62 protein-coding genes, 1 tRNA gene and 1 pseudogene (2 of these 64 running past the window's edge) are annotated in these 54,376 nt (G+C 55.9%); 40 read left to right on the plus strand and 24 right to left on the minus strand.

The window, feature by feature from the left end; all coding sequences use genetic code 11:
- Both AC2FEB_RS09400 and AC2FEB_RS09405 read right to left on the minus strand, forming a co-directional pair.
- On the minus strand, positions 1–137 hold the start of the coding sequence (locus AC2FEB_RS09400; RefSeq protein ID WP_117869657.1) for an HdeD family acid-resistance protein. 472 nt of this gene lie to the left of the window's left edge; the window shows 137 of its 609 coding nt (coding positions 1–137); it begins with the start codon at positions 135–137; its stop codon lies beyond the left edge, outside the window.
- Between the two features lie 61 nt (positions 138–198).
- The gene (locus tag AC2FEB_RS09405) at positions 199–897 is read right to left on the minus strand and encodes an NAD-dependent deacylase (protein ID WP_496674124.1); all 699 of its coding nucleotides are present in this window, start codon (positions 895–897) and stop codon (positions 199–201) included.
- Positions 898–925: 28 nt separating this feature from the next.
- On the opposite strand from AC2FEB_RS09405, the gene AC2FEB_RS09410 reads away from it, so the two are divergent.
- A complete protein-coding gene (locus AC2FEB_RS09410) occupies positions 926–1,369 on the plus strand; it encodes a low molecular weight protein-tyrosine-phosphatase (protein WP_496673973.1) in 444 nt (147 codons plus the stop codon).
- On the opposite strand, the gene AC2FEB_RS09415 is transcribed toward AC2FEB_RS09410, so the two are convergent.
- From AC2FEB_RS09415 to AC2FEB_RS09425, 3 genes are all read right to left on the minus strand, one after another.
- Entirely contained in the window at positions 1,366–2,319 is a 954-nt protein-coding gene (locus tag AC2FEB_RS09415; protein WP_496673976.1) for a LysR family transcriptional regulator, read from the minus strand. The two genes, AC2FEB_RS09410 and AC2FEB_RS09415, sit on opposite strands and share 4 nt — an antisense overlap.
- A gap of 66 nt (positions 2,320–2,385) precedes the next feature.
- On the minus strand, positions 2,386–2,694 hold the full coding sequence (locus tag AC2FEB_RS09420; RefSeq protein ID WP_299643607.1) for a hypothetical protein: 309 nt from the start codon (positions 2,692–2,694) through the stop codon (positions 2,386–2,388).
- Entirely contained in the window at positions 2,691–3,797 is a 1,107-nt protein-coding gene (locus AC2FEB_RS09425) for a Hint domain-containing protein (protein WP_299898720.1), read from the minus strand. Before AC2FEB_RS09425 ends, AC2FEB_RS09420 begins: the two co-directional genes overlap by 4 nt.
- A gap of 161 nt (positions 3,798–3,958) precedes the next feature.
- Between AC2FEB_RS09425 and lepA the strand changes: the two genes are divergently transcribed.
- Positions 3,959–5,758 (plus strand): translation elongation factor 4, encoded by a 1,800-nt coding sequence (gene lepA / locus AC2FEB_RS09430; protein ID WP_496673981.1) that lies wholly within the window; start codon positions 3,959–3,961, stop codon positions 5,756–5,758.
- Between the two features lie 64 nt (positions 5,759–5,822).
- Here the strand turns inward: lepA and AC2FEB_RS09435 are convergent, their stop codons facing one another.
- Entirely contained in the window at positions 5,823–6,536 is a 714-nt protein-coding gene (locus AC2FEB_RS09435; RefSeq protein ID WP_496673982.1) for a class I SAM-dependent methyltransferase, read from the minus strand.
- A 690-nt stretch (positions 6,537–7,226) separates the two neighbouring features.
- On the opposite strand from AC2FEB_RS09435, the gene AC2FEB_RS09440 reads away from it, so the two are divergent.
- Both AC2FEB_RS09440 and AC2FEB_RS09445 read left to right on the plus strand, forming a co-directional pair.
- On the plus strand, positions 7,227–7,547 hold the full coding sequence (locus AC2FEB_RS09440) for a hypothetical protein (RefSeq protein WP_050603250.1): 321 nt from the start codon (positions 7,227–7,229) through the stop codon (positions 7,545–7,547).
- Positions 7,548–7,654: 107 nt separating this feature from the next.
- Positions 7,655–8,104 carry a hypothetical protein gene (locus AC2FEB_RS09445; RefSeq protein ID WP_117869648.1) on the plus strand — a complete coding sequence of 150 codons (450 nt, stop codon included), beginning with the start codon at positions 7,655–7,657 and terminating at the stop codon, positions 8,102–8,104.
- Positions 8,105–8,204: 100 nt separating this feature from the next.
- On the opposite strand, the gene AC2FEB_RS09450 is transcribed toward AC2FEB_RS09445, so the two are convergent.
- From AC2FEB_RS09450 to AC2FEB_RS09460, 3 genes are all read right to left on the minus strand, one after another.
- The gene (locus AC2FEB_RS09450) at positions 8,205–8,621 is read right to left on the minus strand and encodes a type II toxin-antitoxin system Phd/YefM family antitoxin (RefSeq protein WP_299898726.1); all 417 of its coding nucleotides are present in this window, start codon (positions 8,619–8,621) and stop codon (positions 8,205–8,207) included.
- Between the two features lie 827 nt (positions 8,622–9,448).
- The gene (locus AC2FEB_RS09455) at positions 9,449–9,586 is read right to left on the minus strand and encodes an entericidin A/B family lipoprotein (protein ID WP_117869646.1); all 138 of its coding nucleotides are present in this window, start codon (positions 9,584–9,586) and stop codon (positions 9,449–9,451) included.
- A gap of 61 nt (positions 9,587–9,647) precedes the next feature.
- A complete protein-coding gene (locus AC2FEB_RS09460; protein WP_117869645.1) occupies positions 9,648–9,989 on the minus strand; it encodes an ArsR/SmtB family transcription factor in 342 nt (113 codons plus the stop codon).
- Between the two features lie 367 nt (positions 9,990–10,356).
- On the opposite strand from AC2FEB_RS09460, the gene AC2FEB_RS09465 reads away from it, so the two are divergent.
- The 6 genes from AC2FEB_RS09465 (at position 10,357) to AC2FEB_RS09490 (ending at position 14,233) form a co-directional block, all read left to right on the plus strand.
- Complete coding sequence (locus AC2FEB_RS09465) at positions 10,357–10,989, plus strand: ATP-dependent Clp protease proteolytic subunit (protein WP_117869644.1); 633 nt, start codon at positions 10,357–10,359, stop codon at positions 10,987–10,989.
- Between the two features lie 131 nt (positions 10,990–11,120).
- Positions 11,121–12,389: an ATP-dependent Clp protease ATP-binding subunit ClpX gene (clpX, locus tag AC2FEB_RS09470; protein ID WP_117869643.1), complete on the plus strand. Its 1,269-nt coding sequence runs from the start codon at positions 11,121–11,123 to the stop codon at positions 12,387–12,389.
- 189 nt (positions 12,390–12,578) lie between these two features.
- On the plus strand, positions 12,579–12,941 hold the full coding sequence (locus AC2FEB_RS09475) for a RidA family protein (protein WP_496673988.1): 363 nt from the start codon (positions 12,579–12,581) through the stop codon (positions 12,939–12,941).
- Positions 12,942–13,020: 79 nt separating this feature from the next.
- The gene (locus AC2FEB_RS09480) at positions 13,021–13,404 is read left to right on the plus strand and encodes an NADH:ubiquinone oxidoreductase subunit NDUFA12 (protein WP_117869642.1); all 384 of its coding nucleotides are present in this window, start codon (positions 13,021–13,023) and stop codon (positions 13,402–13,404) included.
- Between the two features lie 11 nt (positions 13,405–13,415).
- Positions 13,416–13,868: an outer membrane lipid asymmetry maintenance protein MlaD gene (gene mlaD, locus AC2FEB_RS09485; RefSeq protein ID WP_117869641.1), complete on the plus strand. Its 453-nt coding sequence runs from the start codon at positions 13,416–13,418 to the stop codon at positions 13,866–13,868.
- Positions 13,865–14,233 carry a DUF2155 domain-containing protein gene (locus AC2FEB_RS09490; protein ID WP_117869640.1) on the plus strand — a complete coding sequence of 123 codons (369 nt, stop codon included), beginning with the start codon at positions 13,865–13,867 and terminating at the stop codon, positions 14,231–14,233. The genes mlaD and AC2FEB_RS09490 overlap by 4 nt, the downstream gene beginning before the upstream one ends.
- Here the strand turns inward: AC2FEB_RS09490 and aat are convergent.
- From aat to AC2FEB_RS09510, 4 genes are all read right to left on the minus strand, one after another.
- Positions 14,188–14,820, minus strand: coding sequence for a leucyl/phenylalanyl-tRNA--protein transferase (aat, locus tag AC2FEB_RS09495; RefSeq protein ID WP_496673993.1), 633 nt, complete (start codon positions 14,818–14,820; stop codon positions 14,188–14,190). The genes AC2FEB_RS09490 and aat overlap by 46 nt on opposite strands.
- A 48-nt stretch (positions 14,821–14,868) precedes the next feature.
- The gene (gene accC, locus AC2FEB_RS09500; protein WP_117869638.1) at positions 14,869–16,218 is read right to left on the minus strand and encodes an acetyl-CoA carboxylase biotin carboxylase subunit; all 1,350 of its coding nucleotides are present in this window, start codon (positions 16,216–16,218) and stop codon (positions 14,869–14,871) included.
- Positions 16,219–16,227: 9 nt separating this feature from the next.
- Entirely contained in the window at positions 16,228–16,716 is a 489-nt protein-coding gene (accB, locus tag AC2FEB_RS09505; RefSeq protein ID WP_299639782.1) for an acetyl-CoA carboxylase biotin carboxyl carrier protein, read from the minus strand.
- A 151-nt stretch (positions 16,717–16,867) separates the two neighbouring features.
- Complete coding sequence (locus AC2FEB_RS09510) at positions 16,868–17,404, minus strand: LuxR C-terminal-related transcriptional regulator (protein ID WP_496673997.1); 537 nt, start codon at positions 17,402–17,404, stop codon at positions 16,868–16,870.
- 201 nt (positions 17,405–17,605) lie between these two features.
- Here AC2FEB_RS09510 and AC2FEB_RS09515 point away from each other — a divergent pair, with 201 nt between their 5' ends.
- The 5 genes from AC2FEB_RS09515 to AC2FEB_RS09535 all read left to right on the plus strand — a co-directional run bounded on the left by AC2FEB_RS09515 (position 17,606) and on the right by AC2FEB_RS09535 (position 23,522).
- Positions 17,606–18,898, plus strand: a complete 1,293-nt coding sequence (locus AC2FEB_RS09515) for a helix-turn-helix domain-containing protein (RefSeq protein WP_496674000.1) — start codon at positions 17,606–17,608, stop codon at positions 18,896–18,898.
- A 78-nt stretch (positions 18,899–18,976) separates the two neighbouring features.
- The gene (locus tag AC2FEB_RS09520) at positions 18,977–19,357 is read left to right on the plus strand and encodes a response regulator transcription factor (protein ID WP_117869634.1); all 381 of its coding nucleotides are present in this window, start codon (positions 18,977–18,979) and stop codon (positions 19,355–19,357) included.
- Positions 19,354–19,662 (plus strand): hypothetical protein, encoded by a 309-nt coding sequence (locus AC2FEB_RS09525; RefSeq protein WP_254683698.1) that lies wholly within the window; start codon positions 19,354–19,356, stop codon positions 19,660–19,662. The genes AC2FEB_RS09520 and AC2FEB_RS09525 overlap by 4 nt, the downstream gene beginning before the upstream one ends.
- Positions 19,662–22,340, plus strand: coding sequence for a sensor histidine kinase (locus AC2FEB_RS09530; RefSeq protein ID WP_117869633.1), 2,679 nt, complete (start codon positions 19,662–19,664; stop codon positions 22,338–22,340). The genes AC2FEB_RS09525 and AC2FEB_RS09530 overlap by 1 nt, the downstream gene beginning before the upstream one ends.
- Positions 22,341–22,418: 78 nt before the next feature.
- Positions 22,419–23,522 carry a FliM/FliN family flagellar motor C-terminal domain-containing protein gene (locus AC2FEB_RS09535; protein ID WP_496674005.1) on the plus strand — a complete coding sequence of 368 codons (1,104 nt, stop codon included), beginning with the start codon at positions 22,419–22,421 and terminating at the stop codon, positions 23,520–23,522.
- Between the two features lie 3 nt (positions 23,523–23,525).
- Here the strand turns inward: AC2FEB_RS09535 and AC2FEB_RS09540 are convergent, their stop codons facing one another.
- Genes AC2FEB_RS09540 through AC2FEB_RS09555 form a run of 4 tightly spaced genes read right to left on the minus strand, consistent with a single transcriptional unit; the run spans position 23,526 to position 25,724 of the window.
- A complete protein-coding gene (locus AC2FEB_RS09540; protein ID WP_496674008.1) occupies positions 23,526–23,957 on the minus strand; it encodes a protein tyrosine phosphatase family protein in 432 nt (143 codons plus the stop codon).
- Between the two features lie 9 nt (positions 23,958–23,966).
- Positions 23,967–24,398 carry a DUF6691 family protein gene (locus AC2FEB_RS09545; RefSeq protein ID WP_299639766.1) on the minus strand — a complete coding sequence of 144 codons (432 nt, stop codon included), beginning with the start codon at positions 24,396–24,398 and terminating at the stop codon, positions 23,967–23,969.
- On the minus strand, positions 24,398–24,826 hold the full coding sequence (locus AC2FEB_RS09550) for a YeeE/YedE family protein (RefSeq protein ID WP_496674012.1): 429 nt from the start codon (positions 24,824–24,826) through the stop codon (positions 24,398–24,400). Before AC2FEB_RS09550 ends, AC2FEB_RS09545 begins: the two co-directional genes overlap by 1 nt.
- A 34-nt stretch (positions 24,827–24,860) precedes the next feature.
- Positions 24,861–25,724, minus strand: coding sequence for an MBL fold metallo-hydrolase (locus AC2FEB_RS09555; protein ID WP_496674015.1), 864 nt, complete (start codon positions 25,722–25,724; stop codon positions 24,861–24,863).
- Positions 25,725–25,968: 244 nt separating this feature from the next.
- Between AC2FEB_RS09555 and AC2FEB_RS09560 the strand changes: the two genes are divergently transcribed.
- Positions 25,969–26,184 carry a hypothetical protein gene (locus AC2FEB_RS09560; RefSeq protein WP_117869627.1) on the plus strand — a complete coding sequence of 72 codons (216 nt, stop codon included), beginning with the start codon at positions 25,969–25,971 and terminating at the stop codon, positions 26,182–26,184.
- 9 nt (positions 26,185–26,193) lie between these two features.
- On the opposite strand, the gene AC2FEB_RS09565 is transcribed toward AC2FEB_RS09560, so the two are convergent.
- Entirely contained in the window at positions 26,194–26,412 is a 219-nt protein-coding gene (locus tag AC2FEB_RS09565; RefSeq protein WP_117872808.1) for a hypothetical protein, read from the minus strand.
- A 150-nt stretch (positions 26,413–26,562) separates the two neighbouring features.
- Here AC2FEB_RS09565 and AC2FEB_RS09570 point away from each other — a divergent pair.
- Together AC2FEB_RS09570 and AC2FEB_RS09575 are read left to right on the plus strand one after the other, a co-directional pair.
- A pseudogene (locus AC2FEB_RS09570) lies at positions 26,563–26,721 on the plus strand (GapR family DNA-binding domain-containing protein); the annotation flags it as partial.
- A gap of 112 nt (positions 26,722–26,833) precedes the next feature.
- Positions 26,834–27,097: a DUF2312 domain-containing protein gene (locus tag AC2FEB_RS09575; protein WP_117869625.1), complete on the plus strand. Its 264-nt coding sequence runs from the start codon at positions 26,834–26,836 to the stop codon at positions 27,095–27,097.
- A gap of 143 nt (positions 27,098–27,240) precedes the next feature.
- Here the strand turns inward: AC2FEB_RS09575 and AC2FEB_RS09580 are convergent, their stop codons facing one another.
- The 3 genes from AC2FEB_RS09580 to AC2FEB_RS09590 all read right to left on the minus strand — a co-directional run bounded on the left by AC2FEB_RS09580 (position 27,241) and on the right by AC2FEB_RS09590 (position 29,127).
- Positions 27,241–28,302 (minus strand): YeeE/YedE family protein, encoded by a 1,062-nt coding sequence (locus AC2FEB_RS09580; protein WP_496674022.1) that lies wholly within the window; start codon positions 28,300–28,302, stop codon positions 27,241–27,243.
- Between the two features lie 41 nt (positions 28,303–28,343).
- A complete protein-coding gene (locus AC2FEB_RS09585; protein WP_117872807.1) occupies positions 28,344–28,652 on the minus strand; it encodes an ArsR/SmtB family transcription factor in 309 nt (102 codons plus the stop codon).
- A gap of 100 nt (positions 28,653–28,752) precedes the next feature.
- Complete coding sequence (locus tag AC2FEB_RS09590; RefSeq protein WP_117869623.1) at positions 28,753–29,127, minus strand: thioredoxin domain-containing protein; 375 nt, start codon at positions 29,125–29,127, stop codon at positions 28,753–28,755.
- Positions 29,128–29,207: 80 nt separating this feature from the next.
- Between AC2FEB_RS09590 and AC2FEB_RS09595 the strand changes: the two genes are divergently transcribed.
- From AC2FEB_RS09595 to AC2FEB_RS09660, 14 genes are all read left to right on the plus strand, one after another.
- A complete protein-coding gene (locus AC2FEB_RS09595) occupies positions 29,208–29,948 on the plus strand; it encodes a cytochrome c biogenesis CcdA family protein (protein WP_496674025.1) in 741 nt (246 codons plus the stop codon).
- 14 nt (positions 29,949–29,962) lie between these two features.
- Complete coding sequence (locus tag AC2FEB_RS09600; protein WP_496674028.1) at positions 29,963–30,541, plus strand: thioredoxin family protein; 579 nt, start codon at positions 29,963–29,965, stop codon at positions 30,539–30,541.
- 131 nt (positions 30,542–30,672) lie between these two features.
- Positions 30,673–31,149 (plus strand): sulfur oxidation c-type cytochrome SoxX, encoded by a 477-nt coding sequence (gene soxX / locus AC2FEB_RS09605; RefSeq protein WP_496674031.1) that lies wholly within the window; start codon positions 30,673–30,675, stop codon positions 31,147–31,149.
- Between the two features lie 46 nt (positions 31,150–31,195).
- Entirely contained in the window at positions 31,196–31,612 is a 417-nt protein-coding gene (soxY, locus tag AC2FEB_RS09610) for a thiosulfate oxidation carrier protein SoxY (protein WP_117869619.1), read from the plus strand.
- 36 nt (positions 31,613–31,648) lie between these two features.
- Positions 31,649–31,978, plus strand: coding sequence for a thiosulfate oxidation carrier complex protein SoxZ (gene soxZ / locus AC2FEB_RS09615; protein WP_117869618.1), 330 nt, complete (start codon positions 31,649–31,651; stop codon positions 31,976–31,978).
- 70 nt (positions 31,979–32,048) lie between these two features.
- Positions 32,049–32,894 carry a sulfur oxidation c-type cytochrome SoxA gene (gene soxA, locus AC2FEB_RS09620; RefSeq protein ID WP_496674035.1) on the plus strand — a complete coding sequence of 282 codons (846 nt, stop codon included), beginning with the start codon at positions 32,049–32,051 and terminating at the stop codon, positions 32,892–32,894.
- 87 nt (positions 32,895–32,981) lie between these two features.
- Positions 32,982–34,679 (plus strand): thiosulfohydrolase SoxB, encoded by a 1,698-nt coding sequence (gene soxB, locus AC2FEB_RS09625; RefSeq protein WP_496674038.1) that lies wholly within the window; start codon positions 32,982–32,984, stop codon positions 34,677–34,679.
- Positions 34,680–34,703: 24 nt separating this feature from the next.
- Positions 34,704–35,966 carry a sulfite dehydrogenase gene (soxC, locus tag AC2FEB_RS09630; protein ID WP_496674040.1) on the plus strand — a complete coding sequence of 421 codons (1,263 nt, stop codon included), beginning with the start codon at positions 34,704–34,706 and terminating at the stop codon, positions 35,964–35,966.
- Complete coding sequence (locus AC2FEB_RS09635; RefSeq protein WP_496674043.1) at positions 35,950–37,275, plus strand: c-type cytochrome; 1,326 nt, start codon at positions 35,950–35,952, stop codon at positions 37,273–37,275. Before soxC ends, AC2FEB_RS09635 begins: the two co-directional genes overlap by 17 nt.
- 2 nt (positions 37,276–37,277) lie before the next feature.
- Positions 37,278–37,985 (plus strand): c-type cytochrome, encoded by a 708-nt coding sequence (locus tag AC2FEB_RS09640; protein ID WP_299898768.1) that lies wholly within the window; start codon positions 37,278–37,280, stop codon positions 37,983–37,985.
- A gap of 24 nt (positions 37,986–38,009) precedes the next feature.
- Positions 38,010–39,272, plus strand: a complete 1,263-nt coding sequence (locus tag AC2FEB_RS09645) for an FCSD flavin-binding domain-containing protein (RefSeq protein WP_496674046.1) — start codon at positions 38,010–38,012, stop codon at positions 39,270–39,272.
- Between the two features lie 81 nt (positions 39,273–39,353).
- A complete protein-coding gene (locus AC2FEB_RS09650) occupies positions 39,354–39,788 on the plus strand; it encodes a DUF302 domain-containing protein (RefSeq protein ID WP_496674049.1) in 435 nt (144 codons plus the stop codon).
- Position 39,789: 1 nt separating this feature from the next.
- Positions 39,790–41,013: a 5-aminolevulinate synthase gene (hemA, locus tag AC2FEB_RS09655; RefSeq protein ID WP_496674052.1), complete on the plus strand. Its 1,224-nt coding sequence runs from the start codon at positions 39,790–39,792 to the stop codon at positions 41,011–41,013.
- 58 nt (positions 41,014–41,071) lie between these two features.
- Positions 41,072–42,130, plus strand: a complete 1,059-nt coding sequence (locus AC2FEB_RS09660; RefSeq protein WP_496674055.1) for a YeeE/YedE family protein — start codon at positions 41,072–41,074, stop codon at positions 42,128–42,130.
- Position 42,131: 1 nt separating this feature from the next.
- On the opposite strand, the gene AC2FEB_RS09665 is transcribed toward AC2FEB_RS09660, so the two are convergent.
- Entirely contained in the window at positions 42,132–43,076 is a 945-nt protein-coding gene (locus AC2FEB_RS09665) for an MBL fold metallo-hydrolase (protein ID WP_117869608.1), read from the minus strand.
- On the minus strand, positions 43,073–43,999 hold the full coding sequence (locus AC2FEB_RS09670) for an MBL fold metallo-hydrolase (protein WP_496674058.1): 927 nt from the start codon (positions 43,997–43,999) through the stop codon (positions 43,073–43,075). Before AC2FEB_RS09670 ends, AC2FEB_RS09665 begins: the two co-directional genes overlap by 4 nt.
- Before the next feature lie 581 nt (positions 44,000–44,580).
- Between AC2FEB_RS09670 and AC2FEB_RS09675 the strand changes: the two genes are divergently transcribed.
- Positions 44,581–44,666: transfer RNA gene (locus tag AC2FEB_RS09675), tRNA-Leu, on the plus strand.
- A 256-nt stretch (positions 44,667–44,922) separates the two neighbouring features.
- Here the strand turns inward: AC2FEB_RS09675 and AC2FEB_RS09680 are convergent.
- Positions 44,923–45,204, minus strand: coding sequence for a helix-turn-helix domain-containing protein (locus AC2FEB_RS09680; RefSeq protein ID WP_496674061.1), 282 nt, complete (start codon positions 45,202–45,204; stop codon positions 44,923–44,925).
- A 594-nt stretch (positions 45,205–45,798) separates the two neighbouring features.
- On the opposite strand from AC2FEB_RS09680, the gene AC2FEB_RS09685 reads away from it, so the two are divergent.
- From AC2FEB_RS09685 to AC2FEB_RS09715, 7 genes are all read left to right on the plus strand, one after another.
- On the plus strand, positions 45,799–46,536 hold the full coding sequence (locus AC2FEB_RS09685) for a terminase small subunit (protein WP_496674064.1): 738 nt from the start codon (positions 45,799–45,801) through the stop codon (positions 46,534–46,536).
- Between the two features lie 144 nt (positions 46,537–46,680).
- Positions 46,681–48,240, plus strand: coding sequence for an acetolactate synthase large subunit (locus tag AC2FEB_RS09690; RefSeq protein ID WP_496674067.1), 1,560 nt, complete (start codon positions 46,681–46,683; stop codon positions 48,238–48,240).
- 383 nt (positions 48,241–48,623) lie between these two features.
- Positions 48,624–49,745 carry an aromatic ring-hydroxylating oxygenase subunit alpha gene (locus tag AC2FEB_RS09695; protein WP_496674069.1) on the plus strand — a complete coding sequence of 374 codons (1,122 nt, stop codon included), beginning with the start codon at positions 48,624–48,626 and terminating at the stop codon, positions 49,743–49,745.
- Positions 49,746–49,768: 23 nt separating this feature from the next.
- The gene (gene betC, locus AC2FEB_RS09700; protein ID WP_496674128.1) at positions 49,769–51,268 is read left to right on the plus strand and encodes a choline-sulfatase; all 1,500 of its coding nucleotides are present in this window, start codon (positions 49,769–49,771) and stop codon (positions 51,266–51,268) included.
- A 5-nt stretch (positions 51,269–51,273) separates the two neighbouring features.
- Positions 51,274–52,068 carry an SDR family NAD(P)-dependent oxidoreductase gene (locus AC2FEB_RS09705; RefSeq protein ID WP_496674072.1) on the plus strand — a complete coding sequence of 265 codons (795 nt, stop codon included), beginning with the start codon at positions 51,274–51,276 and terminating at the stop codon, positions 52,066–52,068.
- Positions 52,068–53,000, plus strand: a complete 933-nt coding sequence (gene kce / locus AC2FEB_RS09710) for a 3,5-dioxohexanoate:acetyl-CoA acetone transferase (RefSeq protein WP_496674075.1) — start codon at positions 52,068–52,070, stop codon at positions 52,998–53,000. Before AC2FEB_RS09705 ends, kce begins: the two co-directional genes overlap by 1 nt.
- Before the next feature lie 10 nt (positions 53,001–53,010).
- Positions 53,011–54,376, plus strand: partial view of a gamma-aminobutyraldehyde dehydrogenase gene (locus tag AC2FEB_RS09715; protein WP_496674078.1) — the 5' portion only. Its footprint extends 53 nt past the window's final position; the window shows 1,366 of its 1,419 coding nt (coding positions 1–1,366); the start codon lies at positions 53,011–53,013; its stop codon lies off the right edge, out of view.

The following is a 54,376-nucleotide window of genomic DNA, read 5'->3' on the forward strand; positions in this document are numbered from 1 at the left end:
ATGCCGACAAGCCCGGCCAATACTCCGCGCAGCAGAAAGGTCCACCACAGGCTGGAAAGCTGCTCGCCCAGCATGTCGCGCCCGGCCATGCTGTCGTCATCAAGGATCTCACCGGTCCGGGGGTCTTGATCAGCCATTTCTCGTCCTCCAGTCGTTTCGAAGATAGTCTATACAAATTAAGCGCGTGCTGTCTGTACCTTAAGTGTGTGGCGCAAGCAGATGCTCAACCCATCGCGGAACTGTTTGAGTCGCTTTGCCGACAATACGTTCGTCAAACCCGGATGCGCCCAGCGACGGTTCCAGATTGATTTCGATCGTCCGTGCGCCCGCCGCTTGTGCCTCGTGCACAAAGGCCGCTGCCGGATAAACCTGACCCGAGGTGCCAATGGCAGCAAAAAGCGACGCGCTAGCCAGGTGGTCATAAATCTCGTCCATGAAATAGGGCATTTCACCAAACCAAACCACATCGGGCCGGGCAGAGGGGTGCGCACAGGCGGGGCAGGGTTCTCCTACAGCCATCTCGATCGGGGCGGTCCATTGATGGCCGCAGGCAGAACACAAAGCGCCGGCCAATGTTCCGTGCATGTGAATGACATCCTTGGCGCCGCCCGCCTCATGCAGGCTGTCCACGTTCTGAGTGACAATCACGACGTCTCCGGGCCAGTCCCGTTGCAATCGGGCCAGCGCTTCATGCGCGGCATTGGGTTGCACCTCAGAGGCCTGAACGCGCCGCGCATTGTAAAACCCCTGAACCAGTGCGGGGTCGCGGGCGAATCCTTCCGGCATGGCGACATCTTCGATCCGGTGCTGTGCCCATAATCCACCCTCATCGCGAAAGGTGCTCAACCCGCTTTCGGCGGATATTCCGGCCCCGGTCAGGATCACGATCTTTTCCATTTCTCCTCCGCGCGGTACAGCTTGGTGCATGTCACACCGTATCCTCTTTGTCTGCCTGGGCAATATCTGCCGTTCGCCCGCTACCGAAGGCGTTTTCCGCGCCCGCGCGCCGCACCATGTAACCGATAGTGCCGGAACCATGGGCTGGCACGCGGGGAACCCGCCCTATGGCCCGATGCAGGCAGCTGCGAAGGTCAGGGGAATCGACCTGGGTGACCTGCGCGCCCGTCAGTTCACCGCCGCCGATTTCGCCCGCTTCGACCTGATCCTCGGCATGGACGCCAACAACATCGCGGATATCGAGGATCTGCGCCCCGCCGGCAGTGACACCCCGGTGCGCCTGCTGACCGATTTCGCCCCTGAAACCGGCGCGGATCATGTGCCTGACCCATATTATACACGGGATTTCGATGGCGCTCTGGACCTGATCGAAGCGGCGGTCGAGGGCCTTGCCGCTCATCTGGACAGTTAACCGCCGATCACCCGCAGCGATCCGTTCAGCCAGGGCAGTTTGGCCAAAGCCGGGTCCACGATCTGGTTCTGCATCAGGCGCCGTGTCATGCCCGCGACCTCCTGCGGTACCTGATCGGACCAGTCCGTACGCGCCAGCAAGGATATGCTGCGCGAGAAATCCCCGAACGGGGCAGGGTGGGCCTCCAGCCCTTCATGGAACCGCGCTGCGCGCATGAAGCCCAGCGGCGTCGTGATCGCCCAACCCAGGCCCCGTGCAACCATGGCCATCAGCGCCATGTGCGAGCCGATCTCGAACCGTTCCTCAAACTCCTGCGGGCCGCGCGCCATATGCGCCTCGATCTGCCGGCTGATCAGTTGCTCGCGGGCATAGCGCAGATATGGCAGCCTGTCCTGTACCGCCTCCACTCCGCCCGACCCCTGTGGTGCAACCAGAATGAACGGATCCCGGACCAGAGGGTACTCGACCACCCCCTCCAGCACTTCTCCGCTATGGGCGGTTACGGCCATATGCAGGCGTTGTTCGGCCAGGGCCTCGAACAGATCGAGGCTCGACAAGGTGATCAGTTTGAAATTCGATCGGGTCAGACTGTCTGCCAGCAACGTTGCCAGCCGCGGGGTCAGATCATTGTCGAAGTCGTCGATCAGCCCGATTGACAGCGTGGTCAGATGCCCCAGATCCATGACCGACAACTCGCTTTGTGCCATTTGCAGCTCGGCCAGAACCGTCTCGGCCCGCGCCAGAAAGCTGCGCCCGGCCTGTGTCAGGCGCATCGGTCGCCGCCCGTGATCGACCAGTTCGGTGCCCAACGCCTTTTCCAGATTGCGTAATTGCTGGGAAACGGATGGCTGGCTGAGCCCCGTGATCTCGGCGGCTTGCGCCACAGATCCCGTCCGTGCCAAGGCCTCGAATACTTCAAGGCCCCGCAGGGTCAGCCCTTTCATCACCATAAGATACACCTTTCGTTGCGCCTTTTCTGGGGCGCAGCGTGCATCAGGTCAAGCGTTCCGAAGGGCTTAGCTGCAGATCGCCTGCGCCATCTGGCCAAAGTTCTGATACCGATCCCACAGCGCATCATCGCGCGCGGTCTGCGACATCTTCAACTCTTGCGCCTGATGCGGGTCAGAGAACCACTTGGCCACGGTCTTCTGATCGCTTCGGGTCAGCGCCTGATCCGCCACGCGCTGGATGCAAGTACACCGATCCCGCGTCGCCGCCGACCGGTCCGACGCCAGACACGCCCGCTTGATCTGCGCCGCGTCTGCAACAGGCGCCACCGCCGTGAGAGACGTGGCGCAAAACGCGATAAGGAGAAACTGTTTCATACTCGAGCCTCGTTTTTGCCTGCCCGGACGGGTCTGATGCCCCTCTCGGTCTGCGGCGGAGTATGAATCAAACGGGAATTCGGATCAACGGTCAAGATACTGTTGATCAAGAATGTTGCCTCTTTTCTCTTCAGTGTCAGCCTCGCGGTTTCAACGGCAGATGAAACCTGATCGACCAGGCCGTGAAAGAACAGATCATCCGGGTTCTGGCGGCTGGCGGATGGTGCCAGCAGCAGGCTCTCGGAACTTGCTCCGTTGGCGTTAATGGCGTTATGTGTCTCAAGCAGCAGATGATGGTAAGTTGCACTGTTCTCCTTGCACATTGTTGCAATGCCCGCATCAACAAGGCTGATAGCTGGAACAAACACTTCGTTCTCTGCGCAAAGGATTTCAGCCAAAGGGTGCGTGACCAGCATTCTGTGTTGCTGGGACACTTTCAAAGGTGCGAAATTCGATAGCGTTCCCTCGGGAATTTCGACCATTCTGAAACGACCGGCTGTGATGACAGCCTGTTCACCTGTCCAGATGACGGGTAGATAGCCATTGTCACGGGTCCAGATTTCATCACCCGGCTTCAACAATTCGATGGGCCGGTATCCGGACTTGGTTTCGATCAGTGTTCCGCGACAGTAACAAATGGGGCTGACATATGCGTTTGATGCGAAGCTGGGACCTTCCTGTGTGCTGACGACCGTCAAAGGTACTCCGGCCGGCGGAAACTGTCCGGGTCCCCCAATGAATGCGATGCCCTCAACGGTTCCATATGCCGGTGATGAGTTGTTCACGTTGAACGCAACCGCCTGCCATGTGGTTGTTCCATCAGTCAGCGTAATACCATATTCGGCTTCAACACGCGTGCCGCTGGAGAAAAGCGTGCCATCGATTGTCTGATCGCCGTTTAACCGCTGATTACCATCATTGTCGGAAAAGTCGGTGTCCGATCCAGCATCCGTGATGAAAACTTCAGTCGCGGCGCGCGAATTAATGGTAATCGTCTCACCTATAAGATGTATCCCCGTGCCCTGATTGATCCCGTCCAGACCCTGCGCCACAGAGACGGACAATTGACCTTCACCCAACACAAAGATCGAATAATCGGCCAAGTCTTCCCTGCTTTCTGTTTTTGAAACGGCCAGATGATGCGATCATCTTAACTATTCACTGAATTCGGGTAAATGCCACTGAACAGAAAGGCGCGGGTGGGACCTTTTTTGCAACGCTTCAACGCTTGACGAGGGACAAAACTCCCGACATATCCCACTCCATGACAGACCTCGCTCATATCCGCAATTTCTCCATCGTCGCGCATATCGACCATGGCAAATCCACCCTTGCTGACCGGCTCATCCAAGAGACCGGAACGGTCAAGGATCGCGACATGAAGGAACAGCTGCTCGACAGCATGGATATCGAGCGGGAACGCGGTATCACCATCAAGGCCAACACGGTCCGCATCGACTATACCGCCGACAATGGCGAGCAGTACGTGCTGAATCTGATTGACACCCCCGGCCACGTGGACTTTGCCTATGAGGTCTCACGGTCGATGCGCGCGGTCGAAGGCTCGCTGCTGGTCGTGGACTCGACCCAAGGGGTCGAGGCGCAGACGCTGGCCAATGTCTATCAGGCCATCGATGCCGATCACGAGATCGTGCCGGTGCTCAACAAGATCGACCTGCCCGCGTCCGACTGTGACCGCGTGGCCGAACAGATCGAGGACGTGATCGGCATCGACGCAACCGACGCCATTCAGGTCAGCGCCAAGACGGGGCAGGGCATCCACGAAACGCTTGAAGCCATCGTGAAACATCTGCCTGCCCCGCAGGGCAAACTGGATGCGCCTCTCAAGGCGATGCTGGTGGATTCGTGGTACGATGCCTATCTGGGCGTCATCGTTCTGGTCCGCATCATGGACGGCACGCTGAAAAAGGGCATGCGGGTCAAGTTCATGTCGAACAACACCCTGCACCATGTCGACCGCGTCGGCGTCTTCCGGCCCGAGATGGAGATGGTCGACTCGCTTGGCCCCGGTGAGATCGGATTCCTGACGGCATCGATCAAACAGGTCCGCGACACCCGCGTCGGCGACACCATCACCAATGACCGCAACGGCACCGAAATCGCACTGGACGGTTTCAAACCCGCGCAGCCGGTGGTGTTCTGCGGCCTCTTCCCCGTGGACTCAGCGGAATTCGAAGACCTGCGCGATGCGATCGACAAACTGGCGCTCAACGACGCCAGCTTCAGCTTTGAAATGGAAACCTCGGCCGCACTGGGCTTTGGCTTCCGCTGCGGCTTCCTTGGCCTGCTGCACCTTGAGGTCATCCGTGACCGGATTGAGCGCGAATATGATATCGAGCTCATCACCACCGCGCCGTCGGTGATCTATCACGTCTACATGAAAGACGGCGAGATGATCGAGCTGCACAACCCCGCCGACATGCCCGACCCGTCGAAGGTCGACCATATCGAGGAGCCGCGCATCAAGGCGACCATTCTGGTGCCCGACGAATTCCTGGGCGACGTGCTCAAACTGTGTCAGGACCGCCGCGGTATCCAGCTGGACCTGACCTATGCGGGTTCGCGCGCCATGGTCGTCTATGACCTGCCGCTGAACGAGGTTGTTTTTGATTTCTACGACCGCCTGAAATCGGTGACCAAGGGCTATGCGTCGTTTGATTATCAAATGACAGGCTATACCGAAGACAACCTGGTCAAGATGTCGGTACTGGTGAATGATGAACCCGTTGACGCGCTGTCAACCATGGTTCACCGCGACCGGGCCGAGATGCGGGGCCGGGCGATGTGCGAAAAGCTGAAAGACCTGATCCCGCGCCACATGTTCAAAATCCCGATCCAGGCCGCCATCGGAGGCAAGGTCATCGCGCGCGAGACCCTGTCCGCCTTACGCAAGGACGTGACCGCCAAATGCTACGGCGGCGACGCCACGCGGAAACGCAAGCTGCTGGACAAGCAGAAGGCGGGTAAGAAGAAAATGCGCCAGTTCGGGAAGGTCGATATCCCGCAGGAGGCGTTTATTTCAGCGCTGAAGATGGACAGCTAAAGCTGTCCGTTTTGAACAGTCACTGACAGGCTTTCTTTTTGGGTTCGAGCTTGATGCCACCTGATCAGGTGGAGGCTCGAACCAAATGGAATTCGCACTCTTCCAGGCCGAATTCGCTGTAGTCAATCGGCTTGGAAAAGTTCAGACGCCTCAACCGTCTGTCTGCAATTCGAACCGGTCTGAGGTTGGAATCGTCATGCACGATGAATGCACCGGACGGCATGAGAGCGTGTAGCGCCAGAACCTCTCTGAGGTGCGTGTCCTTGGCCCCGTCCAGGTGCAGGAAATCGATTTTCGCATCAGGGTGCCTCAGGGCGTATGCCGGAGCTTCGATCAGAGAGTTTCCTTTTATCAGCTCAACCCGGTCAGGAAACTTGTACCTTAGCCAGTTGAATGCTGCCGGCACGTAAATGTCCACGCGGGCCCACCGGCGGTTCAATCTCTGGCAAACATCCACGCCGACGCACTTGATTTCAGGGTTGGCCATAAGCGCCAACAACATGCTGTGGCCCGCATTCACGCCTATTTCGAACAGACGTGTCGAGCGTCGGGCCAACTCAAAGAAATTTCTTCGTTTGGGTTCGAATCTTTCAATAAATGGCTGTGTTTGAAAACCCGTCGCGCGGTGTTCGTAGAACAGATTGCCATTTAGCGCAGGTGGTTCACCCACTTGTTCAAGCGAATGTGCGACATACTGATTGAGGTCGCGCAAGTTTTCGTTCCACTGTGCTGAGGACAAGAGATCGTCATAATCTGAAGGATGGAAGTTGGAAGACACAGTACTTTTCCTCGAAACCCTTTAGCTCCATTACACGCGAGGTTTTCGTTAAACTGTTGAAGCGATGGAAAGTAAACCTTTGAAGCGAAGAACAAGTGTTCTCGTTTTGTGGGCCTAAAGTGAGTTCCGTCAGTGACGTAAAAACACGAGTGCCTGCCTTTGGGATGACCTTCCTGCGTCAACCTCAGGGTTTACCTTCGAAAAAAACGGGTGGTGCGTTTGCGCCCTTGGGCTCTGCCCGTTCGCGGCTGAATTCGTCCACTGGACGAATTCCGAGACGCCGCTCACCCCCTCGGGTTGGCGCTGCCCTCATCACTTGGATTTCTGTGACTAGCCGCTGACAGATCACCTCGTTAGGTTGTTGCAATGGCAATGAACTATAGAACTATCTTGGAGCGCTGGCCCGTCGCGACGATTGGCCTGACTTATTTTTCATACTTTGTTTTGCAAAGCACTATGGACCACACTTTCCGCGCCTTTGATCAGCAGGAGTTTAACCCTGGTTGGGTGCTGTTTCTTATTTTTGGTGGTTGGGGATTCTACAGCATGTTTCACATAGTCTTTTATCTAATTCGAACGTTTAAATAGCATCGTATCAGTTGTCCATCTAACACCTGTGACCAACCTCACAGCCCCAACCGCACCCTCCTGCTACACTTGACCCAACGGCAACCTCGGCAGGAGGCGCAGATGTCTACATCCATGATCCCCCTTATCGCCCTCGGGTCGGCGGGTCTATATTCCGTTGCCATGATCTCGATGAAGTTCTGGTGGAAGCTCCCCGGTGTTGGTCTGACCCTTCTGATCGTCGCCACGTTGCTGGCCGCCGCAACGCTGGAACTTGCCGCGTTGCGCAACGAACGGTTGGGCATCATCTATACCGGCATTCTGGGGGCCGAGGTCGTGCTGATCGCCATCGCCTCGTATTTCCTGTTTGGCGAGAACTTTTCCTATCGCGAGGGGATCGGCATCGCGCTGGTCATTGTTGGGACGGCTCTGGCCTGGGCCTGAAGCCCCATTCTAAGCCCCCGGTGAACCAATCATGAAGTTTCCCTTAGGTAAGTTGCAACCGGTGCGTGCCCTCCCAATCTGTTGACCAGACGAACAGGAGAGAGCCCATGACCAGATACATGACTGCCGGAGCAGCCGCTTTGGCCACGACCCTCGCCCTTGGAACGGCCGCGTTGGCCGATACCACGCCCGACCTGCGCGGCACATGGCTGGGGTCCTACACGACCGTCCAGCCCAGCCATTACTACAAAGGCGATCAGCCCCGGTTCAATCAGGCCGAATGGATGCTGGATGTGCAGCTTCAGGACGGCAACGTTTTCTGGGGGCACAGCAAATGGCGTCGCGATGGCGATACCAACTGGAATGAGTACGAGGCCACCGGCACCATCAGCATCGATGGGTCGGGCAGCATCGGCATCGTCGAGACCTCACCTCTGCTGATCGGGGCCAATGCGCTGATCGATGCGCGGTATGAGGAGGGGAAGATCTTTGCGGATTTCCGTAGCCTGCGGAACGGAACGACCTACAGCACCGTTCTGGAACGTCAGGTGAACTGAAGCGTGTCCGGCCCGGGCGATTGTAGGGGGTAAGTACCGCTGATGCGATATTGACTGCGGCGGAGGTTAGTAGGTTGCCACGCGCGGGTCGGACCGCTTCTCAAAAACGGAACCATCGTCTCCACCGCGAGGAGACGGGCCGGGCGGCCAACTCACCGCCCTCGACAGGATCCAGACCGCCCCGCGCTAGAATGCGGCATTCCTCGGCGCGGGTCATCTGGATCTCGCGAACCTTCAGCGCGGCCTCGCGCGCGGTGACATAGCTGCCGTCCGGTCCCGGCTCCATTCCGGGGATGTTGCGTCCCCGCGACCACATCCCGCGAATGCCAGACAGCGGGTGCTTCCACCCGATCTCGTCATCATCCTGCAAATGCCAGATCCGGTTCGCCTCGACGATCGAAACCAGAGCGGCCAGTGGTTTGCCGTGCCGGGTCAGTATGATTACTTCGCGCGGGTCCTGTGCGCGGGTGACCAGAGCGCCCAAATTGGCGCGCGCGTGGGAAATGGTGCAACGCATCGGCGAATCTCCGTATGTACGATTCGAAAGATTGGTGGTCCGAGAGTTGTACAAACCGTGCAATTTTCACCTAATGGAGCGTGCGGCAGCCTTTGCGCCTGCAGCATAGGGCGAAAATGGGGGCCTGGATCAAGTCTGAACATGTCCCGGTTCAAACATGCGTGGATTCGAGATTTCTCGGATTATCCACAAAGATTTCCCGTCAGATACTAACAGTTTATCCCCGTCTAAATTTCATGCTGCAGTGCTATTTTCTTGTCGGATACAAGACGTAATGCAACAGTCTGAACACCACACAGGTTCTTCGGAACCGAAGGTGGGACGCAAAGGCCCGGGGGTCTTGGCAGAGAGACCGGATCTTAGGATTTGCGTTGAACTGCAATGGCTTACCGGTGGGTGATCAGCCGCATGCGGGTTTCGTACCCTACTCGGATGGCTACCTTCTCAAAAGGCCGATGCACGCTGTGATGTTCCTTCGGGCGCAAAGCAGCAGTCGCAGTCTCTTAGGGGGCTGGGGCGACTGGATCGGGGTGTCCTTCGGGGCGCATCGAACCGGTAAGGCGTCAGGAGTATCCGAAAGGATGCATGCAAAGACCGCGTCTGCGCACCTGACGCCTTTTCCTTTGCCGATTTCGGTTTCATACAGGCTACCACTCACCCCTGCCGAAAGGGACCGGGGCTCTTCTGCGTGTGCAAAAGAGCCCCGATTTAGCGTCAGATGTTGCAGTGCCGCGTCTATGCACCTGTGAGGATAGGTTACTGCGGCCTGGTGCGTCTTTCAACCATATATTGATACTGGTTCCGCGCGTGGCGCAAAATAAGGTATGCTACAGGCTTTCCTGAACGTCGGTTGCTGCGCCTTGGATGGCATCTCCGGCTTTTTCGATGTCCTTGCCAGCGCCTTTTGCGGTTTCGCAGGCGGTCAGTGCAAACAGACTCAGGCCAATCAGAATTACGCGGATCATATTCGTCTCCTTAGTGCTCGATCATTTTTCGGTAGCACCTTTCTTCAGGCGGAGCCAGTTCTTAGGCTGGGGCTTCGCCGCAGAAAAGTTCGTAAACGACTTCGAGCATGCGGCGCGGACGTTCATCCGCCAGACGATAATAGATGGCCTTACCTTCCCTGCGAGGTGTCACCAGACCTTCAAGTCGCAGGCGGGAAAGCTGTTGCGAAACAGCGGCTTGCCTGGCGGACAGCAGCTCTTCCAGTTCCGTGACAGATTTTTCACCGGACACAAGGTGACACAGGATCATCAATCTGCCTTCGTGGCTAATTGCCTTGAGGAAATTGGATGCGCGCGTCGCGTTTGAGACCATGCGGTCAAAATCTTCTTGTGACATGTCTTGGGATAGCTGGGGAATTGCCATCGATTGTGTTCCTTGCAAACCCGTTGGCGGGGCGGTGTTTCCGTTACGTAAAGAGGTGTGAGAGTGAACCCTTCAGTACACGTTTCGTACATTCATTTCTATATGTATGAATCAAAATAGCGTGATGTGTGAAAGGGGAGTTCGGATTGAATGTTCCCGAAACGCAAAGTGCATGTAATTCAACTGAAGGCGATCTGCGGATCAGCCCGGGAAACAACAGATGGTTCGCTTTGAGGATTGATCACGATCAACATTCGGTCAGCGTTCTCACTTGCCCCCCCTTGCAGCCCCCCTTAGCCGACACTAAGACTCAGGTAACACTTGTTGGGATATTGTCCCGATCCATAGCTAAACAGGCAGGTTACGAATGTTCGATCCCGTAGAAACCTACATGAATACACTTGTCCCCATGGTCGTTGAGCAGACCAGCCGGGGCGAGCGCGCCTATGATATTTTCTCCCGCCTGCTGAAAGAGCGGATCATATTCATCAACGGACCGATCCATGATGGGATGAGCCATCTTGTTGTGGCGCAATTGCTGCACCTCGAGGCGGAAAACCCGAACAAGGAAATCTCGATCTACATCAACTCGCCTGGCGGAGTGGTGACCAGCGGTTTGTCGATTTACGACACAATGCAATACATCAAGCCGAAATGTTCCACATTGGTTATCGGTCAGGCGGCCTCGATGGGGTCGGTTCTGTTGGCCGGGGGCGAGAAGGGAATGCGCTTTTCACTGCCCAACAGCCGCATCATGGTGCACCAGCCCAGCGGCGGATACCAGGGCCAGGCCAGTGACATCATGATTCACGCGGCTGAAACGCAGAAGCTGAAGGATCGCCTGTATGACATCTACGTACGTCACACCGGACAGACGAAAAAGGCAGTCGAAAAAGCACTGGATCGTGACAATTTCATGAGCCCTGAAGAGGCCAAGGAATGGGGTCACATCGACGAGATTGTCGAAAACCGAGCGAAAATGGACACGGAAGAGGCCTGAGGCCAATACCCCGCGTCACCGGCGCGGGGGTCATTTTGAGATTGTAGCCGCCAGAGTGCTGGCCTAAGCTGCACACACAGGTGTAAGCGCCCCCGAAAAGGGGTGCAGGGACGAAGCCCGAAAGGTAGATCATGGCGACGAATTCAGGCGGCGATGGGAAAAACACGCTCTACTGCAGCTTCTGCGGCAAAAGCCAGCATGAAGTCCGTAAGCTGATCGCAGGTCCCACGGTTTTCATCTGTGATGAATGTGTTGAGCTGTGCATGGACATCATCCGCGAGGAGACCAAGGCCAGTGGGCTGAAGTCTTCTGACGGTGTTCCGACGCCCAAGGATATCTGCGAAGTACTGGACGATTATGTAATCGGTCAGGCCACCGCAAAGAGGGTTCTGTCGGTTGCCGTTCATAACCATTATAAGCGTTTGAACCATGCTCAGAAAGCGGGCAGCGATATCGAACTGTCGAAGTCGAATATCCTGCTGATCGGCCCGACCGGTTGTGGTAAAACGCTGCTGGCGCAGACATTGGCGCGCATTCTGGACGTCCCGTTTACCATGGCGGACGCGACTACGCTGACCGAAGCCGGGTATGTGGGCGAGGATGTCGAAAACATCATCCTCAAGCTGCTTCAGGCCAGTGAGTACAACGTCGAACGTGCACAGCGTGGCATTGTCTATATCGACGAGGTTGACAAGATTACCCGCAAGTCCGAGAACCCTTCGATCACGCGCGACGTGTCGGGTGAGGGCGTGCAGCAGGCTTTGCTGAAACTGATGGAAGGGACAGTGGCCAGCGTCCCCCCACAGGGTGGCCGCAAGCATCCCCAGCAGGAATTCCTGCAAGTGGACACGACGAACATTCTGTTCATCTGTGGCGGTGCATTCGCGGGTTTGGACAAGATCATCGCGCAACGCGGCAAAGGTTCGGCCATGGGTTTTGGCGCCGATGTGCGCGACAATGATGACCGCGGTGTCGGCGAGATATTCAAGGAACTGGAACCCGAGGATCTGCTGAAATTTGGCCTGATCCCGGAATTCGTCGGTCGTCTGCCGGTTCTGGCGACGCTTGAGGACCTGGATGAAGACGCGCTGGTGACTATCCTGACCAAGCCCAAGAACGCATTGGTCAAGCAATACCAGCGTCTGTTCGAACTGGAGGATGTTGAACTGGCCTTTACGGATGACGCCCTGAAGGCAATCGCCAAAAAGGCCATAGAGCGCAAAACCGGCGCGCGGGGTCTGCGGTCGATCCTGGAAGATATTCTGCTGGACACCATGTTCGAACTGCCTGGTATGAAGAATGTCAGCGAAGTTGTTGTGAACGAAGAGGCGGTCATCTCTGACTCGCAGCCTCTGTTCATCTATACTGACGCTGCTCCGGAGTCGGCATCGGCCGGATAAAATCGGCCATCGATCGCGGCTGTGGTTCGGTGTGCTGAATCGGTTGAGGGGGCTCTGCCCCCGCCGCCAAATGAGAACTTCCCCCGCGGTACTCCCAGCCAAAAGAAGCCGAGGATTTCCACCTGGAAGGTCTGCGCGTGCAAGTATGTACAACTCCGGCGGTTTCCCAAGCGGGTAAGGTGAATGGTCATGACGCTTAAACGCATTCCCTCTGGTGGTGAGTTCGAAGCAAAAGTCGGGTACTGCCGTGCAGTGGTCGCTGGCGGATGGGTTCATGTAGCCGGTACAGTCGGGCAGGGCGCGGGCGCGGTCGAACAATGCCGATCGGCGTTGGCTATCATCGAAAAGGCCTTGGCAGAGGCGGGGGCAGGCTTTGAAGATGTGGTTCGGGTCACCTACATGTTGCCGGACCGCAGCGAGTTCGAACCGTGCTGGCCGATTTTGGCCGAGACTTTCGGAGCCAATCCTCCGGCTGCGACAATGATCGAATGCGGTTTGATTGATCCGAAATACAGGATCGAGATCGAAGTGACCGCCTTTCTGTCGGAGTGACGCAGGTGGTATCAGGGGCACTGGACCTTGGCGGGCCTTTGGTCCATACCTTTCTTCGACGAAATGCCGGAGGCACCCGATGGGAATCCTGAACAGTCTTTTGCGAGCTGTGACCTGGTGGAATGGGTCGACTTTGAACACTCAGATCTACACTGCGCGCAAGGGCGTGAAAGTGGGCGAAGACAATGAAGGCAACGTGTTTTACCGCAATGCCGACGACAGCAGGCGTTGGGTTATTTTTAATGGTGAGGCCGAAGCCAGCCGGGTTGATCCTGAATGGCATGGTTGGTTGCATCGCACTTGGGACGAGCCTCCGACGGATAAACCGCTGCCGCATAAATCCTGGGAAAAACCACATCAGGAAAACCTGACCGGCACCGCGCTGGCCTATACTCCTGCCGGGTCTCTGCGTCGTGCAGAACCGATGGAGCGTAGGGACTATGAGGCCTGGAGCCCAGAATAGACGAGGCAAAAATGTCGACCCATAACTGGACCGAAATTCTTGTCGGCGGCGTCGTATTGGCCGGTGCCGTGGCATTTGGCGTTTATGCAAGTCAATCGACGGGCTTGTCGCAAGGTACCGCTGGATACGAACTGGGCGCGTCGTTCAGATCTCTGGAAGGGGTAGGCGTCGGCACGGATGTTCGCCTTGCCGGTGTCAAAATCGGAACCGTGACGGGTGTCAACCTCAACCCGGATACCTACCGGGCGGACACGACTTTCACGATTGCGGACGGGATTCTCGTGCCGGACGACAGTGCCATTGTCATTTCGTCAGAAGGTTTGCTGGGCGGAAACTTCGTCGAGGTAATGCCCGGCGGCTCGCCGTTCTTTTTTGATCCCGGCGATGAGATCGAGGATACCCAGGGCGCGGTCAGCCTGATCTCGCTTCTGGTCAAGTTTGTCGCCGGAGACGGCAGCGAATGATACGCGTCGCGTTTCTTGCCTTGTTGCTTTCCGGCACTGGTGCGGCCGCGCAGCAGAATGTTCAGTCTGGACCCGGGGCACTGTTGCGGGGCCTCGACAAGGTGAATGGCCAGACCGTCGATGTTGAATTGCAGACCGGCGAGACAGCAGCGGTTTTTGGGCTGGATGTCGCCTTGGGGGATTGCCGTTATCCCGTTGACAATCCAACGGGTGACGCTTTCGCCTATCTGACCATCTGGGAGAGCGGAAAGGCCGATCAGCTGTTTGACGGTTGGATGATCGCGACGTCCCCGGCTTTGAATGCGCTGGATCACGCGCGTTATGACGTTTGGGTCATACGGTGTATTACACTCGCTGCGGACTGATTTAGCGGCGCTGTGAAATCGGCGCTGAAGTTCAGGGCTTCTTCCAGCTCTTTCTTGTAGACACCGCGCGGAATTTCGATCGCCCCCAAAGAGGCCAGATGTGCGGTTAGAAACTGCGTGTCAAACAGACGGAACCCGGTTTGCCGCAGACGGTCCACAAGATACGCGAGGGCGATTTTCGAGGCGTCTTTGCGCCTTGAGAACATGCTTTCGCCAAAGAAGGCCGCGCCCAGGGTCACGCCATAGACGCCCCCCACCAGCACGGTGCCTTCCCAGACTTCCAACGAATGCGCATGACCGGTTTGGTGCAGCTGACGGTAAAGGTCGTGCAGCTGGGCGTTGATCCAGGTATCGGCCCTGTCGGCGCAGCCGTCGACGACGCCGGAAAAGTCCTGGTCGATTGAGATGTAGAACCCGCAGTTTCGAATGCGGCGTGCCAGGCTTCGGGATATGTGAAATCCGTCCAGTGGAAAGACGCCCCGGAACTTGGGATCGACCCAGAACAGGTCGGGGTCATCGCGATGCTCGGCCATCGGAAAGATACCGATGGAGTATCCATGCAGCAAAAGTTCGGGGGACAAGCTCATGTCAGGTATGAGTCAACCGGGGGGCACGGGCCCTCCGGTCCTTGGTGACTACTGTTCCATATTCTCCGCAAGCCAGCGCTCCAGCCAGTGGATGTTATAGTTGCCGCTGCGCAGATCGGGTTCCTGCAACAGGGCGTGGAACAGAGGGACAGTGGTGTCTATGCCGTCGACAATTAGTTCTCCCAATGCGCGTTCCAGTCGGGCCAGCGCTTCTGCCCGGTCGCGACCCTGCACGATCAGCTTGCCGATCAGAGAGTCGTAGTAGGGTGGAATCGAGTAACCGTCATAGAGCGCCGAGTCCATTCGAACCCCCAAGCCACCCGGCGCATGATACGCGGTAATCTTGCCGGGACAGGGCGAGAAATTGGGAAGCTTTTCGGCGTTGATCCGAACCTCGATGGCGTGGCCGTTGATTTCCAGATCGTCCTGACCGAACGACATCGGTTCACCCGCGGCGACAAGGATTTGTTCGCGCACCAGGTCGACGCCAAAAATAGCTTCGGTTACCGGGTGTTCCACCTGAAGACGGGTGTTCATCTCGATGAAATAGAACTCGCCATTCTCATACAGGAACTCGATCGTGCCGGCGCCGATATAGTTGATCTTGGCGACCGCGTCGGCGCAGACCTTGCCGATCTTGGCGCGTTCTTCGGGCGTGATGGAGGGACCTGGGGCCTCTTCGAATACTTTCTGGTGCCGCCGCTGTAGAGAGCAGTCACGCTCGCCCAGGTGAACGGCCTTGCCTTTACCGTCGCCAAAGACCTGAATCTCGATGTGGCGCGGCGTGGTTAGGTATTTCTCTATATAAACCTCGTCATTGCCAAAGGCGGCTTTGCCCTCGGCACGCGCGGTCATAAACGCGCTTTCCATCTCATTCGCGTTCATCGCGACTTTCATGCCGCGTCCGCCGCCACCTGCAGTGGCCTTGATGATGACAGGATAGCCGAATTCCTCACCGATCTTCTTGGCGGCCGCAAGATCAGGCACGCCACCATCAGATCCTGGAACGCAGGGCACGCCCAGAGCCTTCATCGTGTCCTTGGCTGTAATCTTGTCGCCCATGACGCGGATGTGTTCCGCTGTGGGGCCGATGAAAGTAATGCCGTGATCTTCGACGATCTGCACGAACTCGGCATTCTCGGACAGGAAGCCATAGCCGGGGTGGATCGCCTGCGCACCGGTGATTTCACAGGCCGAGATGATCGCGGGCACTGACAGGTAACTCTGGGGGCTAGGCGGGGGGCCGATGCAGACCGATTCGTCAGCCATGCGCACATGCATCGCGTCGCTATCCGCGGTGGAGTGGACGGCAACCGTCTTAATCCCCATCTCGCGGGCGGCGCGGATGACGCGCAGGGCGATCTCGCCTCGGTTGGCAATCAGGATCTTGTCGAACATGGGCCCGCCTTACTCGATAATGACCAGAGGGGTGCCGAACTCCACAGCGTCGCCATCGCCAACCAGAACACGCTTGATGGTACCCGACTTGGGTGCGTGGATGTGGTTCATGGTCTTCATTGCCTCGACGATCAATAGAGTGTCACCTTCGGAAACAGAAGCGCCGACCGAAATGAACGCAGGTGCGCCGGGCTCGGGCTGCATGTAGACGGTACCAACCATAGGGGAAGTTACAGCGCCGGGGTGGCTGGCCGGATCTTCCTGAGCGGCAGGAGCTTCCGCCACGACGGGGGCCGCTGCAGGGGCGGGTGCTGCTGCAGGTGCGGCGACCTGAACTGGCGCGGCCGCGGCTTGTGTCATACGGCTGACGCGGACGTTCAGGCTGTCTTCGTCGCCATACTCGCGCTTGACCTGCAGTTCGGTCAGATCGTTGTCGCGCAGCAACTCGGCCAGAGCTTTGATGAATGCCACATCCGCTTCGTGTTTGGTGTCTGTCATGAGTATCCTCGACGGTTCCCCTTTGGCCCGTCTGTTTCTTGCGGGCTCTGATCAAATTACGCAGGGTTATAGGCTAAGCGGCGGTGCATGAAAAGCGTCGACTCGCACCATCACAGGCGGGAATCTCGTATAATTTAAAGGGGCGGACAGGTTACAGAGGCATCCCTGACAATTTGGCGACCAGCTCAGGTAATTTGCGGGCCCCGAATTTCTCAAGCAGGCGGGCGCGATAGGCTTCGATTGTGCGGTAGCTCAGCCCCAATTCCACGCCGATTTCCTTGGCGGACAGGCCGCGGCAGGACAGGATCGCCACTTCGCGTTCTCGGACGGTCAATTCGACAAGGGGACGTTCTTCCGAGATGTCGGAAAAGCTCCAGATTCCATGCCGGAACGGGTCATCCGGTGTCAAGGAACGGCCACGGGCGCGGCACCAGAACAGATCGCCATTGCGTCGGCGCATGACGCGCTCATCCGTATAGTACCCGGTGTCACGCATCACTTGAAGGCTGCGTTCTCCGATCCTCTCCCAATCAGCAACCGACGGGTAAAGATGCAGCAACGGCATGTTGCGGTAATCGGTTTCTTCACCACCAAAAGTGCGGGCGAACTGCAGATTGCAGCGTCTGATGATCCGGTTTTCCAGCTCAACCAACCCGATCGGGGCATATTCAAAGGCGGGGTCACTCATTTGCCTATCGTGCCGGGAAACCACGCGGAATAGAAGAGGAGATGCGGTTTATTGTGACTGCTGATGCGCTGCTGATGTGTCATGGTTGTTGCGGTTTTTGTTAAGGGTGTAAATGCGACTTGAAAACTTGTGGGTAAACTACAGAAACACATGATATGTTCTGAAAACACGCGACCGAACCCTGGTCAGGAGAAGCCAATCATGCGCGATATGTTGACAGGAAGCCGCATCCGGGAAAGACGGCAGATTGCCGGGCTTCGGCAGGCAGAACTTGCGCGCCTGGCTGGGATATCGGCGTCTTATCTGAACCTGATCGAACATAACCGCCGAAGGATTGGTGGCAAATTACTGGTGGACATAGCGTCTGCTCTCTCTGTTGAACCTTCTGTCCTGACCCAGGGGATTGAAGCAACCCTTGTGACGGCCCTGCGGGAGGCGGCGGATGATGCCGTCGGGCAGCAGGCCGAAGTGGACGGGCTGGAGGAATTCGCCGGGCGTTTTCCCGGGTGGGCCGGGGTTCTTGCACAGATGCACCGCCGGGTTGTTTCGCTTGAGCGGAATGTCGAGGTCTTGTCAGATCGCCTGACGCATGACCCTCATCTTGCGGCATCAATGCACGAAGTGCTGTCCACAGCGGCCGCGATTCGTTCAACAGCGGCAATTCTTGCAGACACAAAGGACATCGAAGCCGAGTGGCGGGAGCGATTTCACAAAAACTTGCATCAGGATGCAGAACGGCTGGCCGGCAGCTCCAAGGCGCTTGTAACCTTTTTGGACGAAAGTGATTCGTCAGTTGATCCGCGCGGTGTTCCGCTTGAAGAGGTCGAAGCCTTCTTCGAATCCCGTAGGTACAGTTTTTCGGAACTGGAACAAGGGGAAGACGTGGATGCTGTTGATCTGAGTAGTCTCAACACGTCGGCTGCCCGAATTGTGGCGCGTGAAATTCTGGAGATGTATCGCGATGATGCAACTGTGTTGCCGCTGGATGCACTCAGATCGGGTCTGCAAGAAGACGACGCGGATCCCATCGCGTTGGCCAACCGTTTTTCCGTAGACGTCGCCACCATTCTCAGACGACTGGCATTTTTGCCCGAGGATGTGTTGCCGCAACCTGTTGGTATGGTGCTGTGCGATGCGTCCGGCAGCATATTGTTCATCAAGCCGATTCCGGGCTTTGCGTTGGCGAGGCATGGTGAGGTTTGCCCCCTATGGCCGTTGTTTTCGGCTTTGAGTCGTCCGCTTGTTCCTGTTCGCAAGCAAGTTGTCCAGATGGGCCGGACACCTGCTGAATTCGAATGCTTCGCCTATGCCTGGCCTTATGCTGTATTGGGGTATGATCAGGATCCCGCCTACCGCTCGGTCATGCTGGTTCGTTCGGTCAACGAAACAACAGGTGACGCACCGGTTACGCGGGTCGGGTCGAACTGCCGCGTCTGTCCCAACAATGCGTGCAAGGCCCGCCGCGAGCCGTCGATTTTGAGCGAAGGCTTTTGACACTTTCCCGGCAGAAGGCTTAGTCTAAAAAGGACCGGTCTCGGGATGGAGGAACGGTCTTGGGGAGGAACTGAAAATATGAGCCGCAAGGTTCTGTTGATCGAGGACGAGCCGAACATTGCCGAAGCAATCCGGTTCCTGCTGACCCGCGAGGGATGGCAGGTCGAAACGCATGGCGATGGAGCGGATGCGGTTCAGGTGATCCAGGGGGCACAACCCGACCTGGTCATTTTGGACGTCATGCTGCCGGGTAAGAGCGGCATGGATATTCTGCGGGACATCAGAGAGATGGAAGAACTGGCAGGTTTACCGGTTTTGATGCTGACCGCGCGCGGTCAATCGCGGGACAGGGAAATGGCGGAAAACGCAGGTGTCAGCCGTTTCATGACCAAACCGTTTTCCAATGCCGAAGTTCTGACGGCTGTGCGCGATCTTCACGCGCAGGCGACGCGAATATGATGACTGGCGAGGGCAACAAGGATAAACCACAGGTCACACGGCCCTCGCTTTTTCTCGAACGTCAAAGCTATCGCCGACGCAGGCTAACGGATGCAGCGCGGCTTCTACCTTTTTTGGGGGCGGCTTTGCTGGCGCTTCCGTTGCTGTGGCCCGATCAATCCAGTGGGGGTGCGGCCGTCCCCTTGTCTTCAGCGACTTATTACATTTTTGTCTGCTGGGGCGCGCTGATCCTGGTCGGGTTGGTTTTTGGCATTGCTGCCCGCCGTATAGGCGCGCGCGAGGATCGAGACGCGGACGCTGAGTGATGGCAACCATTAACACGCTGATCCTGGTCTGCCTTGCCTATGTCGTTTTCTTGTTCGCGGTAGCTTTCGCGGCTGACCGGATGGCCGCAGCACGGCGGGGAACGTGGTTGCGGTCTCCCCTGATATATACGTTGTCACTGTCGATCTATTGCACTGCCTGGACATTTTACGGTGCGGTGGGCAATGCCGCGCGGTCCGGTTTGGAGTTTGTCACCATCTATCTCGGCCCCACTCTGGTAATGGTCAGTTGGTGGTGGGGGTTGCGCAAGCTGGTGAGAGTCGGACGTAGTCAGCGGGTGACCTCCATCGCAGACCTGCTGTCGTCACGCTATGGCAAGTCAAACACATTGGCCGTGTGTGTGACCGTTCTAGCCGTGCTCGGCGGGACGCCCTACATCGCGCTCCAGTTGCAATCGATTACCCTGTCCTTTTCGATATTCGCCGAAGCCGATCCATCAGGCCTGTATCGCGAAGGGTCCAGCGTTTTCTGGGTCGCCGCGGGGCTGGCCGTGTTCGCAATTCTCTTCGGTACGCGCAATCTGGACGTGAACGAGCGTCACCACGGCGTCGTCACGGCCATTGCCGTTGAAGCCGTGGTCAAACTGTTTGCTCTTATCGCCGTGGGCGTTTTCGTAGTGTGGGGTATCGCTGGTGGCGTTGGCCCGATGATGGAACAGATCGATGCCTCGGAAATCGGACAGTGGAATGTCGATGCCGGTCGCTGGACGACTTTCATTTTTCTGTCCGCCGCGGCCTTTATCTGTCTGCCGCGCATGTTTCAGGTGATGGTGGTTGAAAACGATGACGAAAGTCATCTGAGAACGGCTGCCTGGGCGTTTCCGCTCTACCTGCTTTTGATGAGCCTGTTTGTCGTGCCAATTGCCGTCGTTGGTCTGGATCTGTTGCCAGAGGGGGCCAATCCCGACCTGTTCGTGCTGACCGTACCGTTGTCGCAGGGCAATGACTGGCTGGCGATGCTGTCCTTTATCGGTGGGTTTTCGTCCGCAACATCGATGGTTATCGTTAGCGCAATGGCCTTGTCGACGATGGTGTCGAACCATGTGGTCATGCCGATATGGCTGAACACCCATGAAGGAACAGGGTCAGTCTCGGGCGATGTGCGAAGCATTGTTTTGATAGCGCGCCGTGTTTCCATCGCCGTGATCATGGCGTTGGGTTACTTTTATTATCGGTTGTCCGGCGGTGGTGCTGCACTGGCATCGATAGGATTGATTGCCTTTGCCGGCATCTCGCAGATTCTGCCTGCTTTGGTCGGAGGGCTGTTCTGGCGCGGAGCAACCCGGACAGGGGCACTGATCGGGCTGAGCGTCGGTTTCATATTGTGGATTTATACACTTTTGTTGCCAGGTATGGGCGCGCCGTGGATGCCAGAGGCTGTAATGCAAAATGGGCTGTTCGGTCTTGCCTGGCTGCGTCCTCATGCTCTGTTCGGGATCGAAGGGATCGACCCGATGGTCCATACCGTGATGTGGTCTCTGTCCCTCAATACCATTGCATTTTGCGTGGCGTCCCTGCTGAGCTTTCCAAGCCCTCTGGAGCGTTTGCAGGGCGCGCAGTTCGTCAACGTTTTCGATCATTCGGTTTCACCGGGCGGCTGGTCCGGTTCGGTGGCGCAAAGCGAAGACCTGATGATAATGACTCAGCGTATTCTGGGCACCGCCCCGGCGCAGGAGTTCTTCCAGGCTGAGGCTGAAAAACAGGGTGGCCGGTCGCACATGCCGGAACCAACCCCGGGTTTCCTCAACCGTCTAGAGCGAGAGTTGAGCGGGTCGGTCGGAACCGCCACGGCACATGCGATGATCGCTCAGATCGTGGGCGGGTCTTCGGTTTCGGTTGAAGACCTGCTTGCGGTGGCGGATGAATCGGCGCAGCTTCTGGAGTACTCAGGGAAGTTGGAAGAGAAGTCGTCCGAATTGTCCCGCACGGCGCGCCAGCTGCGTGAAGCAAACACCAAGCTCACTCAGATTTCCGAGCAAAAAGACAGCTTCCTGAGTCAGGTCAGTCACGAATTACGTACGCCGATGACCTCGATCCGAGCTTTTTCCGAGATCATGCGGGATACAGAGGGCCTGAGCCGAGAGGAACAGACCCGCTATGCCGCAATCATTCACGATGAGGCCTTGCGCCTTACCCGGCTTCTCGACGATCTGCTGGACTTGAGCGTGCTCGAAAACGGGCAGGTCAATCTGAACCTCAGCGATGACAGTTTGCGTTCGGTTCTGGACCGCGCAGTGTCCAGTGCGCTGGCCGGAGCGGAAAGGAAAATCACGGTCCGGCGGACTCTTACGGCAGAGCGAATGTCCCTTCATACGGATCTGGACCGGTTGGGGCAGGTGTTCATCAATCTGATCTCGAACGCGCAGAAATACTGTGACGCGGAAGAACCGGTATTAGTCATATCAGCTCACGACGTCGGCGGGAGGGTTATCATCGATTTCATAGATAACGGCAGCGGCATTCCACCCGGTGCGCGGTCGATGGTGTTCGAGAAATTTGCCCGTGTCGGAGTCGACAAGGCAGGGGGGGCAGGTTTGGGGTTGGCGATTTGCCGAGAGATCATGCAGCGGTTGGGCGGCGAGATCACGTATCTGCCCGGGCAGGGCGGCGCGGCATTCCGGGTAAGCATGCCCTTAGCGTTCCAGCAGGCTGCGCAATGACCTCGTCGTAAAGAACTTCGTAACGCTCGGCGGGGTAAACCAATAGTCAGTTATTGGAACAACTGGTGATCGGGCGCCATGTCACAAACCGTCAGCGCCGCTTTGGCGCGCAAACTGTCTGTTGGACGAAAAGATTTAGGCGATCGTCCGCGTTCGGTTCTACGGGCGCTGCGCTTGGGGTTCGCGCGGGCAGCAAGCGATCGATTGAACCTTCCCTTGGCTGTCATCGGTGCAAAGCAAGCCAGCGGCTCTCAGGATGATCTGGTGGGATCTGTCGGTCAGGATTGGCTGCTGTTGGTTTTTGATGGACAGAAGGGCCGCGCTGCGATTTGCTTGAACCCGCACGTAGTGTCCGCCATTGTACAAACCCAGACCATCGGTGAAGTACTGCCCGGAGATCCCGAACCAAGGGTGTTTACAGATACGGATGCCGCCATGGCGGCGCCATTTATCGAATCCGCGCTGACTCTGTCCGCCGGCTTAATAGTCGCTGCGGACGAGCAGATTTGCCTGACAGGATATGAGCTTGCCGCACGTTCGGAAGATGCGCGCGGCTTGTCTTTGGCCATGTCTGCAGACGCGCACCATGTCTTTGATCTGACGGTTGATCTGGCCAACGGGGTGCAGCAAGGGCAGATATCCATTTTCCTTCCGGATCATCCTGCTGCGCCGGACAAAGTTGATGAGGTCACGGAAACGGCCGGTCCGAGGATTGCGCTATCATCGGGTGTTGTTCGGGCGGAACTGAACGCCGTTTTGTGCCGGATGTCGCTGCCATTGTCCGATCTGTCAACGATTCAACCCGGTAGTGTTTTGCCACTACACGGGGCACGTCTGGACGGAGCTGAGATATTGACTATCGACCGAACGCCAACGGGCATTGGTCGCCTTGGTCAGTGTGGCGGCTTGCGAGCCGTTCGATTGAACGAACATTCGGCTCTACCCGCCTTGTCTGGGGCTGATGCGCAGGAGTTTATCGAGAGCCGAGGGAGAATGCAGCCGCACGACCACCTGGCCGAATCGGTTTCCAATGCGGTGGATATGATGCCTCCGGCAACAGGGGACGAGGGTTTGGAACTGGCAGACAACGATCTGTCACTGAACGATTCCGAACCGATGGTCGCGGAGATTTCACAACTGGCTGGCCTTGACGCTGCCGACACAAATACCGACGCGGAATAAGGTTTAGTCCGCCCTGTTTCGGAATTGCTCCAGTGCGGGGCGCAGATTTTCCAGTTGATACCCGGCATTTGTCGTAGCGGTCAGAATGTCGTCCGTACTCATGCGGTCGCATTGACCAAGGGCCCAGACCACCGAACACCGAGTGCCCGAGGCGCAATAAGCTAAAACCGGACCATCGCAGCTTTCTGCCAGTTCGCGTTGCCGTCTTGCATTCTCGGGCGTCATGGTCTGGTGTGTCAGTTCCAATACTTCGTATTCCATACCAGCGGCACGAACGGCTTCACCGATTGCGTCGGATTGCATGATCGCGGGAACTTCAACATTGGGCCGGTTGCAGATCACCTTAACGAAGCCCGCCTCGACAATTGCCGGGACGTCTTCTACCGTGATCTGCGGCGAGACAGCATAGCGGGTCGTGATCGGTCGAATCTCCATATCAGATCCTTAGGCCGCGTTTGCAGCTCTGTCCAGTTGAGCGCCAAGCGTAGGCGCCATGAACATGCCGGCGACCATCGCAATCAGAAAGACCAGGCCACCCAGCCCACCATAAGTCAACGAGGCCATAGCTGGTCCGGGGCAAAGCCCGGCCAAGCCCCAGCCCATCCCGAAAAGGACCGAACCAACGATAAGCCTTTGATCAACCTCGGGCCTTGCAGGAGGCGGAAAATCGTCCCCGGTCAGGGCTTTGCGACCGATTGTCAGCCTCCACGCCACAAGCATCGGCAGGATGGCGCCACCCATCACAAAGGCAAGGGTCGGGTCCCAGTTTCCGAATACATCCAGCCAGCCCTGAACTTTGGTCGTGTCCGTCATACCTGAAATCAACAATCCGGCACCGAACAGGGATCCGGCAAGTAATGCAATGATAAGGCGCATCAGATCAGCTCCCAAACATGGCGCAGCAGGACGAGGGTCACTCCCCCAGCTAGGATATAGAATACGGTTGCCACGATGCCGCGCAGAGAAAACCGCGAGATGCCGCAGACCCCGTGACCCGACGTGCAGCCATTGGCGATACGCGTTCCGACGCCGACAAGAAGCCCGGCAAGAACAACAAGACCCAGATTGCTGGTAAGATGCGTTTGGGCCTCGGGAACGATCAGTGGCCGCAGCAGGAGCGGCACACCGATCAACCCGGCAATGAAGGTCAGGCGCTCGGGCCACGTACCGCCGGCCTCACCGTCGACAAGACCGCCCAAGATACCGCTTGCACCCATGATCCTGCCATTTCCAAGCAGGTACACGGCTCCGCCCAGGCCAATCAGCAGACCGCCGCACAGCCCCCAGATCCACTCGATGTTCATGTGGAGTTATCCTTTTTGATCGATTTGACTTGCGTCAGATTTTGTTCACCGGCAGCTTCAGAAAGACATCGCCTTGATCATCGGCCGGAGGCATTTGACCCGCCCTCATATTGACTTGCAGAGAGGGCAGGATCAGACGTGGCATGGCCAGTGTGGCGTCCCTTGCGTCACGCATTTCCACGAATTCTTCGATGCTGCGCCCTTGTCCGATATGAACATTTAGCGCTTTCTGTTCACCTACCGTCGTTTCCCACGCGTATTCATCACGGCCCGGTGCTTTGTAATCATGCCCGACATAGATTCGCGTTTCGTCTGGCAGCGACAGGATTTTCTGGATCGATTCAAACAATTTCGCTGACGACCCTCCGGGAAAATCACAGCGGGCTGTGCCAAAATCGGGCATGAACAGCGTGTCGCCTACAAAGGCTGCGTCGCCTATTACGTAGGTCAGGCAGGCTGGGGTATGGCCGGGGGTGTGCAGAACATCGCTTCGCATCTGGCCGATGTGAAAACTGTCACCCTCCGAGAACAAGGCGTCGAACTGGCTGCCATCGCGCTGGAACTCGGTTCCTTCATTGAAAACTTTGCCGAATGTGTCCTGCACGGTGACGATCTGAGCGCCGATTCCAATTTTGCCACCCAGTTCCTGTTGCAGATAGGGGGCAGCTGACAGGTGATCTGCGTGAACATGGCTTTCCAGTATCCACTCGACCTTTAAATCGTGCGCGCGCACATAGTCGATGATTGCGTCAGCCGATTTTGTCGCCGTGCGCCCCGAGGCGTGATCGAAATCCAGAACGCTGTCGATGATGGCGCAGGCACGTCCCTGCGGCTCATGAGCAACGTAGGACACCGTGAAGGTCTGATCGTCAAAAAACGCTTTCACAGCGGGTGTCATGATTTCCTCCGTATCGGTTACCATATATCATATATGCAAAATGGAATGTGATGCAACATCGAAACTGCATTTGATGCGGGTCAAGGCATTCACGGTTAAATCAGATTAAACTTTAACCCATCCGCGCCGGATTGCCGAAATTACAAATGCGTTGGGCAATATCCCGCACAAGGTGAGGTTATTATTTTCGGGTCTTATTCCCGTTACCTAAATCTGGAATACTGACGACACTTGGGAGGGTATTATGACAACAAAAAGTCTTTATTCCGAAGCTGAACAGCTTGAACAAAAGCTCAGGAACGCGTCCCTTGATACGCGCTTGGCGCTTCAACCAAGTGTGAGCAAGGTTATTGACCGTATGAGGCAGGAGGGGATGCAAGTGCCGTCCCGACTGCGTCGTCTGGATGCAGCCTTGTGCGAAGACGCCATTGAAGCGTTGTTCGATAACTTGCCGGTTTGAGTTGGGCGGTCATCCGAAGGATATTCCGAGGATGACCAGCATCAATCCAAGCACTGACAGGAACAAAGAAGCTAGGTTCCAGGGTAATACGCCCTGAACGACAGCGCGCAACTCGTCGTCCGACAGACCGGCCTTGCGCGCCTTCATCACGCGAAGAATGCACCAAACCAGACCGGCAAGCCCGGCCAGTGAAAGGGCCGCACCGCCCCATGTGATGAATTCGAACATGATGCCCTGCATTTCCTCGCAAACTCCCTCTGCGCTTAGCGGATCGGATCCCATCGTACAAGTGCGCTAGTAGATTGGGTGCTTGCGACCCGGGCGGCGGCATTGTATCCGGCATCCTGCACCAGACTTCAGCCTTTGGGAGAGACGCGTATGGAAGTCATCATCGAAGATCAGGCCGCGGCCAACTATCGCTTTATGGCAGGCGAGCTGCGTCAGTTCATCGAGTGGTTTGAGTGTCTGAATGCAGAGAAAAAGCACCTGACGGAACAACACAAAGAAGTCATGGCTGAAGCCAAGTCGCGTGGCCACACCCATCACTGGAAAACTGTTTTATATACGTGACGACAAAGACTTAAGACGAATACAAGTAGTTAAAACTGTATTCTCTTGGCGGTGGTGGTCCAGAATTAGGAAGATAAAGATGAGCATGTCTGAAGAAGCAGAAGCAAGTTACAAGGTCACCTCTGGGGAACTGCGCCAATTTGTAGAGCGTATCGAGCGCCTGGAGTTGGAAAAGAAAGACATCGCGGACCAAATAAAAGAAGTGTATTCAGAGAGTAAGTCGCGTGGCTACGATGTGAAGGCCCTTCGCAGCATCATTTCTCTCAGAAAAAGAGATAAGGATGATATTGCTGAGCAAGAGGCAGTTATTGAGATGTACAAGGAAGCCTTGGGCATGAACTAATGCCGGTGCTTTTTTGAAGCACTCTTTCGGGCGCGCCGCTGAATGATCTGGTCATACTCCAAATATCAAACTGCATTTCGCATGTAGGGCCGATCAGTATCACTGACGGCTCTTACGGCATTTGGCTCGATAGTGTTCTGAACTCAGCGCTCAGTTATGAAGGACAGTCCGGAAACGAGCTGTCTCAATCCAAGCGCTGCACCTGCAAAGATCGCAGCGAATGTAACTGGTGCGCTGTAGGCCAGAAGCGAGAAGGCGGATATGCCTTGTCCGACGCTGCAACCTACTGCGATGATCGCTCCCGGTCCCATGATCGCTGCGCCCAGCATTTGTCGCTTTAGTTCACGTGGATCTTCGCATGCTTCCCAGCGAAAATGGCCTTTTGACCAAGATCCCAAAAACGCGCCGATGAGAACTCCTGAGACTGACCCGACTGCGAAAGACAAAGTGTTTCCGGACGCCGTCATAAGGTAGAACATCGTGTCCCCAAGGGGGGCAGCGAAGGTATGAGTTTGCACCGGCTCACCGTCGAAACCCTGTGTCGCCACCCAATTCGTGCCAAGCCAGCCTGAAACGATCGCCAGCCCAACCACAGATCCCCAGAACACGTGTTTCGGAGCGCGGCGGAACTGTTGGTTCGCCAAAGCGAATATCACCAAAACAGCACCGACAGCAGAGCCGATGAGCCAGGCTGGAATAGAGGTCAACCGTTCACCAAGGAAGCTGATGCTCTGAGGGCCGCTGAGATCCATTTCCACCGGGAAGACCCAAACCCGCAGATAAGCCAAGGGACCTGACATTACGACATACGCTGAAAGACCCATGATCAGAACGATGACGAAGGATCGAAGGTCGCCACCTCCCAACCTTGCCAGCGCGCCATAGCCGCAGTTTCCGCTGATGGCCATTCCGTAACCAAACATGAGGCCACCCACGATCGACCCGAGTGGGTTCCAGGTCTGCGCAAGGTAGCGTGTTCCGATAGGGTCAAGCCAGCCGAACGCCATTGCGGTATGGCTTCCGACAATTGCAACACCGATCGCAATTGCCCACATGCGCAGTCGCCGGTCATCATCTGCGTAAAGATAGTCTTCGATTGCACCCAACGTGCAAAATCGGCCGACACGCGCGGCCAGTCCCAACACGATTCCACCAATCAAACCGATCAGAGCAACGGTATTTGCGTCTCCCAATGCTTCGAACATTGCCAGTCTCCTCCCAAAGCTGGCGGCGTTTTGATCGGCGTTTACTTCTGCCTGCAGAAGAGGTCGTACACAACTTCCAATATTTGTGTCGATCGATCATCAGCCAATCTGTAGTAGATTGTTTTACCTTCACGCCGTGTTTTGACCAAACCTTCGAAACGCAGTCGGGACAATTGTTGAGATACCGCAGCCTGTCTCGCTGACAGCATCTCTTCCATCTGGGTGACGGACTTTTCGCCCGAGGACAGGTAGCATAAGATCATCAGACGCCCCTCGTGGCTGATAGCCTTCAGGAAGTTTGATGCCGTTTGCGCATTCTCCATCATCTGGTCCAGATCTTCTGCGCACATGTCTTTTGTGAACACTGGCAGTTTCGATGGTTTATCCAACAAGATCGCCTCGCTTTCTCAGCTTCACGCATTCAAAACAGTTTATGTAATTTACCGTCGTTTATCCAGAGGTCTCAATCTGTACCCCTGCGTCACGTAGCAGCACGCCCAACAAACCCCAAAAAAAGTCTTCACCGGGGTACCCTTCGATCCGGCCGACTTCGCGGCCGTTGTTCAGCAAGACAAAGGTTGGAGTGTAGTACAGAGGTCTTCCCAGTTCGATTCCATCCGGCATGGATGCATGGATGTCTACGCGCTGAAGCGGGGCGGCATTTCCTTCCGGTGTTTTCGGGTAAATCCCCGAGATTTCAGCATCCCAGCGGGCACACCACATACACCCATCTTCTTCTGCCATCAGAAGTGTCATTTCCGCCCGTAGAGCCTTGGGAGACACAAACAACGTGATCGCAAGTACAAGCAGGAAAAGGTGGCGCATCTCAAGCTCCGATTGACCGCGGCGACATATCTTTATTACTTTGAATGTATGAATGATAGCTCGCCAGGACAGGTTTGACCATGCTCGACATTACATTTGCAGGAGCTCTGGTCGCAGGGCTGTTGTCATTTCTGTCCCCCTGCATCCTTCCAATTGTGCCGTTTTACCTCAGTTATCTGGCGGGTGTCGGGATGGAGCAGATTTCTGCGAATTCAGCTATTTCCGGCAACGTTCGCCGCAGAGCAACGCTTGCTGCAATCGCATTTGCAGCGGGGATCATAACGATTTTTATGGCTCTCGGAGCCACGGCTTCGATATTCGGACAACTTGTTCGCGAATACTTCGATATCCTTCGTTGGATAGCGGCAGCCATCATCGTGACGATGGGTTTGCATTTCCTTGGGCTGATTCGCATCGGGTTCCTGTATCGACAGTTTCGGGCAGACGTCGGCGAGACATCAAACGTGAGCCTGATCGGAGCATATGTTCTTGGACTGGCATTTGCTTTTGGCTGGACGCCCTGTGTTGGGCCGGTGCTCGCTGCAATCCTGTTTACAGCGGCCGGAACCGAGACGGCTTGGCGTGGAGCGGTTCTTTTGTTCGTCTACGGGGTAGGAATGACCGCGCCGTTTGTTCTGGCGGCTTTCTTGGTTCGCCCCTTCATGCAGTGGATGGCGCGGTTCAGAAAGCACTTGCCTCTGATGGAGAAGGTGATGGGGGCGTTGTTGATTCTGTTCGGCGTCCTGATCGCAACCAACTCCATCAATCAAGTCGCCCAATGGATGCTGGTCCATATGCCCTGGCTTGCAGCCATTGGATAAAACGGGAGGAAAACATGAAGCGAACAATGTCAGTATTGATGGCATGCCTGGTAGGCGTGGCAGTTTCCGCTGCTGAGATTGGCGACGATGGGTTGCACAAAACGCCGTGGATGCGCGACACGTTCAAAGACCTTCGCGAGGATCTTGAAGAGGCGTCAGATGAAGGCAAGCGGTTGGTTTTGTTTATCGAGCAACAGGGCTGCATCTATTGCAAGAAAATGCATGAAGAGGTTTTCCCCCAGCCTGACCTGGCGGCGTTCATCGAAGAGAACTTCTTTGTCGTCCAACTGGATTTGCATGGAAGCACCACCGCCACCGACTTTGATGGGGAAGAGAGCGAGCAAAGAGCGCTGATGCGCAAATGGGGGATTCTGTTTACCCCGACCCTTGTATTTCTTCCCGAAGAGGCGCCCGAGGACGTCACTGCCATTGAAGCTGCGGTTGCAGTTATGCCGGGAGCGTTCGCCAAAGGAACAACTTTGGACCTTTTCACCTGGGTCTACGAGAAGCGGTACGAACTTGATAATGGTGAAGATTTCCAGCGGTATCACGCGCGACGCATTCAGGAGCGAAACAATGTTTCGCAAGATTGAGGGTCGGGGTTATAAATAAAAAAATTCATTGTAATGAATTTAATGTTGCGACAGACCGCACTCGTCGACTACGGTACACAAATGCTTTGGGTCGCAAGGCGCCGTCGGCGTATTAGCAAATGGGAGGGATCATGAAGCTGAGACTCTTAACATTGGTCTGCGCAATGACGGGGGGTGCCGCTTTTGCAGCGGAGACAGACCCGGAAAACGTAACCTATGGTGAATATGGTGAGGTAGAGGTGTCTTTGACCGGCGCCGCCGGTGATGCGGCAAACGGCGCACTTATCGTTGGCGATAAGTCAAAAGGCAATTGCGTGGCGTGCCACGCGGTATCGGCTTTGGCCGACATTCCATTCCAGGGCGAGGTTGGTCCGATGCTGGATGGCGCTGGTGATCGTTGGTCTGAGGCCGAGCTTCGCGGATTGGTCGCAAATGCAAAAATGACGTTCGAAGGCACGGTAATGCCAGCGTTCTACAAGAATGACGGTTATATCCGCCCGGGCGATGCCTATACCGGCAAAGCCCCGACTGAACCACTGACGCCTATCCTGACAGCGCAGGATATCGAGGACGTGGTCGCGTTTCTTGCGACCCTGAAAGAGCAATAGTCGCGCTTTCATAGCGTGATTGTCGAAGATTCAAAGGAGATTGAAAATGGAACTCTCTCGCCGCGAGACTCTGGCCCTTGGGCTGGGCGCCGCGTTCCTGACAATAATGCCGCTCCGTGCAAATGCGGCCGCTGAGGATGCGATTGCCGCGTTTACCGGTGGGGCGGATGTGGCAGACGGCGGTGTGACACTGACGGCACCTGAAATTGCCGAGAACGGAAACACCGTACCGATCGAAGTAAGCGCCCCGGGTGCCACCTCGATTCTGATCGTGGCCGCAGGCAACCCCGAACCGGGCGTTGCAACGTTCAATTTCGGCCCGCTGGCTGCTGAACAAGCCGCTTCAACCCGCATCCGTCTTGCGGGAACGCAAGACGTGATTGCCGTGGCGAAAATGGCAGATGGCAGTTTTGCCAAGGCATCCGCGACCGTAAAAGTTACAATCGGCGGCTGCGGCGGCTGATAGCCACGCATGCCTCGAAGAACAGGAGACTAACCAATGGCATCCGGTGTGAAACCCCGCGTCAAGGTTCCGAAGAAAGCCGCTGCTGGCGAAACCGTCACGATCAAGACACTGATCAGCCACAAGATGGAAAGCGGACAACGTAAGGACAAAGAAGGCAACGTCATACCTCGGTCGATCATCAACCGTTTCACCTGCGAGTTTAACGGCGAAATGGTGGTCGATGTGACGATGGAGCCGGCAATTTCAACCAATCCGTATTTCCAGTTTGAGGCAACCGTGCCTGAGGCAGGTGAGTTCGTATTCACCTGGTACGATGACGACGGCTCTGTCTACGACGAGAAAAAATCGATCGAGATCGCCTGACGGCTCGACCACTAAGGCAGATCAGCGCCGGACATGAATTTTGGCGCTGGTCCACCAAGGGAGGAACGAAATGAATACTAAGGCACTTACGGCGATCGCAGCAGTTCTGGTTTTCCCAGTGGCAGCAATGGCCGGACCGGACGAAGACAATCTGGTGATCAATGGCGAGCTGGACATGACCTCGGTCACCGAAGCTCCGGCGCATCTGGAAAACCTGGACACGATCTATTCGGGTTGGCATTTCCGTACGAATGAGACCCAGGCCCTTCAGATCGATGATTTCGACAATCCGGCGATGATCTTCGTCGACCAGGCCGCCGACCTCTTTGAGACGGTTGATGGGGCTGCCGAAAAAAGTTGTGCGTCGTGCCACGACGGGGTGGAAAGCTTCAAGGGATTGCAGGCTTCCATGCCAAAGGTTGATGACGAAACCGGCAAGCTGGTGGTCATGGAAGATCTGATCAATGAGTGCCGCACGGAGCGTATGGAAGCCGACGCCTGGAAATGGTCCGGTGGAGATATGCAGAGTATGGTCGCTTTGATCGGTCTGCAGTCACGCGGAATGCCCATGAACATTGCCATTGACGGTGATGCCGCCCCGTATTGGGAACAGGGCAAGGAAATGTATTATACCCGCTATGGTCAGTTGGAGCTGAGCTGTGCCAACTGTCATGAAGACAATTGGGGCAACATGATCCGAGCGGATCACCTGAGCCAGGGAATGATCAACGGGTTCCCGACTTACCGCTTAAAACAGGCCAAGCTGATCTCGCGACACAATCGTTTCCGCGGTTGTATTCGTGATACACGGGCGGAAACCTTTGCCGAAGGTTCGGACGAGTTCCGTGCGCTGGAGCTCTATGTTGCCTCGCGTAGCAACGGGCTTTCAGTCGAAACTCCGGCTGTGCGCCAGTAACGAATGACCCGCGTTGGCGATGCCCGGCGCGGGTTTTTCATGAAAACAACATTCACACATTTATATGTGTTATAGGAAAGCTGAAAGATGATTTCTCGACGTGACTTCTTGCAGGTTTCAATGGCGGCATCGGCTCTGTACGGGGCATCCGGGTTTGGCAACTGGGCCAGACTTTCAGCGCAGCAAAGTCTGACGCAGGATCAGCTGCTAGAGTTTGAGACCTTTGGCAATATCAGCCTGATCCATGTCACTGACATTCACGCGCAACTCAAACCGATTTTCTTCCGTGAACCTGAGATAAATCTTGGTATCGGCGAGGCAAAGGGGCAGATGCCGCACGTCACGGGGGCTGCGTTCCGCAAGGCCTACGGAATCAAAGATGGCAGCCCTTCCGCCTATGCGCTGACCTACGACGACTTTGCGGCACTGGCAAAGACCTATGGTCGGGTCGGTGGCTTGGACCGGGTTTCTACCGTCATAAACGCCATCCGTGCTGACCGGCCCGATGCCCTGCTTTTGGATGGCGGCGATACCTGGCACGGGTCTTACACCTGTTACCAGACGGCCGGTCAGGACATGGTCAATGTCATGAACGCGCTGAAACCTGATGCAATGACCTTCCATTGGGAGTTCACGCTGGGCAGCGACAGAGTGAACGAAATCGTCGAAGGTTTGCCCTTTGCAGCCTTGGGCCAGAACATTTTTGATGCCGAATGGGATGAACCTGCGGAATTGTTCAAACCCTACAAGTTCTTTGACCGGGGCGGTGCAAAAGTTGCCGTGATCGGGCAGGCATTCCCATACATGCCAATCGCGAACCCGGGCTGGATGTTCCCTGAATACTCTTTCGGTATCCGGGATGAGAACATGCAGTCAATGGTTGACGAGGTACGCGATGCCGGAGCCGATGTCGTCGTCGTCCTCAGCCACAACGGCTTTGACGTAGATAAAAAAATGGCAGGCCGGGTGCAGGGGATCGACGTGATCCTCAGTGGCCACACTCATGACGCGCTGCCCGAGCCGGTTCTGGTGGGCAAAACACATATCATCGCGTCAGGCTCGAACGGAAAATTCGTCAGCCGCGTGGACCTGGATGTACGGGACGGGCAGTTGATGGGGTTGAAGCACAAGCTGATCCCGATTTTCTCTGATGTTATAGCTCCGGATCCTGCGATCACCGCTCTGATAGATGAGCAGCGCGCGCCGTATGAGACGACGCTCAGCGAAGTGATCGGTAAAACGGACTCGTTGCTCTATCGTCGCGGCAATTTCAACGGCACTTGGGATGATCTGATCTGCGACGCCCTGCTTAAAGAACGTGAGGCAGACATTGCCATGTCGCCTGGCGTCCGATGGGGCCCGTCGATCCTGCCGGGGCAGGAGATTACGCGCGAGGACATCTGGAACGTCACCTCGATGTCTTACCCGAATGCATATCGCACAGAAATGACAGGTGAATTCATCCATGTGATCCTCGAGGATGTCGGCGACAACCTGTTCAACCCTGATCCTTACTATCAGCAGGGCGGCGACATGGTCCGTGTCGGTGGGCTTGGTTACCGCATCGACGTGACCAAGCCGCAAGGGCAGCGGATCAGCGAAATGACCCTGCTCAAGACAGGTGAAGCGATTGATCCGTCGAAAACCTACGTTGTGGCGGGGTGGGCCAGTGTCAACGAAGGTACCGAGGGCCCGCCGATCTGGGATGTCGTCGAAAACCACATTCGCAATCTAGGCACTGTAACAGTGCAAGAGAACACCAGCGTCGATGTCGTCGGCGCATAAGAAACAGATGGAGACCTAAGAGATATGGATGACGCGTTCAAACCGTCCCGCCGGGCCTTCCTGAAAGGCAGTGCCGCGGTCGCCGCGGGGTCAGTTGCAGGTGCGGCAGTGGCAGAAACGCCCGACCCCCTGATAACAGAGCTTCAGGATTGGGCGTCTTACACGGGTGCAGGCGTTGACGAGGCACCTTATGGCATGCCGATAAGTTATGAATCCCATGTCGTGCGCCGCAATGTGGAATGGCTGACCGCCTCTCCGATTTCGTCGATCAACTTTACTCCGATCCACGCGCTTGATGGCACAATCACACCCCAGGGATGTGCTTTTGAACGGCATCACTCGGGCGCAATCGAGCTGCGCAAGGAAGACTATCGGCTGATGATCAACGGTCTGGTCGATCGTCCTCTTGTCTTCACGTATGACGACATCGAACGTTTCCCGCGCGAAAACCACGTGTATTTCTGCGAATGTGCGGCGAATTCCGGGATGGAGTGGGCAGGCGCGCAACTCAACGGTGCGCAATTCACCCACGGCATGATTCACAATATGGAATACACCGGTGTTCCGCTGCGCACGCTGTTGCAGGAAGCAGGCGCCGATATCTCGCCCGACAAGTGGGTCTATGTTGAGGGTGCGGATGCGTCGTCCAATGGCCGCTCCATTCCGATGGAAAAAGCGCTGGATGATGTGTTGGTGGCCTTCAAGGCAAATGGCGAAGCCCTGCGGATGGAGCATGGCTATCCCGTGCGCCTGGTCGTGCCAGGCTGGGAAGGCAACATGTGGGTCAAGTGGCTACGCCGCATCGAGGTTGTAGATAGGGCAGTCGAAAGCCGCGAAGAAACTTCGAAATACACCGATGTTTATGCCGATGGCACAGCCCAGAAATGGACTTGGGTGATGGATGCGAAATCCGTCATAACCTCGCCTAGCCCGCAAATGCCGATCAAACATGGGCCCGGGCCGCTGGTGATTTCAGGGCTTGCATGGTCAGGCCACGGACAGATTACCCGTGTCGATGTATCCAAGGACGGCGGCATCACGTGGGAAACGGCACGCCTTGGCAAGCAGGGCGATTCCAAGGCTTTGTCGCGTTTCTATCTCGACACGAACTGGGACGGGGCACCCATGCTCCTACAGGCCCGAGCAATAGACGAGACCGGCTACGTACAACCAACCAAAGACCACCTGCGCGAAAAGCGCGGGGAAAACTCGGTCTATCACAACAACTGTATCCAGACGTGGTACGTAAGCGCAGAAGGGATCGCTGAGAATGTCGAAGTCTCTTAGTCATGTTTTCCTGCCGGTATTCGGCGGCACAGCGTTGGTGCTTGCGGGGGCGTTGGTCTTTGCCAACAGAAACTACGGCCAATCGAAAATCGAAACTTTGGAAACCCGGGTGGGTCAGATTGAGGCCCACGCAGCAGCCGCACAAACAAAAGCACAGGCAGAAGCCGACAGGGCAGCCCAACTGGATCTCAAAGTCCAGGAAATTCAGGCTGCTGCTGAGGAGCGGTTAGCAAATGGGGCGAACCTGACCGCACCTGCACCGAGCCGTGGTGGCATATATGGGATTGGACGCCCCGCCTTGGAGGAGGAGATCGCGGCCTGGGATGTTGATGTTCTGCCGGACGGACGTGGCTTGCCGGTCGGTTCGGGCGACGTTTGGACCGGGGAAGAAGTGTTTGCCGACCGCTGCGCGTCATGTCACGGCGAGTTTGCTGAAGGTGTGGACAACTGGCCCGTTCTTGCCGGCGGGTTCGACACGCTTGCAAACGAAGATCCCGTGAAGACCGTAGGGTCTTACTGGCCGCATTTGTCTACCGCCTGGGATTACATTTCCCGATCAATGCCATTTGGTGAGGCAGGCACTTTGACCGCGGATGAGACCTATGCGATTGTTGCATACATCCTGTATTCAAATGATTTGGTGGATGACGATTTCGAACTGAGCAACGAAAACTTTGCCGAATTCGAGATGTACAACAAGGACGGTTTTGTTGTCGATACGCGACCCGAGACCGAGTACGCTGAATGGCGCGAAGAACCTTGCATGAAGAACTGCAAGGCAGAGGCCGCTGTCACGATGCGCTCTGTTTTTCTGGTCGAGACGCCGCCAGAAGGTGGGTCGAACTCGGTGATGAATGATGCCACCGTGGAGGGGCTGCCGACATTCACTGCGGACGGCCCGTCGTTCATTCCGGCCGCAGCACCAAAGCCCGAGGAAGAAGCCGCGGCGGAACCGGCCCTTCAAGAAGCCGAAAAGACTGACGACGCGACCGAACTGGTTGCCGCCGGAGAGAAAGTCTTCAAGAAGTGCAAAGCCTGCCATCAGGTGGGTGAAGGTGCAAAGCACAGCACCGGGCCGGCATTGAACGGGGTTGTCGGGTCCAATGCAGGATCGGTCGAGGGGTTCAAATACTCCAAGGCAATGAAAGCCGCAGCCGAGGCCGGCCTTGTTTGGACGGATGAGGAAATGGCGGCCTTCCTGACAAAACCCAAGGACTACATGAAGGGCACGCGAATGTCTTTCGCGGGGCTAAGGAAGCCGGATGATATTGAGGCCGTGATTGTCTACCTCAAATCGTTCGGAAGCTGATCATGCGGTGGTCGAACATAGTGGCGTGCGCGGCGGTTCTGGCGGCTTTCGCCACATCGACCTACGCAACCGAAGACCTTGGTGATGCCGAGGCCGGGAAAACAGTGTTCGCCAAATGCACAGGCTGCCATCAGGTTGGCGAAGGAGCTGAAAACAAAATCGGCCCGCATCTGAATGGTGTCTTTGGGCGCAAGGCCGCGGGTCTCGATGGTTTCAATTATTCCAAGAGCCTTGTGCGCGCGGGAAATTCAGGTCTGGAATGGCACGCTGACACTTTGTCGGCCTATATCGAAAATCCACGTGCATTTGCGTCGGGTACAAGGATGAGCTTTGGCGGCCTGAAAGACCCGGAAGACCGTGCCAACGTGATTGCCTATTTGCGGGCGTTTTCAGACAATCCTCGTGATATTCCCGAAGCGGACCCAACCGCGAAAGGTACGGATCATTCCGTCGATCCAGCAATCCTGGCGATTCAGGGAGATCCCGAATACGGCGCATATCTCAGCAGCGAATGTACGACGTGCCACCAGATCAAAGGGGGTGACCAAGGTATCCCATCGATCGTCTATTGGCCCGACGAGGACTTTGTTGTCGCCATGCACGCATACAAGGACAAACAGCGGCCACATCCGGTTATGCAAATGATCGCCGGAAGGCTGAGCAATGACGAGATTGCGGCTTTGGCCGCCTACTTCAATAATCCAGAGTGACTGTGCCTAAGGGGAGGAAACGCGATGACACTCAATAGACGTACATTTCTAGGAGCCACCGGGGTTGTGGCAGCCGGACTATCTGCGCCGATGGTTCTGGCTCAGGGCAGACCCCGGGTCGTTGTTGTCGGCGGCGGCGCAGGCGGCGCTACTGCAGCCCGCTATATCGCCAAGGACAGCAAAGGTGAGATCGACGTGAAGCTGATCGAGCCGTCACGGACCTACTACACCTGCTTCTTCTCAAACCTGTATCTGGGAGGGTTTCAGGAACTTTCGGATATCGCCCACAGCTATGGCACGCTTGCAGCTGAATACGGGATCAACGTGGTCCACGATTGGGCCGTCGGCGTGAATCGCGATGCCAAGACTGTTTCGCTGGCGGGTGGTGGCTCAGTTCCGTACGACAAGCTAATCCTGAGCCCTGGTATCGATTTTGTCGACGGGTCAGTTGAAGGCTGGGATGTCTCGGCGCAGAACAAGATGCCGCATGCGTACAAGGCGGGCTCTCAGACGGAACTTCTGAAGGCACAGATCATGGCGATGCCGGAAGGCGGTACCTTTGCGATGGTTGCTCCACCAAACCCGTACCGGTGCCCGCCCGGGCCCTATGAACGGGTCTCGATGGTTGCGCATGTTCTGAAAGCAAACAACCCAACTGCGAAAATCATCGTGGCAGATCCGAAGCCGAAGTTTTCGAAGATGGCATTGTTCCAGGAAGGCTGGGCGAACCACTATGAAGGCATGGTCGACTGGATCGGCGAAGACTTCGGTGGCGGCAATGTCTCGGTAAACCCGGACGCGATGACGGTGACCATCGACGGAGAAGAGACCAAAGTCGACGTCTGCAACGTGATCCCGGCGATGAAAGCCGGACGTATTGCGGAAATGGCCGGAGTGACCGACGGCAATTGGGCGCCGGTGAACGCCGCGGACATGTCCTCCAAGGCTGATCCGGACATCTATGTCCTTGGCGATGCCAGCCAGCAGGGTGACATGCCGAAATCCGGTTTCTCGGCCAACAGCCAGGCTAAAGTCTGTGCGAATGCAGTGCGGGGCGCGTTGACCGGATCCAAGGTGTTCCCGGCTAAGTTTTCCAACACCTGCTGGTCGCTGATCGACACAGATGATGGCGTCAAGGTTGGTGCAACCTACGAGGCGACGCCCGAAAAGATCGCCAAAGTCGACGGCTTCATCAGCCAGACCGGCGAAGATGCCGATCTGAGAAAAGCAACGTACGAAGAGTCGCTGGGTTGGTATGCCGGTATCACCTCGGACATGTTCGGATAGAAGTTTTCGGGGGTTTTGACACTGGTCAAAGCCCCTGAAGTTCAATCTGAGAAAATGCGGCTCAGGAGGAGGATCAAAACCATGAAACATTTTATCGTTACGGCCGCTTTTTTTGCAGTCTCCGCAAGTCAGGGACTCGCGGAAGAGATCATCACTGCTCCCTTTGACGGAAGTTTTGATGATGCCACCTTTGCCGTCGAATCCGCCATTGTCGGGCAGGGGCTGGTCATCGACTATGTGAGCCACGTTGGCGAAATGTTGAACCGAACGGGCGCTGATGTCGGCAGCGACAAACAGATATTCGCGGCAGCGGACATCTTTATTTTTTGCTCGGCAAAGATTTCGCGTGAGGTGATGGAAGCTGATCCGATGAATATCGGCTATTGCCCATACGGGATTTTCGTGACCGAGGGCGATGACGGGGTGAAGGTCGGATACCGAAGCTATCCGGACGGCCCAATGCAAAAGGTCCAGACCCTGTTGTCCGGAATCGTTGAAGAGGCTGTTGGGGATTGAAATGAACTACCAGCAGTATTTTCGTGATCAACTTGGTCACCTGAAAGAAGAAGGAAACTACCGGGTTTTTGCGGACCTCGAACGTCAGTGCGGCGCGTTTCCAAAGGCGCGCAGTTACTCAGGGGATGGTCCCAAAAAAGTCACTGTCTGGTGCTCGAACGACTATCTTGGAATGGGTCAGCACCCAAAAGTCCTCGCAGCCATGCACGGGGCGATTGACAAAAGTGGCGCTGGGGCAGGGGGAACGCGGAATATCTCGGGAACCACGCACGAACATGTGCTGTTGGAGCAGGAGCTTGCGGACCTTCACGGCAAGGACGCGGCATTGCTGTTCACGTCCGGTTACGTATCCAACTGGGCCGCCTTGGGAACCCTGGCGTCCCGCATTCCTGGCATCACGGTTTTGTCCGACGAATTGAATCATGCCTCGATGATCGAGGGGATTCGTCACAGTCGTTGCCAAAAGCGGATCTGGAAGCACAACGATCTTGCGGACCTTGAAAGACACCTTGCAGACTTGCCTGCAAATGCGCCCAAGCTCATAGCGTTTGAAAGCGTCTATTCCATGGACGGCGACATTGCACCGATTGCCGGGATCTGTGATCTGGCGGACCGATATGGCGCGATGACCTATCTGGATGAAGTTCACGCGGTCGGGCTTTACGGTCCGCGCGGCGGAGGCATTGCCGAGCGCGAGGGCCTGATGGACCGCCTGACCGTGATTGAAGGTACGTTGGGCAAGGCGTTCGGCGTGGTCGGAGGATACATCGCGGCGTCGAAGGAACTTGTCGACTTTGTCCGATCTTTTGCCAGCGGCTTTATTTTCACCACTGCTTTGCCTCCGGCCGTGGCAGCAGGTGCTGCGGCTTCGGTTAAGCACCTGAAGCAAAGCAATGCAGAGCGACAACAGCACAAAAAGCGGGTGCGCGAAGTCCGGGACAGGCTGGACGATCAGGGTATTCCCCATACTCCAAACCCAAGCCATATCATTCCGGTCATGGTCGGCGATCCGGTCAAGTGTCGCTTCATCTCTGATATACTGATGCGTGACTATGGGATTTACATCCAGCCCATCAATTATCCAACTGTTCCCAAAGGAACGGAGCGTCTGCGGATTACGCCGTCGCCGGTGCACACCTCTGAAGACGTCGACCGTCTGGTATCCGCATTGGGTGAGTTATGGACGCAATGCCAATTGGCGCGCAGGCCGATGGCCGCGCAATGACGAGGATAACTTGACCGAAGACAAGGACGCACACGCAACCAAGTGAGAATTTCTGTTCATGGAGAGGCTCATCGATCTACTGGGAGACCCGGGCGCCTTGGCATTTGCCGGAGTGCTCGTCGGTATCTTGTTCGGCGTGACGGCTCAGATATCTCACTTTTGTTTGCGAGCGTCGACTGTCGAAGTCGCCGAAGGTAAGTTTGGTCCCCGTTTGGCGGTTTGGCTGATCGCCTTTACCGCAGCACTAACGCTGGTACAGGCGCTTGTCTCGCTTGAATTGCTGGACCTTTCAGTAGCACGCGCCATCGCGTCAACCGGAAGCCTTAGCGGCGCGGTAATTGGTGGGGCGATGTTTGGCATAGGCATGGTTCTTGCGCGCGGATGCGCATCTCGCCTGCTGGTCTTGGCCTCCTGCGGCAATCTGCGTGCCCTCGTGACAGGACTAGTTTTGACCTTGGTGGCCCAGGCGGCCTACACAGGTGTTCTCAGCCCGGCCCGTGAAGCGATTTCCGGTCTGTGGACCATCTCAGGAGGCGCACAGCGCGATCTTTCTGAAATAATCGGACTTTCGCCACCGGCCTATGCAGCCGTTGCCGCAATTGGATTTGTTCTGGCAATTGTGTTTGCATTTCATAGGAATGTCGCACCTGCAAAGATCGTGACAGCCGCAGGAGTTGGCGGGGCAGTGGCGCTTGGGTGGTTTATGACATATTCCATCGCGCAAGCTTCTTTCGAAGTCGTACCTGTGTCTTCAGTGACGTTTACAGGCCCGGCCACAGACACGCTGATGGCGTTGGTTGCAGAGCGAAATGTCGTGCTGTCTTTCGGTATCGGCCTTGTTCCCGGCGTGGCCATTGGCGCAGCAGGATCTGCTATTGTTACTGGCGAGTGGAGGATTGAACGCTTTGGCTCGGATACCCCGATGGAACGGTACCTGGTCGGAGCTGTCCTCATGGGGTTCGGAGCGATGCTGGCCGGAGGCTGCGCCGTGGGCGCCGGACTTTCAGGCGGGTCCGCCCTGTCATTGACAGCCTGGCTTGCCGTTTTCTTCATGTGGGTTGGGGCGATAGGCACGCACAGGTTTTTGATGCGGCTACCGGTACTGCAGCATTCCTGAGTTACTCGAACTCCATCTGCTCGAAAACGCGCCCGGCATTCTTTGTTGCCAGCTCATCGTACGTGTCCAGATGGGCATAGGGGGACTGATCGACATAGTACGCTTCAGTCAAATCGCCGCCCGCGTCCATATGCTCCTGGATTTTGGTTCGCAGGTATAACAGGTAATCCCGTGTATAGCGGCGCACCTGATCCATGTTCGTAGGATGACCGTGTCCGGGTACGACATATGTGGCATTCAAAGCCTCGAACTCGTTGTCCCATGTTTCAAGCCAATCCGCGGTATAGGTATTCTGAAAGATCGGCAGCATGCGCTCGTGGAACGCCATGTCACCCGCGATGACAAGGCTTTGGTTTGGCAACCAGATCGAGATATCGCCGGGACTGTGGGCCGGACCGAGGTATTTGGCTTCGATCCGGAAGTCGCCCATCTCAACCACGTATTCATCATCGAATGTCTCGGTTGGGCCTGCCAGAAACGTTCCCTCTGCCTTGTCCTGATTGTATCGTTTCATTCCCTCCAAAATTTGAGGGCCATACTCCTCGAACTCAGCTGCTGCATCCGAATGGGCGACGATTGGAACGCCGTTTTCTGACCAGTAGGCATTGCCAAGCATCGCGTGCCCCTGACCGTTCTCGTTGAAGACAAGCGTGACCGGCTGATCCGTAATCGCCTGAATTTCCTTGTGAAGCGCTTCGGCAAGGACATAGGCCGCGCCGCCGTTGACAACGACCACGCCCTCACCGGTCACGATGAAGCTCAGGTTGTTGTTGTGACCAGAGTTTTCGTAGGTCGGTGGAGCGGTTGCGCCAATGGCGGAATAGACGCCAGGGATGAATTCGACCGGCTTGGAATACAGAACACTTTGCGGATACTGGTCTGCAATATCCTCGCTTGCCCAAGCTGGTGTGACGAAAGCAACCGCAATCACGAGTGATCGAATCATGACGCCTCTCCAATGAATCTGTAGGCCGAGCCGGTCTTTTCGACGCGGCCAATTCCACCGTTCGGCAGGTGGAAGCCAACTATTCTCATTTTCTCTTCCGAAACCTGATCCAGCAGTGAGTAACGCGCAGCTGCGGCGATCTGGGGATCCTGATCCGTTCCACTGTGCCAATCGGGGTGTTCAAAAGCCACGTGAGGATTTCCGAGCGCGTCGCCGACAACCATCACCGACTCATTCCCATTTCGAAGCTCAAAGGCCATGTGACCGGGCGTGTGCCCAAAGCTTGCCCGTGCAGCAATACCCGGAAGTATCTCATGCCCATCCTCAAAGAACGCGACCTGATCCTCAATTGCTTCCAATCGCCGTTTGGCACCGGCCGCGAACGCGGTGCGATCTTCGCCAATCGTGTCCACCGTTGAGGGGTTCCACCAATAATCCCATTCTTTACGCCCAATGTGGTGCGTCGCATTTGGGAAAAGAAGGTCGTCGAAATCATCCAGAACACCCCAGATATGATCAGGGTGTGCGTGGGTGAAAACCACATGCGTGACACTCTCGGGTGACAGGTCGTTTTTTTCAAAAGTTTCCGCCAGTTTGCCGGACGTGGGCATGAAGTCTGGCCCCGCTCCAGCATCGAAAAGCACGGTGTTTTCATCATCTCTATAGAGCGTGAGGTTGCACTCTGGCTCGTACTTGGTGGCGTCCGCTTGATTGCGGATCAGGATTTGCTCGAGCTCCTCTTTGGGCATGGCTCCGAAAACAACATCATGTGGCAATGACAGGTGTCCGTCTGACAGGGTTGTAATTCGGGCTGAAGGACCGAGCTGCAACTCTGCCTGTACGATCCTGGCTTGAGCTCCAAGTGCCGCGAGGCACGTGGCATTGAACATGAAACTGCGTCGAGAAAAAGAAATTTGATCCATTCACAATCATTAAAATGAATGTTATTATTTGTAAACGATGAAAGTTTTGAAATGGATGTCATTCTACGACCCTATGGAATGTAGAATTCCTGGGTAATTTGAAGCGATTTGCAGTTGTCTCACAGATCGTTTTTACCTGTGAGACCGCAATTGCAGAGAGCGTTTGGAAGACATATTGCAGGCGCTCATCTCCTGATCAGCCTCACTCGAATGATTCAGTTTGGTTGTTGCTTCGTGACCTTGGTCGGTCGACACGAAGGTTTCCTACGCTGGCGGGCGGTGCCCCATTGCACCGTCGGTGCGTCTTGTGTTGCTGTGTTTCCTCCGTTCTTCGATCCTGTTTCGTGCCCGGTCCGGATTGTAGAAGATTCCGCTGAGGAAAAGACGGTGTCGGTTAGATCCATGAATCGCTTGGTATGTGACTTCTGATCAGAGGAGGGGCTCTGCCGCTCATTGACGGCGGCGTCAGACAGGGGGCACGACTTTCCACCAAAAAATCCTGCCCCATCTGTGTCAAAGCGCATTGTTCTCATCCCGCTGTGCTAGTAAGGAAATTGCACGTTCTTTGGGGACTGCGCCGTGCGGGCGTGATGGAATGGTAGACATATCAGACTTAAAATCTGAAGGGCGTATGCCCGTGTGGGTTCGAGTCCCACCGCCCGCACCAAAACTTTATTTTAAACGCCTGTAAAATAAGGAAATTAAAAAGGCGAAACCTAAGCTGCCCCGCATCTGGGTTTTCATACCCGCCGATTATGCGGCCTTTCCTTCGATCTGGTTTTCCAGATCTTCGACCTTCACCTTCTTGCAGTCCGTGCCCCGGTGAATCTTTAATTTGCAGTTTTTCTCGGTGCACAAGATCGGTTGGTCCAGTTGGCATGGCGTATAGAATATTCACTCTTTTTCCAGGGCGGACCCCTTAGCTATATTCGCCCATTCGAGTCAAGCTTTTCGCTGTTCGGGGCAAAGGCACGGAACGCCTCGAGAAGAAGCGCCTCGTCGTCTTTGTCGGGTGCGTTGAAATCTACGATCTCAGTTGGCTCCACATCAAGGGCTGCGGCAATAATAGCCTGCTTCTTGGTGGTGAGTTGACGTGTCCCCTTTTCTAATTGCGCCAAATAAGATCGAGATAAATCAACCTTCACTGAAAGTTCGTCCAGAGTAAGCCCTTTGGCTTGCCGGATTTCTTTAATGCGTATCTTCATGATCGATCTTTGGAGCCATTGTGGAGCCCGCATTGGCGGTTTCTACGGGGTTTGCTGTGCGGTGAGCCGTATCTGCCTTGGAGCCTGTCAATTGGGCCTTGTGGGAGGTTGCGTAGCATCGGTTGAGAACTGCAGGTTCGACGAACTTTGTTGGGGGATGATCCGTTTGATGAGTGCCATTTCCACTGTTTGTTGCATTGGTGGATCGTAAGCTCAGGGCTAGACACTTTCTCGACCAATGGACTTTCCCATGTGCCGTTCTCCTTTGTCTCATTCACTAAGTAAACGTGTCGCAATATGCAGCAACGAAGTGAACATGACGCAAATAGAAGCGCACCATCCGAGTATTCGGTCGGGAAGTCAGGTCGGAAGTCAAAAAGATGCCAGATAACCAATTGTAAATAATAAATAAAAATTAGGCCAGAAACCAGGGTGAAGTCAGGCCGGAAGTCAGTCGGAAGTCATTAATGAAAGAATTAGACAAATACATTGGTGGTGGTGCTAGGGTTTTTGCGTTTACATTTTGTTGCTTAATGCAGATTTTTTGGTCTGTCCTGCGGGCGATCTTGAGGCGCAAGAGGTACCGCCCCCGGAATGAGCAGCCCAACAGGCAATCCAGCACTGGCAGACACCGCCTGGCTCGACAAATTCCGCCTGAACCCGCGTCAGCGGGCCTTTGTGCTTGCCTGCATCGCTGATCCAAACGCGAAACAGGCCGCAATCGACGCCGGATATGCAGAGGGATCAGCAGAGGCCCAAGGTTCGCGATTGTTAAGCAATATTAAGGTTGCCCGCGCCATCGCTGAGGGCCGCAAACAGGTCGAGAGCAAGGCCATGCTGGATGCAGAGGGCATTGCGAACCTCTGGGCCCAAATCGCCCTCGCAGACCCCAACGAGCTTACACAGCACATCATCGCGCCTTGCCGCTACTGCTACGGCATCGACCATCAGTACCAGTGGAAAACAGAACGGGAGTTCACGGAGCGCAAGGCCGAAGTGATCTTCTCGATGTTCTCGGACGGCGACCTGCGAGACGTCGCCACGTCAGGTAAAATCGCAGAGCCGCGAATCCCTGACGACGCTGGCGGCTACGGTTATAGCCTCACAGATCCACCAAACCCGGCCTGTCCCGAGTGTTCCGGCATGGGGATGGAAATCACCCGCATGGCCGACACCCGCAAGTTCAGCCCTGCTGCGCGCCTCCTGTTCGATTGCGTGAAGGAAACCAAGCCGGGCGTTGAGATCAAGATGCAGGACCGTGCCGTGCCTATCTCACCTCAAGTACGATTGCTTTCGCTCCAAGTTCTGGCTCCGCCAAAAGGAATGGCCTGAAGTCCGGAGACTGCTCCACGTCGCGAACGGCTGCGGTACCTTTCGTGGCGAAGGGTCGTGCCGAGAGGAAAAAATGTTTAGAAAGAAGGCCTTTTCGTGCGAGCATTGTCCTCAATTGAACTATTGAAATCAGGCTAAGGAAATATGAACGGCGCTCAATCACTCGTAAAAACCCTTTTGAACAATGGCGTGGATACAGTCTTCGCAAATCCCGGCACCTCGGAAATGCACTTTGTTGCTGCCTTGGATGAACACCCGGAGATGAATTGCATTCTTTGCCTGTTTGAAGGCGGAACAACGGGTGCGGCGGATGGGTTTTTTCGCATGAAACGTGATGTTGCGGGCACGCTGCTGCATCTTGCGCCTGGCTTTGGCAACGCATTTGCCAATCTGCACAATGCCAGGAAAGCGGGGTCCGGGATCGTGAACATCGTGGGTGATCACGCAACGCATCACCTCCGGTACGAAAGCCCTTTGAAGGGAGACATCCTCGGTATCAGCCAAGCGGTCAGTCATTGGACGCGCGTGTCATCCAATTCCACCGACGTGGCTATGAATGGAGCGGCTGCGGTTCAGGCCGCCCGATCGCAAAACGGCCGGGTCGCGACGCTTGTCTTGCCTGCCGACACAGCTTGGAACGAAGCGAACGCAGCGGCAAACCTTTTGGACATCGGAGAAAGCCTCCATCGACCGTCAATAGTCGACATAGAGGCCGCGGCAGCCCGTCTTGTGACGCCGAACGCCGCGCTGATGATTGGCGGATCAGCCCTGTTTGGGCTGCAGCGTGAACTGGCTGGAAAAATTTCTGCCGAGACAGGGTGCCGGTTGTTGGCCGATACTCTGATACCGCGCATTTCCAAAGGCGCAGGAACAGCAAAGCTAGACCAACTGGTCTATCCGATATCGCCCAAGATCGCTCAGCTTGATGCAACGTCTTCGATCACTCTGCTTGGCACAGACAGGCCAGTCGCCTTTTTTGCCTATCCCGGGAAACCGAGCGTGCCCGAACCGCCGAATTGCCCCATTACGGACCTGTGCACGCCCACAGATGATATCGAATGGACGCTGCAAGCGCTCGCCGACGCGGTTGGGGTCACAAGCAAAACGGTGGCAGAAACCCATCCGCTCGATCTGCCGGACGTTCCCAGCGGGCAGTTAACCCTCGAAAAAGTTGGTTTGGCGTTGGCAGCATTGATCCCGGAAAATGCGATCATCTGCAATGAATCTGTAACGTCCGGGTTTTACGTCATTCCACCGACAGCCACAGCTCGCCCGCATGATCTGCTTGCTGGCACCGGCGGAGCGATTGGGCTGTGTTTGCCTTGCGCAACGGGTGCGGCCACCGCCTGCCCGGACCGAAAAGTCATCGCACTGACTGGGGATGGGTCGGCCATGTACACGCTACAATCACTGTGGACTATGGCGCGGGAAAATCTCGACGTCACGGTGATCGTATTTGCAAACCGCGGGTATCAAATTCTGCGGGATGAACTCACAAATGTCGGTGTAGCGAGCTATGGTCAGAATGCTCAGGCTATGTTTGACGTGGAGAACCCGACACTGGACTGGGTTTCTCTGGCGAAAGGCCACGGTGTTCCTGGGACACGCGCGGATGACATGGACAGCTTTGCGAAGGCGCTCTCTGCCGGTCTCTCCAGCGACGGTCCATCTCTGATCGAAGTTGTGTGTCCCCCGCCAGCATGAGTATTGTGACACGGAACCTGACGAGCAGATGAGACTAGGGGTGCAAAGTGCGGATCGGTATAAGTTGATGCTGTGAAAAGACTTTGCGATGGTTCAAACGGCGGTGAAATTGCCGCTTTGTCCGCGTATAACTCGTTCACGCCGAGTGCAGCGAAAGACTGCAGTGAGCCCATTTTGCCGATTGCTGCAATGTGCACGAATGACCGCTGAACAAGTGCAGGCAAGTGCCCAGCGTTCGCTTGTCAGCTAAATGCAATGCTGATGGAATAATACGGTGTCCCCGAAAGCCAAATGCTTGGCGAAAATAATCAAACTAGCGGCTGATAAAACATAGCTCCGAATCCCACTTGAAATAGGTTTAACCTAACATCGGAGACGCAATCATGACTGATTCAGAAACAATTTTCTTTGGCTACCATGCTGATCCATCGCGCTCCAGCTCATTGCAGGCTGCTGCCTACACCGAGCGCAAGTGGTTTGACGCAGACCTTCGCGCCATCCTCTCCAAAACTTGGCAATGGGTATGTCATGTCGAGAAAACACGTGAGCCGGGATCTTATGTAACAGTGGATATTGCCGGCCAACCCATTGCAGTTGTGCGTGATAAAGAGGGTAAGCTTCGTGCCTTTTATAATGTCTGCAAACACCGTGCGCATGAATTGCTGTCGGGCGAAGGCAATACAACGCGGATCATGTGCCCCTATCATGCTTGGGTCTATAGGCTTGATGGGCAATTGGCCCGTGCACCACATACCGAAAACCTCGAAGATTTCAGGAAAGACGAGATTTGTCTCGATGGAGTGCAGGTCGAGGAATTTTGCGGCTTTGTTTTCGTCAATTTGGATCCAATGGCAGCTTCTTTGTCAGAACAATCCGGCAACTTGGAAACCGAAGTGCGCCATTGGGCACCGGATGTGGATCAACTCACTTTTGGCCATCGTCTGACCTATGACATCAAATCCAACTGGAAGAACGTCGTGGACAACTTCCTAGAGTGCTATCACTGTCCTACAGCGCACAAGGATTTTTGTGACCTCGTGGATATGGATACCTACAAGGTTACGACCTACGGCATTTACTCCAGCCATATGGCTGACGCGGGCACAAGTCCGAATTCCGCTTATGACGTGTCGAATGCCACCGTGAAAACCCATGCGGTTTGGTGGCTCTATCCGACGACCTGCCTGATGCGGTATCCGGGACGGTCAAGCATGATCGTGTTGAACATCATCCCTGTTGGGCCAGATCGCACGCTTGAAACTTATGACTTCTTCCTAGAGACGCCGGAACCAGACGCGATGGAGTTGGACGCAATTCGTTATCTGGACGAAGTTCTTCAGGTCGAAGATATCAGCCTTGTCGAAAGTGTGCAGCGCGGGATGAACACACCTGCGTTCACCCAAGGTCGGATCGTCAATGACCCGGATGGTTCCGGCAAGTCCGAGCACGCCGTACATCACTTCCATGGCCTAGTCCTGGATGCTTACGCAAAAGGTGCTGCGTGACGCGGCCAAACATCCTCGTGATAATGGCGGACCAATTGGCACCGCACTTTACTGGGGTATACGGGCACAAGGTTGCCAAGACACCCCACCTTGATGCGTTGGCCGCGCGCGGCATGCGCTTTGATGCGGCTTACTGCAATTCTCCACTCTGTGCACCTTCACGGTTTGCTTTTATGTCGGGCCAGCACATCAGTCGCATTGCAGCTTATGACAATGCATCTGAGTTCAGAGCCTCGGTGCCAACATTTGCGCATTACCTTAAATCGCTAGGCTACAGGACCTGCCTTTCAGGCAAGATGCATTTCGTAGGCCCAGATCAAATGCATGGGTTCGAAGACAGGGTAACAACCGATATCTACCCCGCAGATTTCGCATGGACCCCGGATTGGGAAGCGCCTGATGAGCGGATCGATAAGTGGTATCATAATATGCAGACCGTCAAGGAAAGCGGTTTGGCCCATGCGACCTTCCAGATCGACTATGACGATGAAGTTGGCTTTGCCGCCAATCGCTGGCTCTTTGATGTCGCCCGAGACAAAGCACGTGGGAACGATGCGCCCTTTGCGATGGTGGTAAGCTTCATTCACCCGCATGATCCTTACGTTGCGCGACCCGAATGGTGGAATCTCTATTCGGAAGATGAGATCGACATGCCGTCCTTTACACCCGCGATAGAGGATCAGGACCCGTTCTCGCGTCGATTGATGGATGGGATCGAAGCATCATATGTGCCGCTCAGTGATGAAGAAATCCGTCGCGCGCGTCATGCTTATCTGGCCAATGTCAGCTACTTCGACAGCAAGATCGGGGAGCTGATTCAGACCCTCGAAGAGACGGGCGAGTTGGACAATACCATAGTGTTTGTAACTGCGGATCACGGCGACATGCTGGGAGAACGTGGGCTGTGGTATAAAATGAATTTCTTTGAACACTCTGCGCGCGTTCCACTGGTCATGGCCGGGCTGGGCGTTGCAGTAGGGACAACGCAGAATGCAGTGTCGCTGGTCGATTTGCTGCCGACCTTTATCGATATTGGCGGCGGTAACGAGACGATGATCGGAGAGCCGATCGACGGCCGCAGTCTAATGCCTTTGGCCCGTGGCGAATACGACCCAGTTGATGAAGCCATCGGTGAGTATTGTGCCGAGATGACGGGCTATCCCGTAATCATGATCCGGCGCGGCCCTTTAAAATACATTCATTGCGACAGCGATCCGCCGCAGCTCTACGACCTAAACGCTGACCCGCTGGAAACAAAAAATGTCGCCACAGACCCTGACTATGCTGACCCGGCAGCCCGCTTTGCAGCCGAAGTCGCGGAACGGTGGGACGGTAGTGAATTGCGAAAGAAGATTATCGCCACGCAGAGATCACGCCGCGCGTTACATGCCGCGATGGAAGCAGGTGCCAGCGAGCCATGGGATTACAACCCACCATCTGATGCAAGTCAGCAGTATGTCCGCAACAACTTGGATTGGACGGTGGCCGCGAGTCGCTACCGCTATCCGCCTTCGAAGGATTGAAACCAATGATGTTGAACGGAAAAATTGCCCTTGTGACCGGCGCGCGCGGTGGCATCGGGCGTGCAATTGTCGCGCGGTTCCTAAAAGAAGGGGCAACAGTATTTGCAGCTGACCTCACACCGGAAGGATCGTTAGACCAGCACGACGAAGATGGCAGTCATTTTGTTAAACTGGATGTCACGCGAGAGGCAGATGCGATTGCAGCGATGGATCACGTGCGCGCCGCACAGGGAAAGTTGGACATCCTTGTGAACGCGGCGGGGATCGAGATCGAAAAAACGGTTGAAGAGACCACGCTGGAGGAATGGAACCAAAGCTTTGCGGTTAATTCCACAGGCACGTTCCTGACCTCGAAATATGCCATCCCGTTGATGCGCGAAGCGGCGAAATCAGGCAACAGCGCAAGCCTCATCAATTTTGGCTCCTACGATGGGTTCATTGCTGATCCGGGTCTTGCGGCCTATTGCGCAACCAAAGGTGCAGTACACGCTTTGACCCGCGCAATGGCTTGCGATCATGGCCCCGAAGGTATCCGCGTAAACGCCATCTGCCCCGGCTATATCGATACCCCAATGCTGCAGGGCTTCTTCAACGGAGATGGATCTGGTGGCGGCGGCGGCAATATTGAAACGCTGCAACAGGCCGTGCGCGATGTTCATCCGACGCGCACCTACGGGACGCCACAGGACATTGCAAACCTGGTTAACTGGCTTGCTTCCGACGAAGCACGGTATGCCTCTGGCCAGTTGTGGGTTCTGGACGGGGGGCTGTCTGCACAAGTGCAGCAGATGAAACTCTGATGCCCAAATCCGTCATCATCACCTGCGCACCCACAGGGGGCATCCATACGCCGTCGATGTCACCACATCTGCCGATTACGCCCGCCGAGATCGCGACAGCAAGTATTGAAGCGGCCCAAGCCGGAGCGTCGATCATTCACTTGCATGCACGGCATCCAGAGACCGGCAAACCCGACCCCCGCCCCGAGCTGTTTCAGCAATTTTTACCTGTGATCAAACAGTCCACTGATGTGGTGATGAATGTCTCTACCGGCGGCGGTTTGGGTATGTCGATGGATGAGCGCCTGCTGGCGGCGACCTCGACTAGCCCAGAGATGGCATCTCTCAACATGGGTTCCATGAACTTTGGCATCTTTCCGATGCTGCAGAAATACACTGAGTTCCAGCACGATTGGGAACAGCCATTCCTGGAGATGACAGAGGACTTCATCTTTCCCAACACCTTCAAAACAATTCGTTACGCCATTGAAAAACTTGGTGGTGATCATGGCACCAAGTTCGAGTTCGAATGCTATGATCTTGGCCATCTCTACAACGTCAAATGGTTCGTGGATCAAGGCCTGATCAAACCGCCTTTTTTCATTCAGATGGTGTTCGGCATCTTGGGTGGCGTTGGCGCGGATGCAGACCATCTAACCCACATGCACAACACAGCGGACAAGCTGTTCGGGGCAGAGAACTACGAATGGTCTGTCCTTGCCGCTGGCCGTCACCAAATGCCTTTTGCGACCCAAAGTGCATTGCGCGGCGGCAACCTTCGGGTGGGTCTCGAAGACAGCCTGTTCATCGGCAAAGGTGAGTTGGCCAGATCTAACGCGGAGCAGGTCACGCGCATCCGATCAATTATTGAAAACCTTGGCCTAACCGTCGCGACCCCAGCTGAGGCGCGCGCGCGGCTTACACTTAAGGGCGGCGATCAGGTTGGGTTCTAAGGAGACGCATATGCAGACCAAAATGTTGATCAACGGTGAAATGGTGGAAGGTACCGGGGAAGCCTTGCACATCCTGAACCCTGCAACAGGCGAGACTTTAGGCGAAGTAAAAGAGGCCAGCGATGCACAGATCGAGGCGGCCGTGCGCGGCTCGACAGAGGCATTTGAAGCTTTTTCAACCTCGCCCCCTGCAGAACGTGCCGCGATGTTGCGTCACATAGCTGATGTTATCGAGGCGAACAGCCAGGAGTTGGCAGAACTTGAAAGCCTGGATGTGGGAAAGCCTTGGCCATCCGCTCATGATGACGAGATGCCGCTGACGATTGATGTCTTTCGCTTTTTCGCTGGTGCTGCGCGCACCATGATGGGCTCTGCTGCTGGCGAATATGTTGCGGGTCATACCTCGATGATCCGGCGTGACCCCATTGGCCCTGTCGCGGCCATCGCCCCCTGGAACTACCCGCTGATGATGGCATCCTGGAAAATTGCTGCACCAATTGCGGCAGGATGTTCGGTGGTGTTGAAACCTTCCGAGATCACGCCGCTATCTACTTTGCGACTTGCAGAATTGTTACAAGATGTTCTGCCAAAAGGCGTGCTAAACGTGATCCATGGTCGCGGGCCCGGCGTGGGAAATACCCTGATGAACAGCCCACAGATGGAAGGGATCAGCGTTACGGGATCGCCGGCGACCGGCATGGCCGCAATGCGGGCAGCGTCCCAGCAGATTAGACACGTTCATCTGGAGTTGGGCGGCAAAGCACCGGTCATTGTCTTTGATGATGCTGATCTTGACGCCGTGGCCGAGACGATCCGTTATGGCAGTTACTTCAATGCCGGTCAGGACTGCGCACAGCCTTGCCGCGTGATGGTCGCAGACAGTGCCTACGACAGGCTTGTGGCAGCCCTTGCTGATCAGGTCGCTCAGATCCAGATTGGTGCGCCGAAAGCCGAGGGAACAGAAATGGGTCCCCTGGTTTCTGCCACTCAGCGAGATCGAGTTGCAGGTTTTGTAGACCGAGCGCGAGGCAATTCTGAAGTCGTTGCAGGGGGGACGTTTGGCGAAGAATACGGGTTTTTCTACCAGCCGACAGTCATCGCCGACGTAGACAATACTGCGGAGATAGCTTGCAACGAGGTGTTTGGACCTGTTGTAACTGTCTCCCGTTTTTCTGACGCAGAAGAGGCGTTGAAGATTGCCAACAACGGGCCTTACGGGTTGGCCTCATCGGTCTGGACACGGGATGTTGGACGCGCGATGCAAATGACGTCCAAGCTGCGCTATGGGTTTACGTGGGTAAACACGCATGGGGTCGCGACCCCCGAGATGCCATGGGCCGCGATGAAAGGCTCGGGCACGGGCAGCGATATGTCGG

The sequence above is a fragment of the Ruegeria sp. YTSC106 genome, from assembly GCF_059609765.1.

Excerpts from the sequence above, each read along its gene's own strand:
- AC2FEB_RS09455 (WP_117869646.1), bottom strand. The coding sequence starts at position 9,586 with ATGATCCGCGTAATTCTGATTGGCCTGAGTCTGTTTGCACTGACCGCC.
- AC2FEB_RS09405 (WP_496674124.1), bottom strand. The coding sequence starts at position 897 with ATGGAAAAGATCGTGATCCTGACCGGGGCCGGAATATCCGCCGAAAGC.
- betC (WP_496674128.1), top strand. The coding sequence starts at position 49,769 with ATGGCGGACCAATTGGCACCGCACTTTACTGGGGTATACGGGCACAAG.
- AC2FEB_RS09595 (WP_496674025.1), top strand. The coding sequence starts at position 29,208 with ATGCTCGACATTACATTTGCAGGAGCTCTGGTCGCAGGGCTGTTGTCA.
- AC2FEB_RS09440 (WP_050603250.1), top strand. The coding sequence starts at position 7,227 with ATGTCTACATCCATGATCCCCCTTATCGCCCTCGGGTCGGCGGGTCTA.
- AC2FEB_RS09650 (WP_496674049.1), top strand. The coding sequence starts at position 39,354 with ATGAAACATTTTATCGTTACGGCCGCTTTTTTTGCAGTCTCCGCAAGT.
- accC (WP_117869638.1), bottom strand. The coding sequence starts at position 16,218 with ATGTTCGACAAGATCCTGATTGCCAACCGAGGCGAGATCGCCCTGCGC.
- soxY (WP_117869619.1), top strand. The coding sequence starts at position 31,196 with ATGGAACTCTCTCGCCGCGAGACTCTGGCCCTTGGGCTGGGCGCCGCG.
- aat (WP_496673993.1), bottom strand. The coding sequence starts at position 14,820 with ATGAGCTTGTCCCCCGAACTTTTGCTGCATGGATACTCCATCGGTATC.
- AC2FEB_RS09575 (WP_117869625.1), top strand. The coding sequence starts at position 26,834 with ATGAGCATGTCTGAAGAAGCAGAAGCAAGTTACAAGGTCACCTCTGGG.
- soxZ (WP_117869618.1), top strand. The coding sequence starts at position 31,649 with ATGGCATCCGGTGTGAAACCCCGCGTCAAGGTTCCGAAGAAAGCCGCT.
- AC2FEB_RS09565 (WP_117872808.1), bottom strand. The coding sequence starts at position 26,412 with ATGTTCGAATTCATCACATGGGGCGGTGCGGCCCTTTCACTGGCCGGG.
- AC2FEB_RS09690 (WP_496674067.1), top strand. The coding sequence starts at position 46,681 with ATGAACGGCGCTCAATCACTCGTAAAAACCCTTTTGAACAATGGCGTG.
- AC2FEB_RS09475 (WP_496673988.1), top strand. The coding sequence starts at position 12,579 with ATGACGCTTAAACGCATTCCCTCTGGTGGTGAGTTCGAAGCAAAAGTC.
- AC2FEB_RS09685 (WP_496674064.1), top strand. The coding sequence starts at position 45,799 with ATGAGCAGCCCAACAGGCAATCCAGCACTGGCAGACACCGCCTGGCTC.
- AC2FEB_RS09665 (WP_117869608.1), bottom strand. The coding sequence starts at position 43,076 with ATGATTCGATCACTCGTGATTGCGGTTGCTTTCGTCACACCAGCTTGG.
- hemA (WP_496674052.1), top strand. The coding sequence starts at position 39,790 with ATGAACTACCAGCAGTATTTTCGTGATCAACTTGGTCACCTGAAAGAA.
- AC2FEB_RS09490 (WP_117869640.1), top strand. The coding sequence starts at position 13,865 with ATGATACGCGTCGCGTTTCTTGCCTTGTTGCTTTCCGGCACTGGTGCG.
- AC2FEB_RS09530 (WP_117869633.1), top strand. The coding sequence starts at position 19,662 with ATGGCAACCATTAACACGCTGATCCTGGTCTGCCTTGCCTATGTCGTT.
- AC2FEB_RS09510 (WP_496673997.1), bottom strand. The coding sequence starts at position 17,404 with ATGAGTGACCCCGCCTTTGAATATGCCCCGATCGGGTTGGTTGAGCTG.
- AC2FEB_RS09445 (WP_117869648.1), top strand. The coding sequence starts at position 7,655 with ATGACCAGATACATGACTGCCGGAGCAGCCGCTTTGGCCACGACCCTC.
- AC2FEB_RS09540 (WP_496674008.1), bottom strand. The coding sequence starts at position 23,957 with ATGGAGATTCGACCGATCACGACCCGCTATGCTGTCTCGCCGCAGATC.
- AC2FEB_RS09585 (WP_117872807.1), bottom strand. The coding sequence starts at position 28,652 with ATGTGCGCAGAAGATCTGGACCAGATGATGGAGAATGCGCAAACGGCA.
- AC2FEB_RS09460 (WP_117869645.1), bottom strand. The coding sequence starts at position 9,989 with ATGGCAATTCCCCAGCTATCCCAAGACATGTCACAAGAAGATTTTGAC.
- AC2FEB_RS09670 (WP_496674058.1), bottom strand. The coding sequence starts at position 43,999 with ATGGATCAAATTTCTTTTTCTCGACGCAGTTTCATGTTCAATGCCACG.
- AC2FEB_RS09465 (WP_117869644.1), top strand. The coding sequence starts at position 10,357 with ATGTTCGATCCCGTAGAAACCTACATGAATACACTTGTCCCCATGGTC.
- AC2FEB_RS09590 (WP_117869623.1), bottom strand. The coding sequence starts at position 29,127 with ATGCGCCACCTTTTCCTGCTTGTACTTGCGATCACGTTGTTTGTGTCT.
- AC2FEB_RS09635 (WP_496674043.1), top strand. The coding sequence starts at position 35,950 with ATGTCGAAGTCTCTTAGTCATGTTTTCCTGCCGGTATTCGGCGGCACA.
- kce (WP_496674075.1), top strand. The coding sequence starts at position 52,068 with ATGCCCAAATCCGTCATCATCACCTGCGCACCCACAGGGGGCATCCAT.
- soxX (WP_496674031.1), top strand. The coding sequence starts at position 30,673 with ATGAAGCTGAGACTCTTAACATTGGTCTGCGCAATGACGGGGGGTGCC.
- AC2FEB_RS09410 (WP_496673973.1), top strand. The coding sequence starts at position 926 with ATGTCACACCGTATCCTCTTTGTCTGCCTGGGCAATATCTGCCGTTCG.
- AC2FEB_RS09645 (WP_496674046.1), top strand. The coding sequence starts at position 38,010 with ATGACACTCAATAGACGTACATTTCTAGGAGCCACCGGGGTTGTGGCA.
- AC2FEB_RS09660 (WP_496674055.1), top strand. The coding sequence starts at position 41,072 with ATGGAGAGGCTCATCGATCTACTGGGAGACCCGGGCGCCTTGGCATTT.
- AC2FEB_RS09560 (WP_117869627.1), top strand. The coding sequence starts at position 25,969 with ATGACAACAAAAAGTCTTTATTCCGAAGCTGAACAGCTTGAACAAAAG.
- AC2FEB_RS09580 (WP_496674022.1), bottom strand. The coding sequence starts at position 28,302 with ATGTTCGAAGCATTGGGAGACGCAAATACCGTTGCTCTGATCGGTTTG.
- clpX (WP_117869643.1), top strand. The coding sequence starts at position 11,121 with ATGGCGACGAATTCAGGCGGCGATGGGAAAAACACGCTCTACTGCAGC.
- AC2FEB_RS09640 (WP_299898768.1), top strand. The coding sequence starts at position 37,278 with ATGCGGTGGTCGAACATAGTGGCGTGCGCGGCGGTTCTGGCGGCTTTC.
- AC2FEB_RS09450 (WP_299898726.1), bottom strand. The coding sequence starts at position 8,621 with ATGCGTTGCACCATTTCCCACGCGCGCGCCAATTTGGGCGCTCTGGTC.
- soxB (WP_496674038.1), top strand. The coding sequence starts at position 32,982 with ATGATTTCTCGACGTGACTTCTTGCAGGTTTCAATGGCGGCATCGGCT.
- AC2FEB_RS09705 (WP_496674072.1), top strand. The coding sequence starts at position 51,274 with ATGATGTTGAACGGAAAAATTGCCCTTGTGACCGGCGCGCGCGGTGGC.
- AC2FEB_RS09415 (WP_496673976.1), bottom strand. The coding sequence starts at position 2,319 with ATGGTGATGAAAGGGCTGACCCTGCGGGGCCTTGAAGTATTCGAGGCC.
- AC2FEB_RS09600 (WP_496674028.1), top strand. The coding sequence starts at position 29,963 with ATGAAGCGAACAATGTCAGTATTGATGGCATGCCTGGTAGGCGTGGCA.
- AC2FEB_RS09545 (WP_299639766.1), bottom strand. The coding sequence starts at position 24,398 with ATGCGCCTTATCATTGCATTACTTGCCGGATCCCTGTTCGGTGCCGGA.
- soxA (WP_496674035.1), top strand. The coding sequence starts at position 32,049 with ATGAATACTAAGGCACTTACGGCGATCGCAGCAGTTCTGGTTTTCCCA.
- AC2FEB_RS09480 (WP_117869642.1), top strand. The coding sequence starts at position 13,021 with ATGGGAATCCTGAACAGTCTTTTGCGAGCTGTGACCTGGTGGAATGGG.
- lepA (WP_496673981.1), top strand. The coding sequence starts at position 3,959 with ATGACAGACCTCGCTCATATCCGCAATTTCTCCATCGTCGCGCATATC.
- soxC (WP_496674040.1), top strand. The coding sequence starts at position 34,704 with ATGGATGACGCGTTCAAACCGTCCCGCCGGGCCTTCCTGAAAGGCAGT.
- AC2FEB_RS09420 (WP_299643607.1), bottom strand. The coding sequence starts at position 2,694 with ATGAAACAGTTTCTCCTTATCGCGTTTTGCGCCACGTCTCTCACGGCG.
- AC2FEB_RS09535 (WP_496674005.1), top strand. The coding sequence starts at position 22,419 with ATGTCACAAACCGTCAGCGCCGCTTTGGCGCGCAAACTGTCTGTTGGA.
- accB (WP_299639782.1), bottom strand. The coding sequence starts at position 16,716 with ATGACAGACACCAAACACGAAGCGGATGTGGCATTCATCAAAGCTCTG.
- AC2FEB_RS09680 (WP_496674061.1), bottom strand. The coding sequence starts at position 45,204 with ATGAAGATACGCATTAAAGAAATCCGGCAAGCCAAAGGGCTTACTCTG.
- AC2FEB_RS09555 (WP_496674015.1), bottom strand. The coding sequence starts at position 25,724 with ATGACACCCGCTGTGAAAGCGTTTTTTGACGATCAGACCTTCACGGTG.
- AC2FEB_RS09550 (WP_496674012.1), bottom strand. The coding sequence starts at position 24,826 with ATGAACATCGAGTGGATCTGGGGGCTGTGCGGCGGTCTGCTGATTGGC.
- mlaD (WP_117869641.1), top strand. The coding sequence starts at position 13,416 with ATGTCGACCCATAACTGGACCGAAATTCTTGTCGGCGGCGTCGTATTG.
- AC2FEB_RS09520 (WP_117869634.1), top strand. The coding sequence starts at position 18,977 with ATGAGCCGCAAGGTTCTGTTGATCGAGGACGAGCCGAACATTGCCGAA.
- AC2FEB_RS09695 (WP_496674069.1), top strand. The coding sequence starts at position 48,624 with ATGACTGATTCAGAAACAATTTTCTTTGGCTACCATGCTGATCCATCG.
- AC2FEB_RS09515 (WP_496674000.1), top strand. The coding sequence starts at position 17,606 with ATGCGCGATATGTTGACAGGAAGCCGCATCCGGGAAAGACGGCAGATT.
- AC2FEB_RS09525 (WP_254683698.1), top strand. The coding sequence starts at position 19,354 with ATGATGACTGGCGAGGGCAACAAGGATAAACCACAGGTCACACGGCCC.